52 protein-coding genes are annotated in these 56,009 nt (G+C 40.0%); 29 read left to right on the top strand and 23 right to left on the bottom strand.

All coding sequences use genetic code 11. The features are described from left to right. The 7 genes from H5117_RS17320 to H5117_RS17290 form a co-directional block, all read right to left on the bottom strand. Positions 1-624, bottom strand: a 624-nt coding sequence (locus H5117_RS17320; protein WP_182738755.1) for an IS4 family transposase, incomplete at its 3' end; no start/stop codon positions are given. Positions 625-760: 136 nt separating this feature from the next. Then, positions 761-1,711: an oxygen-dependent coproporphyrinogen oxidase gene (hemF, locus tag H5117_RS17315; protein WP_182738754.1), complete on the bottom strand. Its 951-nt coding sequence runs from the start codon at positions 1,709-1,711 to the stop codon at positions 761-763. A 1-nt stretch (position 1,712) separates the two neighbouring features. Further along, a complete protein-coding gene (locus tag H5117_RS17310) occupies positions 1,713-2,276 on the bottom strand; it encodes an L-threonylcarbamoyladenylate synthase (RefSeq protein WP_004335153.1) in 564 nt (187 codons plus the stop codon). Between the two features lie 25 nt (positions 2,277-2,301). Beyond that, complete coding sequence (locus tag H5117_RS17305) at positions 2,302-2,877, bottom strand: type I DNA topoisomerase (RefSeq protein ID WP_182738753.1); 576 nt, start codon at positions 2,875-2,877, stop codon at positions 2,302-2,304. A 114-nt stretch (positions 2,878-2,991) separates the two neighbouring features. Further along, a complete protein-coding gene (locus tag H5117_RS17300) occupies positions 2,992-3,465 on the bottom strand; it encodes a DUF494 family protein (RefSeq protein WP_004335158.1) in 474 nt (157 codons plus the stop codon). 1 nt (position 3,466) lies between these two features. Continuing rightward, positions 3,467-4,558, bottom strand: coding sequence for a DNA-processing protein DprA (gene dprA / locus H5117_RS17295; protein WP_182738752.1), 1,092 nt, complete (start codon positions 4,556-4,558; stop codon positions 3,467-3,469). 31 nt (positions 4,559-4,589) lie between these two features. Continuing rightward, on the bottom strand, positions 4,590-5,708 hold the full coding sequence (locus H5117_RS17290; RefSeq protein WP_004335161.1) for a LysM peptidoglycan-binding domain-containing protein: 1,119 nt from the start codon (positions 5,706-5,708) through the stop codon (positions 4,590-4,592). A gap of 118 nt (positions 5,709-5,826) precedes the next feature. Between H5117_RS17290 and def the strand changes: the two genes are divergently transcribed. The 4 genes from def to trkA all read left to right on the top strand — a co-directional run bounded on the left by def (position 5,827) and on the right by trkA (position 10,059). Beyond that, on the top strand, positions 5,827-6,333 hold the full coding sequence (def, locus tag H5117_RS17285; RefSeq protein WP_004335162.1) for a peptide deformylase: 507 nt from the start codon (positions 5,827-5,829) through the stop codon (positions 6,331-6,333). Positions 6,334-6,354: 21 nt separating this feature from the next. Then, complete coding sequence (fmt, locus tag H5117_RS17280) at positions 6,355-7,308, top strand: methionyl-tRNA formyltransferase (RefSeq protein WP_182738751.1); 954 nt, start codon at positions 6,355-6,357, stop codon at positions 7,306-7,308. Beyond that, on the top strand, positions 7,301-8,596 hold the full coding sequence (gene rsmB / locus H5117_RS17275) for a 16S rRNA (cytosine(967)-C(5))-methyltransferase RsmB (protein ID WP_004335167.1): 1,296 nt from the start codon (positions 7,301-7,303) through the stop codon (positions 8,594-8,596). The genes fmt and rsmB overlap by 8 nt, the downstream gene beginning before the upstream one ends. Before the next feature lie 86 nt (positions 8,597-8,682). Further along, the gene (gene trkA, locus H5117_RS17270) at positions 8,683-10,059 is read left to right on the top strand and encodes a Trk system potassium transporter TrkA (RefSeq protein WP_154904167.1); all 1,377 of its coding nucleotides are present in this window, start codon (positions 8,683-8,685) and stop codon (positions 10,057-10,059) included. Positions 10,060-10,140: 81 nt separating this feature from the next. Here the strand turns inward: trkA and H5117_RS17265 are convergent, their stop codons facing one another. The 8 genes from H5117_RS17265 to H5117_RS17230 all read right to left on the bottom strand — a co-directional run bounded on the left by H5117_RS17265 (position 10,141) and on the right by H5117_RS17230 (position 17,903). After that, complete coding sequence (locus H5117_RS17265) at positions 10,141-10,356, bottom strand: EF-hand domain-containing protein (RefSeq protein WP_024597191.1); 216 nt, start codon at positions 10,354-10,356, stop codon at positions 10,141-10,143. A gap of 75 nt (positions 10,357-10,431) precedes the next feature. Then, positions 10,432-10,644, bottom strand: a complete 213-nt coding sequence (locus tag H5117_RS17260; protein ID WP_004335174.1) for a calmodulin — start codon at positions 10,642-10,644, stop codon at positions 10,432-10,434. Between the two features lie 140 nt (positions 10,645-10,784). Further along, positions 10,785-10,997: an EF-hand domain-containing protein gene (locus H5117_RS17255; RefSeq protein WP_004335175.1), complete on the bottom strand. Its 213-nt coding sequence runs from the start codon at positions 10,995-10,997 to the stop codon at positions 10,785-10,787. 465 nt (positions 10,998-11,462) lie between these two features. Beyond that, positions 11,463-12,122, bottom strand: a complete 660-nt coding sequence (locus H5117_RS17250; protein WP_024597190.1) for a flagellar brake protein — start codon at positions 12,120-12,122, stop codon at positions 11,463-11,465. Positions 12,123-12,167: 45 nt separating this feature from the next. Next, positions 12,168-13,619: a TrkH family potassium uptake protein gene (locus H5117_RS17245; RefSeq protein ID WP_004335179.1), complete on the bottom strand. Its 1,452-nt coding sequence runs from the start codon at positions 13,617-13,619 to the stop codon at positions 12,168-12,170. Positions 13,620-13,715: 96 nt separating this feature from the next. Continuing rightward, the gene (locus H5117_RS17240) at positions 13,716-14,330 is read right to left on the bottom strand and encodes a YigZ family protein (protein WP_182738750.1); all 615 of its coding nucleotides are present in this window, start codon (positions 14,328-14,330) and stop codon (positions 13,716-13,718) included. Between the two features lie 86 nt (positions 14,331-14,416). Beyond that, the gene (gene pepQ, locus H5117_RS17235; protein WP_182738749.1) at positions 14,417-15,739 is read right to left on the bottom strand and encodes a Xaa-Pro dipeptidase; all 1,323 of its coding nucleotides are present in this window, start codon (positions 15,737-15,739) and stop codon (positions 14,417-14,419) included. A gap of 277 nt (positions 15,740-16,016) precedes the next feature. After that, positions 16,017-17,903, bottom strand: a complete 1,887-nt coding sequence (locus H5117_RS17230; RefSeq protein WP_149601906.1) for a transglycosylase SLT domain-containing protein — start codon at positions 17,901-17,903, stop codon at positions 16,017-16,019. A gap of 192 nt (positions 17,904-18,095) precedes the next feature. On the opposite strand from H5117_RS17230, the gene fadB reads away from it, so the two are divergent. The 3 genes from fadB (at position 18,096) to tusA (ending at position 21,961) form a co-directional block, all read left to right on the top strand. After that, complete coding sequence (gene fadB, locus H5117_RS17225) at positions 18,096-20,255, top strand: fatty acid oxidation complex subunit alpha FadB (protein ID WP_138489862.1); 2,160 nt, start codon at positions 18,096-18,098, stop codon at positions 20,253-20,255. 4 nt (positions 20,256-20,259) lie between these two features. Continuing rightward, positions 20,260-21,429, top strand: a complete 1,170-nt coding sequence (gene fadA / locus H5117_RS17220) for an acetyl-CoA C-acyltransferase FadA (RefSeq protein ID WP_182738748.1) — start codon at positions 20,260-20,262, stop codon at positions 21,427-21,429. A gap of 292 nt (positions 21,430-21,721) precedes the next feature. Beyond that, positions 21,722-21,961, top strand: coding sequence for a sulfurtransferase TusA (gene tusA, locus H5117_RS17215; protein ID WP_004335190.1), 240 nt, complete (start codon positions 21,722-21,724; stop codon positions 21,959-21,961). 197 nt (positions 21,962-22,158) lie between these two features. On the opposite strand, the gene H5117_RS17210 is transcribed toward tusA, so the two are convergent. The 7 genes from H5117_RS17210 to dnaA form a co-directional block, all read right to left on the bottom strand. Further along, on the bottom strand, positions 22,159-22,608 hold the full coding sequence (locus H5117_RS17210; RefSeq protein ID WP_004335197.1) for a hypothetical protein: 450 nt from the start codon (positions 22,606-22,608) through the stop codon (positions 22,159-22,161). Positions 22,609-22,682: 74 nt separating this feature from the next. Then, positions 22,683-24,752: a glycine--tRNA ligase subunit beta gene (gene glyS / locus H5117_RS17205; protein ID WP_182738747.1), complete on the bottom strand. Its 2,070-nt coding sequence runs from the start codon at positions 24,750-24,752 to the stop codon at positions 22,683-22,685. A gap of 1 nt (position 24,753) precedes the next feature. Continuing rightward, the gene (gene glyQ / locus H5117_RS17200; RefSeq protein WP_004335201.1) at positions 24,754-25,656 is read right to left on the bottom strand and encodes a glycine--tRNA ligase subunit alpha; all 903 of its coding nucleotides are present in this window, start codon (positions 25,654-25,656) and stop codon (positions 24,754-24,756) included. Positions 25,657-25,796: 140 nt separating this feature from the next. Continuing rightward, positions 25,797-28,223: a DNA topoisomerase (ATP-hydrolyzing) subunit B gene (gene gyrB / locus H5117_RS17195; protein WP_182738746.1), complete on the bottom strand. Its 2,427-nt coding sequence runs from the start codon at positions 28,221-28,223 to the stop codon at positions 25,797-25,799. Positions 28,224-28,235: 12 nt separating this feature from the next. Further along, complete coding sequence (recF, locus tag H5117_RS17190) at positions 28,236-29,330, bottom strand: DNA replication/repair protein RecF (protein ID WP_182725190.1); 1,095 nt, start codon at positions 29,328-29,330, stop codon at positions 28,236-28,238. A 15-nt stretch (positions 29,331-29,345) separates the two neighbouring features. Beyond that, positions 29,346-30,449 (bottom strand): DNA polymerase III subunit beta, encoded by a 1,104-nt coding sequence (gene dnaN, locus H5117_RS17185; protein ID WP_004335206.1) that lies wholly within the window; start codon positions 30,447-30,449, stop codon positions 29,346-29,348. 13 nt (positions 30,450-30,462) lie between these two features. Further along, positions 30,463-31,845: a chromosomal replication initiator protein DnaA gene (gene dnaA, locus H5117_RS17180; protein WP_004335207.1), complete on the bottom strand. Its 1,383-nt coding sequence runs from the start codon at positions 31,843-31,845 to the stop codon at positions 30,463-30,465. Positions 31,846-32,363: 518 nt separating this feature from the next. On the opposite strand from dnaA, the gene rpmH reads away from it, so the two are divergent. The 20 genes from rpmH (at position 32,364) to glmU (ending at position 51,444) form a co-directional block, all read left to right on the top strand. After that, on the top strand, positions 32,364-32,498 hold the full coding sequence (gene rpmH / locus H5117_RS17175; RefSeq protein ID WP_004335215.1) for a 50S ribosomal protein L34: 135 nt from the start codon (positions 32,364-32,366) through the stop codon (positions 32,496-32,498). A 7-nt stretch (positions 32,499-32,505) separates the two neighbouring features. Continuing rightward, a complete protein-coding gene (gene rnpA / locus H5117_RS17170) occupies positions 32,506-32,928 on the top strand; it encodes a ribonuclease P protein component (RefSeq protein WP_004335217.1) in 423 nt (140 codons plus the stop codon). Positions 32,929-33,057: 129 nt separating this feature from the next. Further along, positions 33,058-33,333, top strand: a complete 276-nt coding sequence (yidD, locus tag H5117_RS17165; RefSeq protein WP_004335219.1) for a membrane protein insertion efficiency factor YidD — start codon at positions 33,058-33,060, stop codon at positions 33,331-33,333. Between the two features lie 8 nt (positions 33,334-33,341). Continuing rightward, on the top strand, positions 33,342-34,979 hold the full coding sequence (yidC, locus tag H5117_RS17160; RefSeq protein ID WP_024597181.1) for a membrane protein insertase YidC: 1,638 nt from the start codon (positions 33,342-33,344) through the stop codon (positions 34,977-34,979). A 134-nt stretch (positions 34,980-35,113) separates the two neighbouring features. Continuing rightward, entirely contained in the window at positions 35,114-36,478 is a 1,365-nt protein-coding gene (mnmE, locus tag H5117_RS17155; protein ID WP_182738745.1) for a tRNA uridine-5-carboxymethylaminomethyl(34) synthesis GTPase MnmE, read from the top strand. A 1,061-nt stretch (positions 36,479-37,539) separates the two neighbouring features. After that, positions 37,540-37,989, top strand: a complete 450-nt coding sequence (gene mioC, locus H5117_RS17150) for an FMN-binding protein MioC (RefSeq protein ID WP_182738229.1) — start codon at positions 37,540-37,542, stop codon at positions 37,987-37,989. Positions 37,990-38,417: 428 nt separating this feature from the next. Further along, positions 38,418-40,307 carry a tRNA uridine-5-carboxymethylaminomethyl(34) synthesis enzyme MnmG gene (gene mnmG / locus H5117_RS17145; protein WP_004335230.1) on the top strand — a complete coding sequence of 630 codons (1,890 nt, stop codon included), beginning with the start codon at positions 38,418-38,420 and terminating at the stop codon, positions 40,305-40,307. A gap of 15 nt (positions 40,308-40,322) precedes the next feature. Further along, on the top strand, positions 40,323-40,943 hold the full coding sequence (gene rsmG, locus H5117_RS17140) for a 16S rRNA (guanine(527)-N(7))-methyltransferase RsmG (RefSeq protein WP_004335232.1): 621 nt from the start codon (positions 40,323-40,325) through the stop codon (positions 40,941-40,943). 14 nt (positions 40,944-40,957) lie between these two features. After that, positions 40,958-41,743: a ParA family protein gene (locus tag H5117_RS17135; protein ID WP_004335235.1), complete on the top strand. Its 786-nt coding sequence runs from the start codon at positions 40,958-40,960 to the stop codon at positions 41,741-41,743. 20 nt (positions 41,744-41,763) lie between these two features. Further along, on the top strand, positions 41,764-42,690 hold the full coding sequence (locus H5117_RS17130) for a ParB/RepB/Spo0J family partition protein (RefSeq protein ID WP_154904168.1): 927 nt from the start codon (positions 41,764-41,766) through the stop codon (positions 42,688-42,690). A gap of 142 nt (positions 42,691-42,832) precedes the next feature. Then, entirely contained in the window at positions 42,833-43,213 is a 381-nt protein-coding gene (locus tag H5117_RS17125) for an ATP synthase subunit I (protein WP_004335240.1), read from the top strand. A 14-nt stretch (positions 43,214-43,227) separates the two neighbouring features. Then, positions 43,228-44,085: a F0F1 ATP synthase subunit A gene (gene atpB, locus H5117_RS17120; protein WP_024597178.1), complete on the top strand. Its 858-nt coding sequence runs from the start codon at positions 43,228-43,230 to the stop codon at positions 44,083-44,085. Positions 44,086-44,145: 60 nt separating this feature from the next. Continuing rightward, complete coding sequence (gene atpE / locus H5117_RS17115) at positions 44,146-44,388, top strand: F0F1 ATP synthase subunit C (protein ID WP_008112128.1); 243 nt, start codon at positions 44,146-44,148, stop codon at positions 44,386-44,388. A gap of 41 nt (positions 44,389-44,429) precedes the next feature. Continuing rightward, entirely contained in the window at positions 44,430-44,900 is a 471-nt protein-coding gene (gene atpF, locus H5117_RS17110) for a F0F1 ATP synthase subunit B (protein WP_004335264.1), read from the top strand. Between the two features lie 16 nt (positions 44,901-44,916). Then, on the top strand, positions 44,917-45,450 hold the full coding sequence (gene atpH / locus H5117_RS17105) for a F0F1 ATP synthase subunit delta (RefSeq protein ID WP_004335267.1): 534 nt from the start codon (positions 44,917-44,919) through the stop codon (positions 45,448-45,450). A 14-nt stretch (positions 45,451-45,464) separates the two neighbouring features. Next, positions 45,465-47,006 carry a F0F1 ATP synthase subunit alpha gene (atpA, locus tag H5117_RS17100; RefSeq protein WP_004335270.1) on the top strand — a complete coding sequence of 514 codons (1,542 nt, stop codon included), beginning with the start codon at positions 45,465-45,467 and terminating at the stop codon, positions 47,004-47,006. 60 nt (positions 47,007-47,066) lie between these two features. Beyond that, a complete protein-coding gene (atpG, locus tag H5117_RS17095; RefSeq protein ID WP_024597176.1) occupies positions 47,067-47,927 on the top strand; it encodes a F0F1 ATP synthase subunit gamma in 861 nt (286 codons plus the stop codon). 33 nt (positions 47,928-47,960) lie between these two features. Next, a complete protein-coding gene (gene atpD / locus H5117_RS17090) occupies positions 47,961-49,346 on the top strand; it encodes a F0F1 ATP synthase subunit beta (RefSeq protein WP_004335274.1) in 1,386 nt (461 codons plus the stop codon). Between the two features lie 13 nt (positions 49,347-49,359). Continuing rightward, the gene (locus H5117_RS17085) at positions 49,360-49,782 is read left to right on the top strand and encodes a F0F1 ATP synthase subunit epsilon (protein ID WP_004335277.1); all 423 of its coding nucleotides are present in this window, start codon (positions 49,360-49,362) and stop codon (positions 49,780-49,782) included. A gap of 303 nt (positions 49,783-50,085) precedes the next feature. Continuing rightward, on the top strand, positions 50,086-51,444 hold the full coding sequence (glmU, locus tag H5117_RS17080; RefSeq protein ID WP_182738744.1) for a bifunctional UDP-N-acetylglucosamine diphosphorylase/glucosamine-1-phosphate N-acetyltransferase GlmU: 1,359 nt from the start codon (positions 50,086-50,088) through the stop codon (positions 51,442-51,444). A 28-nt stretch (positions 51,445-51,472) separates the two neighbouring features. On the opposite strand, the gene H5117_RS17075 is transcribed toward glmU, so the two are convergent. After that, the gene (locus H5117_RS17075) at positions 51,473-52,315 is read right to left on the bottom strand and encodes a LytTR family DNA-binding domain-containing protein (RefSeq protein WP_182696217.1); all 843 of its coding nucleotides are present in this window, start codon (positions 52,313-52,315) and stop codon (positions 51,473-51,475) included. A 144-nt stretch (positions 52,316-52,459) separates the two neighbouring features. On the opposite strand from H5117_RS17075, the gene H5117_RS17070 reads away from it, so the two are divergent. Further along, positions 52,460-53,689, top strand: a complete 1,230-nt coding sequence (locus H5117_RS17070; RefSeq protein ID WP_182738743.1) for an acyltransferase family protein — start codon at positions 52,460-52,462, stop codon at positions 53,687-53,689. Positions 53,690-53,772: 83 nt separating this feature from the next. Further along, positions 53,773-55,566, top strand: a complete 1,794-nt coding sequence (locus H5117_RS17065) for a choice-of-anchor I family protein (protein ID WP_182738742.1) — start codon at positions 53,773-53,775, stop codon at positions 55,564-55,566. Positions 55,567-56,009 lie beyond the last annotated feature (443 nt).

Here is a 56,009-nt window from a genome sequence, read left to right as displayed (position 1 = left end):
CTGCTCGGTCAGTTTATACTGCAAGTATTCGTAGATGTCCGCTTCGCGGTCACACACCGATATCACGTTCGCCATTTGTCCTTGCAGCCGCTCTGCCATCGCTCGTGACGCTGACTCCCACTTGTCACTTTCTTTTTCTTCGTAAGAAGTCGTCGCGTGTTTTTCTCTTTTTCCAATCGTGTTGATATCACGACTCCAGCGAGACTGTTCAATTAATCCCACAACTTGCTTTGTCTCTGGCGCAAACAGTAATACGCTATGAGCTAACAAGCCTCGTTGTTTTGCTCCTCGTCCGACATGGCCCAAATCATCTCGAATGGAGGAATGTTTATAAATTAGTGTGGTCGTGTCTTCTAATGCGAGCAATAAGTTATGACTTTTTGCTTGTTCAACCGTGGCTTTAAAGCCTGACTCTGCTATAGCCGTTGCGTCAATATTCTCGTTGCGAATAAAGCGGTAGGCACCTTCCATATCGGCGGGGGATTGAGTGATGTTTACAAGTGGTTTTCCTGGTTCATTTGCAAGCGTTGATGCTAACTTTACCAGACGCCCTGTTCTTCTTGGATCACCTAAGTCCGATTTACCGAATTGTTGTTTTGCCCAATGAGTATGTTCGTTAATCATAATGTGCCCTCAAACAAGATTTGAAGATCTGATCATGACATTGAAATTTAGTTCAAAAAAATCCCCGCTAATTTCTTAGCAGGGATTTGTGTATAGGAGACAGCTAATTAGCGCCTTTTTGATTATTGTTTAATTTTTATAATTGCCACTCTCTGGCTATCAGCTCACTTGGTTGACTCGTTAACCACTCTTGCGGGCGTAAGTAATACTTATATAGGTTAGCTTCTGGGCTACTTGGCTCTGGTTTATAGTTATATTCCCAGCGTGCAAGTGGTGGCATAGACATTAATATAGACTCAGTGCGCCCGCCACTTTGTAATCCAAATAAAGTGCCCCTATCCCATACTAAATTAAACTCAACGTAGCGCCCGCGACGATAAAGCTGAAAATCACGTTGTTGCTCTGTGTATTCGTCATTTTTGCGACGTTCAATAATAGGTAAATAGGCATCTAAAAATCCATTACCCACCGATTGCATAAACGCAAAACTCTTTTCAAAACCAAGTTCGTTTAAATCGTCAAAGAATAAACCGCCTACTCCGCGAGTCTCATCTCTGTGCTTTAAATAAAAGTACTCGTCGCACCAGGTTTTGTATTTTGGATAAACGTCGCTGCCAAAAGGCGCACAAATGTCGTGAGCAACTTGATGCCAATGTTGTACGTCTTCTAATACTGGATAAAAAGGAGTGAGATCAAACCCGCCACCAAACCACCATATTGGCTCTTCGCCTTCTTTTTCGGCTATAAAAAAGCGCACATTGGCATGACTTGTTGGTACATGAGGGTTTTTAGGGTGAATAACTAACGACACACCACACGCATGAAAGCTGCGCCCTGCAAGCTCTGGTCTGTGCGCTGTTGCCGAACCAGGCATTGAAGCGCCAAATACATGAGAGTAATTAACTCCGCCTTGCTCTATTACAGTGCCATTAGTGGTTACGCGTGTACGACCACCACCGCCTTCTGCTCGCTGCCAGTTATCTTCTATAAATTTAGCACTGCCATCTGCAGCCTCCAAACCTTGGCAAATAGTGTCTTGCAAAGCCATAAAGTATGCTTTTACTTGATTTAATAATTCGCTTTGCATATTAACCTCTAAATATTTTGCCAGTCATGGCGTCTTTTATTGTGCTTGGTTGAGTATTACCACCTAACGGCTCGTCAACGTAAAAGCCAACTTGTTCTGCAAATTGCGCTTTGGCTTGCTCAATACTAATTACCGTTTCTTGACCGGTTAAGTTTGCACTGGTTGATACTAATGGCTTGCCAAACTCTTGGCACAAACGCTTTACTGTTGGATGGTTTGTTACTCTTACCGCGATGGTATCAAACTGCCCTGTGAGCCATTTAGGCGTATTTTTAGATGCAGGCATAACCCATGTAATTGCAGCAGGCCAACTCGAAAAAATATCAGCGCGTTTATCCATTGGTATTTTTGCATCATCTACGTATTTTAATAATTGTCCGTAGTTATCAGCGATTAAAATAAGCCCTTTTTCAACCGGGCGCTGCTTAATAGCTAATAGTGCCTCAACGGCTTGTTGATTATCTGGATCACAACCTAAACCATATACAGCTTCTGTTGGGTATAAAATAACTTCGCCTTGCGTTAAGCATGTTATTGCAGTGGGCGTATTTGAAAGGTCTGACAAAGTAGTCTCCAGATATAATTAAACGTTATTCAGTTGGGGTGAGCTTATGCATGCAGCTTTTTTGTGGGCATTGCAATAATATGCCGTTTGCCATATTTCTTTCTATGACGATAGGCCAGTCACATTCAGGACACGGATGTTCAACCGGTTTATTATTAAGCGTGTATTTACAACTTGGGTAGCAATCACAAGAATAAAATACTTTACCAAACTTATTACTGCGCGCGACTAAATGACCTTTTTTGCATTTAGGGCAACTAGGCAAAGTATCTTCGCTTTGCTTTTCTTCATTTTCGTTAGCAATATAATGACACTCTGGATAACCCGTACACCCAATAAACATACCATAGCGGCCATTTTTAACCACCAGCGGTTTTCTACACTCAGGACATGCAGAATCTTCTAATATTTTGATTTCGTTACTGTCGTGATGTGCCAGCGGCCTAATAAAGTCGCATTTGGGATAACTTGCGCATCCTAAAAAAGGGCCTGATTTACTATTGCGGATCACTAACTCTGAACCACACTGTGGGCATATCTCGTATTCTTTTTCGAGGGCGTGCTTGTTCGCCGAGAAAAGCGAATGGTCGATTTTACTCATGGTGATCCTAATAGGTTGGTGAATTTTCGCCTAATATACCCAAACCACTTAAAGATACAAGCAATGCCGTGCTTATCCTTTTAAGTAATTTGAGTACAATCAAGATAATTATCTCTAATGAAGAAGTTCGCTGGGTTCATCAAAAATCAAATCTTCCATTTGCTCATATGCCTCTTCAGAGCCAGGAACGTTAAACAAGATCATAAGTACAATCCACTTTAAGTCTTCTAGGCTTATAGTTGGTTTATCGAGAGAGGCTAAACAGTCCATTACCATTTCACGTGTTACATTGTTAATTACGCCTATTTGTTCAATAAACATTAAAAAGCCACGACACTCAGCGCTGAGCCTTTGGCATTCACTATCGGTAAATATACGCACAGCATCTTTAGGGTTAGCAATAAGATAAGGAGACTCATCGCTGTGTTGTAAATCGGCTAGTTGCTCTAACCAATCAAGAGCTTTAAATATCTCAGGCTTATTAAAGCCCGCACGCAGTAGCTCATCGGTTAACTCATTTTGCTCTGCAAATATATCCGCTTCGCTATGAATGTAATTTTCAAAAAGATACAAAAGAATATCAAACATATTACCTTCCTGCGCTTAACTTGATGTAACCATCTAACACTCGCTCAATCTGATCGTCTAATTCTAAATCGAGCAACCTACTGAGTACTTTATCTATTGGCCACTGCGCACGACGCACAATGTCATCTACACTGGTTACTTCAAAGCCAATACTATTTAAAACCTCACATTGAGAATTGGCTTGAATCGGCTGCTCTTTATTAAATACATTATTGTCGTAAGTGAAACTCACCTCATCAAGAATGTCAGCCACGTTTTCTACCAGCTTAGCACCTTGCTTTATTAGAAAGTGACTTGCCTGCGCTAACGGGTTTTTAATAGAACCCGGTACTGCAAATACCTCTTTATTTTGTTCAAGCGCATAGCGTACTGTAATTAACGAACCACTTTTAATTTCAGCCTCAACAATAAGTACTCCTAACGATAACCCAGAAATAATACGATTACGGCGCGGAAAGTTATGCGCATGAGCAGCTGTGCCTGGTAAAAACTCACTCACCAGCAAACCGCTTTCTAAAACTTGGTCTGTTAATAGTTTATGGCGTTTGGGGTAGTAAATATCAACCCCAGTACCAAGCACAGCTATGGTTTTACCTGTACCAGCAAGAGAACCTTTGTGTGCTGCACCATCTATTCCCCGCGCCATACCTGAAGTAACTGTAATACCCGCCAAAGTTAACTCGTATGCAAATTCTGAGGCTATTTCAAGCCCGGTAGGTGTAGCATTACGACTGCCAACAATTGCAATTTGTGGAGTTGATAATAACGAGACATCTCCCCTGCAAAATAGTAATAAAGGCGCACTGGCAATCTGCCGGAGATCTTCTGGGTAAAGCGCATCAAAAATACAGACAACAGTAATGTTGTTCAGCGCTATTAATTGCTCATAATGACTGACTTGTTGCCAATTGGTGTTGAGTAAATTACTCGCTTGATTAGCGGTTAACCCAAGCTGTAAAAGCTTGTTATGAGATAAGTCGAATAACGACCCAAGGGAATAGTTTGTAGATAGTGCTAAAAGGGTTTTTATACCCAACCCTTTACACATATAAAAGGCAAGCCAGTGGGCTAGCTTGCCAGATGACTGATCCATGCTCTCTCCTAGAGCACCGACTCGCTACTTCTTAATGAATAACTGCAATATCTCCAATGCGAATTGGGTGCTGGTTTTTAGTTATTAATGCATAACTTACTTTGTCATACACTTTAAAGACAATTAGCTCACCAACTTTTTCTTTAGGCATGGTCCACGTTGTGTTTTGTTCGTCAGACTCATCACCAAATAATTGGCTCACATCAGATAAAAGCTTCTCATATTTACTAGAATCTTCTGGGTAACGAGGGCCACGAGGACCATCAATAACCGTTGGTGATTGACGCTCTAGATCTAATACATGACCCGCTTCTATATTTTGTTCACTGCCTAAGTTTAGCACCACAACATCCATTGTGCTGAATTCTCTAACTTCGCGTGGTGAAGCAATAATATTACCTGTTACAGGTTCTGAAGGGCGGTGTATATCAAAGTACGCAGGAAGCATTTGGCCTTCCATTGCCGGCATTAAAAAATCACCTTGCTGTATTTCTCGTTTAACAGACTCAACGCGTAATGACGAAGGCACGCCATTTTTCTCATCGCCCGCTCTAAAAGCACGTGCTATACCCACGTAAGATGCACGCGTTGCTAACACTTCACCGGTTAAATCAGTGTAGGGGTCACCTTTATGGTAAATAGCATATGCTTTATGTACTTGTAAGTCGCCTTTAACATATAAAATATGGCCTAGCGTTTGTGTTTTAGTATTTTCGTTTGCACCTAAAATATAAGGTTTACCTTTAATATCGTCACTGTTCATTGCTTGCTCGTAACTGATATAAGGTTTGATCATTTCAAGCGGCAAAGTAGTAATAGCATCACGCCCTTTTGGTGTAATACGACCCTGAGGAGATAGCTTTCTATATCCTTTATTTATCACTAAACGTGGGTTTCCATCTGCATCGTATATCAACGCTAATGCATCACCGGGGTAAATTAGGTGTGGGTTGTCAATTTGTGGATTCATTTGCCAAAGTTCAGGCCATAGCCAAGGCTCATCTAAATAGATGCCAGAAATATCCCAAAGTGTATCGCCTTTTTTTACAACATACTGTTTTGGTGCGTCTTTTTTTATTTTAAGTACATCAGCAACTGCGGGAAACGCAGCGCTTAACGTAAGCATGATTGCAAGTAGTGGAGATTTCATCGAGCTTCCTTGTATTGTTTTTTCATTATTATTGCCCAAAACCTGTTAAAGGTGAACGCGAATGGCTAAAATAAGAGCATACAATACCCTAAATTAAGCACAAGTGAAAAAGGTAACTATGGCTAGGTTAGAAGTTTTAAGATTTCCAGATGAACGTTTACGTACTGTAGCAAAAGATGTTGTACAAGTTGATGACACAGTACGCCAAATTGTAAAAGACATGCTAGAGACAATGTACGATGAAAATGGCATTGGTCTTGCGGCCACGCAAGTAGATATTCATCAACGAATCGTTGTTATTGATGTATCAGAAGAGCGCAATGAGCCACTGGTATTAATTAATCCACAAATCATAAAAAAAGACGGCTCTACCGTTAGCGAAGAAGGCTGTTTATCAGTACCTAACTCGTATGCAAAAGTAGATCGCGCAGAAACAGTAACAGTCGCAGCACTTAACGAAAACGGTGAAGAATTTGTACTAGATGCAGATGAATTATTGGCTATTTGTATTCAACATGAACTAGATCACCTTCAAGGTAAGCTATTCATTGATTACTTATCTCCATTAAAGCGCCAACGTATTCGTAAAAAGCTTGAAAAAGAAGCCAAGTTTGCAGAACAGTAATAAGCACCTTAGGAAAACTCAGTGACTCGACCATTACGCATTATATTTGCCGGTACGCCGGACTTTGCCGCACGTCATTTACAAGCGCTGATACAAAGCGAACACCAAATAGTGGGTGTATATAGCCAGCCAGATCGCCCTGCAGGTCGTGGTAAAAAATTAAAAGCCAGTGAAGTGAAAGAGCTAGCGCTTGAGCACAACTTACCGGTTTTTCAGCCACAGTCATTAAAAAATGATGAAGCACTAGCTGAGCTAACAAGCTTAAATGCCGACATTATGATTGTTGTAGCATATGGCTTAATTTTACCTAAAGCTATTTTAGAAGCGCCACGTTTAGGTTGTTTAAACGTGCATGGCTCTATATTACCGCGCTGGCGCGGTGCTGCACCTATTCAACGCGCAATTTGGGCAGGTGATGAACAAACCGGCGTAACAATAATGCAAATGGATGAAGGGCTAGATACCGGCGATATGCTACATATAAGCCGCTGCCCTATTAGCACAACAGAAACTAGCGCAAGCTTATATACAAAGCTTGCTGAGCTAGGTCCAGATGCGTTAATTGAAACCATTAATAAATTAGCTAATGGTGAGATCACCCCTGAACCTCAAGACGATGAACTTGCTAACTACGCTAAAAAGCTTTCTAAAGAGGAAGCTGATATCGACTGGTCCATGAGTGCGCTTCAAATCGAGCGAAACATTCGCTCTTTTAACCCGTGGCCAATGTGCTTTACCCAAATGGGTGGGCAAACAGTAAAGATTCATCAAGCGCAGGTTATGCTGCAATCAGGTGATCCTGGGCAAATTTTATCAAGCGACAAAAATGGCGTAGTAGTGGCGTGTGGCGAACACGCTTTATGTATTACGCAATTACAGCCGCAAGGTAAAAAACCAATGGCAATTAACGACTTTTTAAATGGTCGTAGTGACTGGGTTACTCCTGGCACAATATTAGGCGAAAACAATGAGTAATGTTCCAAACGTACGAGCGCTTGCCGCTGAAACTTTATATAACGTAGTTGATAAAGGCGCATCGCTTAATCAAGAACTTCCATTTGCAAGCCAAGGCTTGCCGCCTAAAGATAAAGCGTTGCTACAGCAAATTTGTTATGGCGTTTTACGCTACTTACCGAGCCTTGAAAATTACTGCCAACACTTAGTAGAGCAGCCATTAAAAGGTAAACGTAGAATATTTCAGTTTTTATTATACGTAGGTATTTATCAACTGCAGCATATGCGCGTACCACCTCATGCTGCCATTTCAGAAACGGTTAACGCACTGGCTCAACTACGCGCTTTAGGATTAAAAGGACTGATAAACGCCATTTTACGTAGCTTTCAGCGCCAACAAGCTGAGCTTGAAGAAAAAGCGAAGCTTATTCCGGTATGTTTATACAACCATCCAAATTGGTTTATTAAACAGGTGCAAACAGCCTACCCAGATAGCTGGGAAGCACTACTTGAAGAAAACCAGCAACAAGCGCCGATGTGGCTTCGTGTCAATCAAGCCCAATTTAGCACGCAAGAATACAGCGACATGCTTAGCGCTAACGATATTGAACACACCTTAAACCCTGATTTTATTGATGGGATTAAGCTTGCCAAACCACGTGATGTATTTTCGTTACCTGAGTTTGATACAGGTGCATGTTCAGTACAAGATGCTGCCGCACAACTTGCAGCTCGCTTTTTAGAACCTAAAGCAGACGACTATATTTTGGATGCCTGCGCAGCCCCTGGCGGTAAAACATGTCATATTTTAGAGCTTGCTGATGCTGATGTACTTGCACTTGATAGCGACTCAACTCGCCTTGAACGTGTTAAGCAAAACTTAACTCGTATTGGCTTAGGTGCAGACCTACAATGTGGCGATGCATCGCAACCACATACCTGGTGGGATGAAAAATTATTTGATCGTATTTTACTTGATGTGCCTTGTTCGGCCACTGGCGTAATTCGCCGTCACCCTGACATAAAATGGTTACGTCGCGCATCAGATATCGAAGACTTAGCCAAGTTACAAAGCGATATTCTTGATAGCATTTGGCCACTGTTAAAACCAGGTGGCACATTGGTATATGCTACGTGTTCGGTTCTTCCACAAGAAAACCAACAGCAAGTTGCTAAGTTTTTAGCTAATAACGATGATGTAGAACATATACCTCTACACGAAAACGATACCGTAACAACGCCAGGTTTGCAGTTACTGCCCGGTGAAAGTGATGGATTTTATTACGCTAAGCTAGTTAAAAAAGCCTAATAGCCGTACACTAAATAGTTAGCCATTTATGAAACATTAAATGGCTATTTTTTTAATTAAATTATGATCAATACCACGGGTAAATAATGAAAATAATTATACTCGGTGCCGGGCAAGTTGGTGCTACGCTTGCTGAAAACTTAGTTGGCGAACAAAACGAAATTACCGTTGTTGATATAGACGGTAACCGATTACGTGAACTTCAAGATAAGTACGACTTACAAGGGGTTATGGGCCACAGCGCGCATCCTGATGTATTACGCCGCGCAGGTGCTGAAGATGCCGATATGATTATAGCGGTAACCAGTTCAGATGAAGTGAACATGGTTGCATGCCAAGTGGCATACAGTATTTTTAAAACGCCTACTAAAATTGCTCGTATTCGCTCAGAGCAATACTTAAAATACCGCGAAAAACTTTTTCAAAACGATGATTTACCAATCGATCATTACATTGCTCCCGAAGCACTGGTCACTAAGTATATTCGCCGTTTAATTGACTACCCTGGTGCTCTGCAAGTATTGCAGTTTGCTGATGGCATGCTCTCGTTAGTAGCCGTAAAAGCTTACTATGGCGGTTTACTTGTAGGTTATGCGTTATCTGCACTTAAAGAACATATTCCTAATGTAGAAACTCGTGTTGCCGCTATTTATCGTCAAGGTAAAGCAATAAAACCATTGGGTACCACCGTTATTGAAGCCGATGACGAAGTATTCTTTATTGCCGCTACAAAACATATACGCGCAGTAATGAACGAGCTACAAAAACTTGAGCGTTCGTACAAAAAAATTATGATAGCTGGTGGCGGTAACATTGGGGCAGGCCTTGCCCGCTCACTTGAAAAAAACCACACCGTTAAACTAATTGAACGCAGTAAAGAACGTGCTGAGCAACTCTCAGAAATGCTCGATAACACGGTCGTTTTTTGTGGTGACGCATCTGATCAAGAACTGCTCTCAGAAGAGCATATTGAACAAGTAGATGTGTTTATTGCCGTAACCAACGACGATGAAGCAAACATTATGTCAGCCATGCTTGCAAAACGTATGGGCGCACAGAAAACCATGGTGCTTATCCAGCGTGGTGCTTACGTTGATTTGGTACAAGGCGGCGAAATAGACATTGCCATATCGCCACAACAAGCAACAATATCAGCGTTATTAACGCACGTACGCCGTGGTGATATTGTTAATGTGTATTCACTGCGTAAAGGTGCGGCAGAAGCCATAGAAGCGGTTGCTCATGGTGATGAAAGCACATCTAAAGTTGTTGGTCGCGCGATTGCCGACATAAAACTTCCTGCGGGTACAACTATTGGCGCAATAGTACGTAATGACGATGTACTGATAGCTCACGATGATACAATTATTATGTCGGGCGATCATGTCATTATGTTTTTAATCGACAAAAAACATATTACCGTTGTAGAAAAACTATTCCAAGTAAGTGCTATATTCCTTTAACTAGTTACGCTAATTAGTTAATTTAAAATACAAAAAAGCCGCTGACTAAGGCGGCTTTAGTGGAGTATCTTCGAATATTGATTACTGTACCTTTGAAAACTCTTCTTTAGAGATTTCACCATTTCCATCAGTATCTAAATCATCAAAAATCTTCACAAGTTGAGGGTTAACCTTCGCTTCTTCCATTGTAATCGCACCGTCGCCATCTGCATCAAAAGAGGCAAAATCTACTGCAGCATATGCTGCTGATGAAGATGCTAAAACGATAACTGCAAGTGTTGTATTGAATGTTTTCATAATAATATTCCTAGTAATATGGGAAGTCCTTTTCAAAGATCCCTGACTGTGAAAAATGTTTAATCTGAAAAAAGATTAGTAATTAGCGAATTCTTCTTTAGAAAGCTCGCCGCTACCGTCGGTATCTAGCTCAATAAATTCAGCCATTAAATCGGTATCGACAGCCGCTTCGCTTGGGCTAATTGTGCCGCTACCATCGATATCAAGGCTGTCAAAATCTGATGCTGCAAATGCAGCTGAAGAAGATGCTAGTACTATAAGTGCTAATGCTTTATTTAAATGTTTCATAACTTAATCCTTCAATGTTCTATCAAAAAAATTGCTTCGTTTAACTTAAAACGTAATTTTTCACTTCCTTGTTATCCTCTTTCGTAAGCTCCCTTGCCTACTTAGGTTGTCTTTGGCAACTCAGGATAAATACTTTTTAATTAAGCTTCTGAAAATTCTTCTTTTGATAACTCACCATTTTGGTCAGTATCAAGCTCAGAAAACATGCTCATTAATTTTGCGTCTACTGATGCTTCTGCTTGGCTAATTGTGCCACTGCCGTCTACATCAAGTGTGTCAAAATCTGTTGCTGCAAAAGCGGCTGAAGAAGATGCAATAGCGATAAGTGCTAAAGTTTTATTAATGCTTTTCATAATATGTATCCTTCAAATTTATGTGTGTGCGATTAAGAATTTCACTTTGAATCACGATTTCGTTCAGTACACCCTGACTATTACAACTTAAATGCCAACATTGAAAAGCTATTAACTTTCAATAAGTTAAAAGTAAAACGTACAATAAGTAGGAATTTTCAGAGTCATTACTGTTGCCTTTTCGCAACACACTTTAGAGGTGAAAAACTAAAGTCATTAAAAACAAATAGTTATGTTTATATAAAAAGATACATTTTAAAATGTAGAGCTATAAAAGGAGGGATTTTAAAAAATAATTAAGGTTAATTTTAACGAAGTAGCTATAACAACAAAAAACAAGCCATAACAAAAAATACGTAAAACATTGTTTTATATGAATAATATTTTTAATTATATAAAAACAAAAAAACACTTTATAAATACTCACGTAAAACGACATTTTGTTGCAAATAAGCGAAAAACGATTTAGTCAACGGTGGGCTCAAGCGCAGATGGGTCTATAAAATGCTCTTTCATAAAGGTTTTCATTTCATCCTCGCTTGCTAGTAGCTTAATTCCGCAGTGCACACCTGCGACATGCTCTTTAACACTGCAAATTTCACCTTCAAAATCTTTATCACTACTATTGAGTACGACAGTGCATTGCATATCTTTAATACCTTCAGCTTGCTGATCGCCTCTAATATCAAACATTACACCAGTGAGTGAAATGTCTTTAATAAGGCCTTCAAGCACTCTATCGTCACTTAGTTTTAGCTTTGCAGGTAACAAGGTAGGTATGCGTGTTTGCGAGCGTAGCGCAAATAGCTGCACTTGCTTAGGAAAATTAATAAAGACGAGTTTAGCGGGATGAGAGGCTACTGACATAATTTGCTGGCGAAACGCAATAACTTGCCCGCCACTGCCTTCAATCAGTGCTCTTACAACAACCATTACACCATCACGTAAATAGTCACTCGCTGCAGGTAAACGCTTAGCATTGGGATAATTTAAAATAATAAACTGTTTATCGAGTAAACCAACTAATTCAGTTTTAACACGCTTACTGCTTGTAGGTGTTAATATTTCTAGGTCAACTAAACTGCCTACACCTATATGCTTTAGCTTTTCTAAATTTGTTGGCATATCCCTTTTTCCAATATTTTGTAATTTAAAACTTAAGCCGCTCGTTTATCCACGCCAAAAAGTAGGCGTAAATAACACTAATAAAGTAAATATTTCTAGGCGACCAAACACCATTGCAATAGTAAGCAACCATTTAGCACCATCGGTTATAGCACCATAATGCGACGCTACATCTCCTAAGCCAGGCCCTAAGTTATTTAAACAAGCCGCAGTGGCTGAGAACGCAGTTATGTTATCCATACCCGTGCCCATAAGCGCTAACATGATAATAATAAATACAAGCGCATATGCAGAGAAAAATCCCCACACGGCTTCTACTACTTTGTCTGGCAACGCCTTACGACCCAGCTTGATTGAATATATAGCCCGTGGGTGCACTAAACGATTGAGCTCACGCACGCCCTGCAAATAAAGTAAAAATACGCGCACTACTTTCATACCACCACCGGTAGAGCCTGCACAGCCACCAATAAAGCTCGAAAATATAAGTAAAATAGGTAAAAACAAAGGCCATGTTGAAAAGTTATCAGTAGCAAAGCCTGCTGTTGTACTCATTGAAACAGCTTGAAATAACGCCTGATCGAGGGTTTCATCGCCATTAGCAAATATTTCGTTAGAGGAAAGTACGGTAAAACAAATAACCACCAGCGCTAATTGAATACACAAAAACACCTTAAACTCTGGGTCTCTAATATAAACTTGTATATTTCGGCTCGCCACTGCGGCGTAATGCAGGGAGAAGTTAACAGCGGCAATAATTAAAAAGAACACACAAATAAAGTTAATTACAGGGCTGTCAAAGTGCCCCATGGAGGCGTCGTAAGTAGAAAAACCACCTATCGCCACCGTTGAGAATGCATGGCATATAGCATCAAACCACTCCATTCCCGCAGCCCAATAAGCCAGCATACAAGTAATAGTCAACGACACATAAATATACCAAAGGTGCTTTGCAGTATCGGCAATTCGCGGGGTCATTTTAGAATCTTTTACAGGCCCTGGTATTTCAGCGCGGTACAACTGCATACCACCAACACCTAGCATGGGGAGTATAGCAACAGCGAGTACGATTATACCCATACCGCCAAACCACTGGAGTTGCTGGCGATAAAACAATACCGACTTGGGTAAATACTCAATACCGGTAAGCACCGTAGCGCCGGTGGTTGTTAAGCCAGAAAATGCTTCAAATACCGCATCGGCGAGCGATAAGTTAGGTTCTTGTAAAAAGATAAGCGGCAAGGACGCAAACGCCCCAAGTACCAGCCAAAACAAAACAACAATTAAAAAGCCTTCACGTGCTTTTAAATCACCGTTTTCATGGCGGTTTGGGTAATAAGCCATCATGCCAATAACAACACTAAAGATAAATGCTAAAACAAAAGGAACACCACCACCGTCTTTGTATATTAAAGACACCAGTGCCGGAGGCACCATGGTAATACTAAACAGCGCAACAAGTTGGCCAAGAATTTTTATGATGGTACGAAATTGCATTTAGCTTGTCGCTTTTATTATTAGTAAATTCAGGCTGAGTAGTATCAACCAAATTAAATAGGGTCAGTATGCATTATATGCAATTTGTGTAGGTTATTACTCTTTAATAGTTAACTCAACTGCGCCGTGACTTAAATCAAAAATATCTTTGACTGCTTGCTTGGCTTCGCGGCTATCGATTGTAATCACCCACTCAATATTAGCAGTAAATTGCTTATCAATATTAAGCACTTGATACTTTGTTTTTAATAACTGCTCAATCGCGCCTTGCATGCTGTAATCACTACTCCCAGTAATTTCAACGCAGGGAACTTTAAGCACCGTTTGCAATTTTACTAGTGCATTATTTAATGAGCCACCATAAGCACGTACTAGTCCGCCGGTGCCTAATTTTATGCCGCCAAAATAACGTGTCACCACGGCAGTAATTTCGCCAAGGCCCGAACCCACCAGCACATTTAGCATAGGCTTTCCTGCAGTGCCATTAGGTTCACCATCATCCGAAAAACCATAAACATGGCTGCCACCGGGGTTGCCTGCCACATGTGCCCAGCAGTTATGACGTGCATCGCTATACTTTCCTTCAATGCTTTTAATAAATGTTTTTGCTGAATTTAAATCGGGGGTGTGTGCAATGTGGACTATAAACGTACTTTTTTTTATTTCTTCTTGATGAAAAACGTCAGCAGCAGGATATTTATATTCAGACATATTAAAAGCTCAATTAAAAATGGGGCCTAAAGGCCCCGTTCATATGCATATTTTAACGTTTATTCGCTAACTCGTCTTCATAGAAATTAATCGAGTTCTAAATTACGCGTCATATTCTCTAGGCTATCTTCGTGAACAATAATGTTATCTTCAATACGAATGCCGCCAAATGGTTTAAATGACTCTACCTTTTCCCAGTTAATAAACTGCTTATTATCGGTTTGCGCTAAATCACCAAGCAGTGAATCAATAAAGTATAAACCTGGCTCAATAGTAAACACTTGGTTTTTTTCGATCAGGCGAGTACAACGCAAGAACGGATGCCCTTCAGGCGATGGTTGATGTGTGCCCTTTTCGTCACTCATAAAACCGCCCATATCATGCACTTGTAAACCTAGGTGATGTCCTAGTCCATGCGGGAAGAAAGTAGATGTAATTTTACGCTCAACAATTTCCTCCGCGGGTAGGTTAACAATTTTAAAGTCACTAAGTATTTGTGCGATACGATTATGACATTCAACGTGTAAATCACCATAAAGCATACCCAGCTTTAAACCTTTACCTAACTCGATTTGTTGAACAGTCATCGCTTGCACAAGCTCAGCAAACTCACCCTGCTTTTTAAAATCATACGTACGAGTAATATCAGCAGCGTAACCATTAAAGTTTGCACCGGCATCAATTAAAAATGAGTTGTGGGTGTGTGGCACTTTTGGATCAAAGTGCGTGTAGTGCAAAATAGCGCAGTTTTCGTTAAGCGCAACAATGTTGCCGTACGGCATTTCATTTTCGCTTTGACGTGTCGCCATTAAGTACGCTTGCTGAATGTCGAACTCGCTACCACCATTAAAGAATGTATCGCGTGCAGCTTTATGCCCATCTACTGCAATGCGGTTAGCGTTGCGTAAACATTCAAGTTCGTACTGCGTTTTATAAGCGCGGTGGTAATGAAAATAGTTAAGTACAGGCTCAGGGTTCATAATACTAAAACCAAGAGCTTGCGCTACTTCAATGTATTCACCCATGTAAGCATATTTAGCTTTATCGTATGGTAATAACTTTTCTACTTGATCAGGCTGAAGTAGTAGCTCTATATCAAAGTACTCAGCCCAAAAGTCGCGAGGCTCGTCTGGTACTTTATGCCAAAAATCTACTGGACGATAAAATATTAGCTTTGGTTTGTCGCTGCCATTTACCACAATCCAGCAATGAGGATTGTCAATAACCGGTAACCACGCTTTAAACTGTGGATTAACTTTAAATGGATAATACATATCATCTAAAAACTGGCGCTTAGCTTGGCCTGAATGAATTACTAATCCTTCTAACCCTTCGCTATTACAAATTGTACGAGTACGCTGTTGCAGTGTTGCAATATGTTCGGCGTATAAAACGGCTAATTTATCCATTGTTAATCCATCTGTTAAATTTAACTTGCTATGAGTCTATCACTTATACCAATTGCATTAAATTAATGATCTATTATAGCGATAAGAAAATAGCTTAATAACAAGGCTAAAATTATGATACATAGTTGTTCTATATAAATAATTTTTAACGCAGTTATTGAATTATTTAATACGCTAGAATGATCACGTTTTTAATAAAATTGGTATTACCCTCAGCGCTCAAAAAAGGGGATATCTAAACGCATTAGATATCCCCCCTACTTTAAACTTATGTTTACTAACCGCCCATTTTCATTTCGAGTAGCGGCGCTAATACATTACCTTCTCGGCCCATTCTTGTATGGTAAACCTGCCTGTACGCAAATACATTTTTTACGTAATCGCGGGTTTCGCGATACGGAATAAGCTCTACCCATAACTCAGCCGGAATAGCGTCATCAGGTAACCAACGCTTTATACGGTGATAACCCGCATTATAAGAAGCCGTAGCCAGCACTTCATTGCCATGGTTTTTCTTTTTTAAGTATTGTAAGTAACTCGTACCCAACCTAATATTTGTTTTAGGTTGATATAAACGACTACTTGTCACACTGCCTTTATTTACATACTCAGCAGTACTAGGTAATAACTGCATTAAACCACGCGCATTAGCATGCGAGCGTGCATCTGGCGCAAAAGAGCTTTCGCGCCTTGCAATAGCAATACTCCAAGCAACATCTATCTTGCTACGTTTACTGTAGCGCTCAAAAACATCTTGAAACGCAAACGGAAAACGTTGCTCTACATTATCCCATGCTTTAATTTTTGCTAAAGTAAAAATAGTACTGTCGTGCCAACCTAAATCGGTAGATAACTGTGATGCTGCCAGCTTTTCTTCATCGCTAGAGGTATCCGTTAAGTAATTCCATTCACGGCGCGCCGACGTAAAGCGCTCAATATCATAAAGTGCTTTTGCACGCTTAAAGCCTGGTGCATTACTCACTTTATCTACAAGTACCTTATCGACTGCTAAAGGCTGATTATTTAAATCAACGGGCAACCCCAAACGTGCTGCGGCTAAAAAGCCGTAATAATCACGATTAGCCGCTACTTTTTTCCAAATGTCGTCTGCTTTTTGTTGCTCGCCACGTTGTGCGTAGCTATAAGCTAACCAATATTGCTGACCAAGACTTAAATTTTCTTTACCTGTAAAAAATGCAGCAATCCCTTCCCAATCTTGGGTTTTGAGCATATTGCCCAGTTGCCACTGAATAAGCTTGCTGTCTAGTCGCTCTTTTGGCACTTTATTTAGCCAAAAGCTCGCTTGTTTATGCCCGCTAGAGGCAAGTGACAATGCAAAAGTGTAATACACATCCGCTTTTTCTTCATCGCTGTACTTAAATATTTTTTCTAGCTTTTCCCATGCTTTTAAAGCTAGCTCTTTATCGCGCCAAACCAAACGCTTAACACCATAAATAGCTATTTGCCCTTCTTTAGCCGACTTGTTTTTATATCTATATAATCCAGCGGCTGCGCTTGGATCTTTTCGCACTTTTAAATATAAGTCAGCTAAGTAACGCTCCTTACTTGGTAATAAAGTTTTTAAGTAAGGTAATAAGCTTTGCGTTCCGCCTTGTGCAGCAAGTGTTACACGCTTCCAAACCGTTTCTTCTTTCATGTAGCCTTTTTTACGCCACGTAGAAAATAAACTATCACAACCATTAGGTTGCGATTTACCTACAGCCCATAAGTCGGTCACCTGATTTAGAATTGCCTTTTCGGGCGCACCTAAATCAAGCTGAAAATCTAAATAAGTACAAGTAAGCTCCGTATTAGACGTTTCACGATAGTTGCGGATATACGCCGCCTTTTCGTTGTTATCTTTTAAATACTCTAACCACGCTTTACGGACCGGCCACTCAAGCGGCGTATGCTGGTATATATTTAAATATTCTTCTATTTCTGCCTGATGTTTAATGCTCGGATGGCGTTGCCAATACGTTTTTTCAACATAAGGTTTTAACGGATGATTTAGGTTACTAACCGCTTGTTTAAAGTCTTGGTAACTGCCGTACCTTACTTTTTTTTCGGCATCTAAAAATGCATCGTTATCGTTACTTGCCTCGGCAGAATGAAGAGGAAAAATGAATGCAGCTGCCGCAACACTTAGTAAATATTTTTTCATAATGTCCTTTAATAAAAATTAAAGTTGTGAATAAAAACTTTTCAACCACCTTAGCACCAAACCAGCTATATTTTAACCAGTCGATTGTAACCGAGTTAAATTTTTCGTTGCATTTTTAATTTAAAGCAAGCACACTGATTGAAATGCAAACTCATCGTACCAGTCTTAGTTCGTCAACTAGGGAGAATAATAATGTTATATAAAAGCGATTCCTTTGAAGTTAGCTTCCTAAAGGAAAACATCGCCGAGTTTAAGTTTTGTGTTGCAGGTTCTGTAAACACACTATCTCAAAAAACTCTTTCAGATTGCGCAGCAGCATTAAAAGAATTAGCCGCCAATACTGATATCAAAGGCATGATTTTTACCAGTGATAAAGACCACTTTATTATTGGTGCCGATATCTTCGAATTTTTACCTACATTTACTAAACCTGAAGAAGAATTAGTAGTGTGGATCAAAAACGCAACCGACGTTTTTGATGCAATTGAAGATTTACCATTCCCAACTCTAAGCGCTATAAACGGTATGGCACTTGGCGGTGGTTGTGAGTGGGCACTTGCTACCGATTATCGTGTGGCAAGCGAAACAGCTAAAATGGGCCTACCAGAAGTTAAACTTGGCATAATGCCAGGGTTTGGTGGCACAGTGCGCTTACCACGTATCATTGGCGCCGATAACGCGATGATGTGGATTACCTCAGGCGCAGAAAACCGCGCAGCAGATGCCCTTAAAGTAGGTGCGTTTGACGCGGTAGTTAGTGCTGACAAACTTCTAGAGTCAAGTGTATCAACACTTGAACTGGCGATTGCTGGCAAGCTAGATTGGCAAGCAAAACGCAACGTAAAACTACAGCCACTTAAATTAAACCGTGTTGAGCAAGGCATGAGCTTTGCTATGGCAGAAGGTATGGTAATGGGTAAAACCAAAGGCCACTATCCTGCACCGGTTATGGCTGTACGTACTATTAAAGCAGCGGCAAACTGTACTCGCGATGAAGCAATGGCAATCGAAAACGCTAACTTTGCTAAATTAGCACGTACACCAGAAGCAGCAGCACAAACTGGTATATTCCTAGCTGACCAATACATTAAAGGTAAAGCACGTAAATTTGCTAAGCACAGCGATGTAGAAATTAAGCAAGCCGCAGTATTAGGTGCTGGTATTATGGGTGGCGGTATTGCATACCAGTCTGCTTATAAAGGTACGCCTATTATAATGAAAGACATCCAACAAGATGCGCTTGATTTAGGTATGGGTGAAGCATCTAAATTATTAGGTGCAAAAGTTAAGCGTGGTCACATGCCAATGGAAAAAATGTTGGCAACACTTAGCAAAATTAAGCCAACACTTAACGAGTCAGACCTACAAAGTGCCAATATCATTGTTGAAGCCGTTGTAGAAAACCCTAAAGTTAAGCAAGCAGTACTCGCTGATCTTGAAAAGAACATGCCAGAAGGCACTGTACTTACTTCAAATACATCGACTATTTGTATTGATTTACTAGCACAAGCGCTAGATAAGCCAGAAAACTTCTGTGGTATGCACTTTTTCAACCCTGTGCCAAAAATGCCATTAGTAGAAATTATCCGTGGTGCAAAAACCTCAGATAAAACAATTAATGCAGTAGTTGATTACGCGCTTAAATTAGGTAAATCGCCAATTGTTGTTAACGATTGCCCAGGCTTTTTTGTAAACCGTGTTTTATTCCCTTACTTTGCAGGTTTTAGCAAATTAGTGGTTGAAGGCGCTAACTTTGCAAAAGTAGATAAAGTAATGGAAAACGTATTTGGCTGGCCTATGGGTCCGGCTTACCTACTTGATGTTGTAGGTATTGATACAGCGTTCCATTGTACTGGCGTAATGGCTGACGGTTTCCCTGAGCGTATGGCGCGTGCTGATAAAGACCCTGTGACTATTTTTGCCAACGAAAAACGTTTTGGACAAAAGAACAAAGCCGGTTTTTACAAATACGAAACAGATCGTCGCGGTCGTCTTAAAAAGTCTCATGACGAGACAGCAATTGAGCTACTAAGCCCAATCACAGACGCACCAAAAGAATTTGATAAACAAGAAATCATCGACCGTTGTATGATTCCAATGATTAACGAAGTGCTACTGTGTTTGCAAGAAGGCATTGTTGCCTCGCCGCAAGAAGCAGATATGGCATTAGTTTACGGTGTTGGTTTCCCTCCATTTAGAGGCGGCGCGTTCCGTTACTTAGATCAAACTGGTTTAGCTAACTTTGTTGCAGCAGCAGACAAATACGCTCACCTAGGTGCGATTTACCAAGTATCTGAACAAACTCGCAAGTGGGCCGAAGAAGGTCGTGTTTTCTATAAGGTGGAAGGTTAATATCATGAATAATCCAGTAATTGTAGATTGTATCCGCACACCAATGGGTCGCTCTAAAAGTGGTGTATTCAAACATAAACGTGCAGAAGACTTAAGCGCACATTTAATGAAAGGCTTACTAGATCGCAACCCTGCAGTTGATCCAGCATCAATTGACGATATTTATTGGGGTTGTGTACAGCAAACATTAGAGCAAGGCTTTAACATAGCACGTAACGCATCATTGCTTGCCGGTATTCCTCACAGCGTTCCTGCTGTTACGGTTAACCGTTTATGTGGCTCTTCTATGCAAGCATTGCATGACGCAGCACGCGCAATAATGACAGGCGCTGGCGACACTTACCTAATTGGTGGTGTTGAGCACATGGGTCACGTACCTATGACTCACGGCAACGACTTTCACCCAGGCTTAGCAACATCAATTGCACAAGCGTCTGGCTCTATGGGCTTAACAGCAGAATACCTTGCAACGCTTCATGGCATTAGCCGTGAGCAACAAGATGAATTTGCTTACCGTTCACATCAACGTGCACAAGCTGCAACTGTTGAAGGCCGTTTCCGTCGCGAAATTTTAGCAATGGAAGGTCACGATGCAGATGGTTCGCTTATCTTAGTTGAAGACGACGAAGTAATTCGCCCAGAAACAACAGTAGAAGGTCTATCAAAGCTTCGCCCTGTATTTAATCCTGCATCGGGTACGGTAACAGCCGGTACGTCTTCTGCACTTTCTGACGGCGCATCTGCAATGTTAGTAATGAGCGAAGAAAAAGCAAAAGAACTTGGTTTACCAATTCGTGCGCGCATTAAAGCAATGGCAGTCGCTGGTTGCGATCCATCAATTATGGGTTACGGCCCAGTACCAGCAAGTAAAAAAGCACTTGCACAAGCAGGTATTACAATTGATGACCTAGGCGTAGTAGAACTTAACGAAGCCTTTGCAGCACAATCATTACCTGTAATGAAAGATTTAGGGTTAATGGATGTTGTTGACGAAAAAGTGAATTTAAATGGCGGCGCAATCGCACTTGGTCACCCACTGGGTTGTTCGGGTTCGCGTATTAGCACATCGCTTATTCACTTAATGGAAGACAAAAATGTACGATACGGTTTAGCAACTATGTGTATTGGTTTAGGCCAAGGCATTGCAACTGTATTTGAACGTGTTCAAGACTAATTAGCTTAAACATGTAAAACCATCTTGGTGATTAAAAAGGCGAACTGATTTTATTCAGTTCGCCTTTTTTATTAGCTTCATTTATAAGAACGTCCCTTTATCAAGCAAGCATGTAACAGCTTAATTATGTGATCGGGCGTATTATTAAATAGGGTATTTTGAAACCGCTAAAAGCATAAAGTAAAATAGTTAAATTACATATAAAATTGCGTTAAACTGCCAAACTTATTAATTGCTATACCTAAGCACTCGCGTACACAGCAATCACTTTAATTAAACAGGCCAATTTATTATGAGCTTTGATAATCCCGATCACCAATTAGATGCTATAGGCCTTCGCTGCCCAGAGCCAGTAATGATGGTACGTGCTGCTATTCGCAAAATGAATGATGGTGAAACGTTATTAATAACTGCTGATGACCCATCAACCACTCGCGACATTCCGAGCTTTTGTACGTTTATGGATCACACGCTGGTGGCTAAAGATGCAGAGGAAGCACCGTATAGATATGTGGTGAAGAAAGGGCTTTAAACTCACGTAGGTTGGGTTGAGTTTTACGAAACCCAACGTATTTAATAACCACCAAAATAGTTTTGTTCGCCACACATGTTGGGTTTCGCTTCACTCTACCCAAACGACTAAACCCCCTTGGTGTTAATGCTGAATAAATCCTACAACGTCCTTGTCACAAATCCATCAACCCACTAGGGCTATTAAATAGCTAAAAATCACTTCTTCGTTATCGTCACTTGTGGCTTATCGTAGTCACTGTAATCAATACTTACTATGTACGTGCCTTTTATTGCTGGTGTGAAACTAAAGTAGTTATAAATAGTATTACAGTCTGCGATAGCTGGCTGGCCGAGTGTTAGTTTTTGCCCTGCTGGTTGTGCATCGCTGTAACCACAGTTGTAGCCTTCACTAAAATCGGCATCAGCTATTTTAAATTCGTACACTTTACCAGGCGTCGAAAATTTCACTTGCGCTTGATAAAGCGCAGGGCCAACTGGCGCAAACTGATACTGGGGCTCTGCATCCCACAGTGTAAAGTCGCCACGTAAGTAAATTGTGCGGTCAAGCTCTTGCTGTGGCAATACATCGTTAATCGAAATTTGGCTTGTACAGGCAGTAAGTAAACCAGCAATTGCTAAGGTTAAAATTCGTTTCATAGAAATCATCAATGGGTATCCTTTGCATACAGTGAAAACTAAAAAGCCAGCAAAACGCTGGCTTTTAAAATTGCTAATCGGTGTTATTTTTGTAAAACAGAAATATCTGCAATACCTAAAAACAATCCGCTTAACTGGCTTAATAGCGCAAGACGATTTTGCTTAACAGCTTCATCGTCGGCCATAACCATTACGTTGTCAAAAAAGTTATCAACACTTTCACGAATACCCGCCAATTGGCTTAATGCTTCTTGGTAGTTTCCATCTGCGTAAAGTGGTGCAAGGTCAGTGGCAAATTTTGCTACTTGTGATGCCAATACTTTTTCGGCGTCGTCGCTTAATAAGCTCTCATCAACACTACCTTGGCTGGTAATGTCGTTTTTAGCCAGAATGTTACCTACACGCTTATTAGCTGCTGCAAGCGCTTCTGCTGCGTCTAATGTACGGAAGTGGCTTACGGCTTTAACACGGCGGTCAAAATCAACAGGTTTAGTCGGACGACGTGCAAGCACTGCTTGAATTACGTCTACTTCAATACCTTCGTCTTGATACCAAGCACGGAAGCGCCCTAGCATAAACTCAAATACGTCAGTTGATACATTTAAGTTAGTTAACTTGTCGCCAAACAATGTTTGCGATTTAGCTACTAGGTCTAAAATATCAAGTGGTAGTTCTTTTTCTACCATGATGCGCAGTGCACCAATAGCAGCACGACGAAGAGCAAATGGGTCTTTGTCACCTTTAGGTGCTTGGCCTATACCAAAAATACCCACCAGCGTGTCAAACTTATCAGCAATCGCTACTGCGCAGCTAATTAAGTTTGTTGGTAAGTTATCCCCTGCAAAGCGTGGCATGTACTGCTCGTTTTGCGCTACGGCTACATCTTCGGCTTCACCATCGTGGCGAGCGTAATGCATTCCCATTACACCTTGCACGTCGGTAAATTCCATAACCATTTCAGTCATTAGGTCAGTTTTACTTAATAAGCCTGCACGCTGTGCTAGGTCTTTATCAGCACCTAATTGCTCAGCAATATAACCTGCAAGTTCACTAATGCGCTCAGACTTATCTTTAAGCGTACCAAGTTGCTTTTGGAACAATACGCTATCAAGCGACTCTAATCGGCTTTCTAGGGTTTTCTTTTTATCTGTTTCAAAGAAGAACTGTGCATCGGCTAAACGCGGGCGCACTACTTTTTCGTTACCAGAGATAACCACACTTGGATCTTTACTTTCGATGTTAGATACAAACAAAAACTTATTTAAAAGTTTGCCGTTTTGATCTAATAACGGGAAATATTTTTGATCGTCTTTCATGGTGTAAATTAACGCTTCGGCTGGTACATCTAAAAATGCTTCTTCAAATGTTGCCGTTAAAGTAACTGGCCACTCTACAAGTGATGTTACTTCTTCTAGTAAATCTTCATCCATTGCAACAACAGCGTTAACTGCGCTTGCAGCCTCTTCTATTTGTGCTCGAATTTGCGCTTTACGTTGCTCGTAATCAGCAATAACGTAAGCAGATTTAAGTACGTCAAAAACGTCATCTGCATGGTTAATGCTAATTTTTTCTGGGTGATGAAAACGATGACCCTGAAGCTGGTTAGTTATTTGCTTACCAAGAATTTCGCCTTCAAGTAACTCATCACCAAATAAAATAGTTACTGTATGCACAGGGCGAATAAATTGTGTTTTATTCGCGCCCCAACGCATTGGTTTAGGGATTGGTAATTTAGCTAGCGCTTTAGTAATTGCACTTGTCATTAACGCTTTGGTTTCTTGCCCTGCTACTTTAGCAATGTGCAATAACCAAGCGCCTTTATCGGTTTCAAGTGTTTGTGCGTCTTTTACTTCAATACCACAACCACGTGCCCAACCCATTGCTGCTTTTGTTGGGTTACCTTCGCTGTCAAACGCTGCCTTTGTTGCTGGGCCACGCTTTTCAACTTCTTTGTCTTGTTGTTTAGCTTCAAGCGCTTTTACTTGTAAACCCAAACGACGAGGCGATGCATACCAGCTTACGCCTTGGTGTGCTAATTCTAATGTTTCTAGCTCTTGAGTTAAGTTTGCAGCAAAGGCTTCTGCTAATTTACGCAATGCTTTTGGTGGTAACTCTTCAGTGCCAATTTCTACTAATAAATTTTGTGCTGACATTTTACTTATCCTTACACAGCGGGAAACCAAGCGCTTCACGTTTGTCATAGTAACTTTGTGCACACGCTTTTGATAACGCACGAACGCGTAAAATATAACGCTGACGTTCGGTTACCGAAATTGCGTGGCGTGCGTCTAGTAAGTTAAATGCGTGCGATGCTTTCATTACTTGCTCGTATGCAGGTAGTGGTAAGTTAGCTTCAATTAACTTTTGGCTTTCTGCTTCACACTTATCAAACTGTGCAAATAAGTCTTCTACGTTTGCATGTTCAAAATTATAAGTAGATTGCTCTACTTCATTTTGATGGAACACGTCGCCGTATGTTACGCGCCCTAGTGGACCGTCTGCCCATACTAGGTCGTAAATGCTATCTACGCCTTGAATGTACATTGCTAAACGCTCTAGGCCGTAAGTAATTTCGCCTGTTACTGGTGAGCACTCTAAGCCACCCACTTGTTGAAAGTAGGTAAACTGCGTTACTTCCATGCCGTTTAACCAAATTTCCCATCCCAAGCCCCATGCGCCTAGCGTAGGTGATTCCCAGTTATCTTCTACAAAGCGAACTTCGTGAGTAAGGGTATCAATACCCATTGCCGCTAATGAGCCTAAGTAAAGCTCTTGGATGTTATCTGGCGATGGCTTTAAAACTACTTGGAATTGGTAGTAATGTTGTAGGCGATTTGGGTTTTCACCATAGCGGCCATCCGTAGGACGACGACACGGCTGAACGTACGCGCTCGACATTGGCTCTGGACCAATAGACTTTAAAAATGTTTGCGGGTGAAATGTCCCGGCGCCCACTTCCATATCAAGTGGTTGAATAATGACACAGCCTTGCTGCGCCCAATAATCCTGTAAAGCCAGGATCAAACCTTGAAAGGTTTTTACGTCATATTTTTGCATATTTGGCTTTTTACTATCTAAGAAGTAGCGTGAAAATTACCCTTAGTATACCGTGTGTACACTCAGGTTTTAAGCAGTTTGTGTAATTGAAAAAATAAAAAAGGAGCCATTAGGCTCCTTTTTCGGTGTAAGTAATATTTTTACACGTCTAGATTAACTACGCGTAGAGCGTTAGTTTCGATAAACTCTCTACGAGGCTCTACTTGATCACCCATTAAGGTGGCAAATAATTGATCCGCGCCAACAGCATCTTCAATCGTTACTTGTAACATACGACGAGCACTAGGATCCATTGTTGTTTCCCAAAGCTGGCTTGGGTTCATTTCACCCAGTCCTTTATAGCGTTGAATGTAGATCCCGCGCTTAGATTCTGTGATCAACCATTCCAAAGCATCCACAAAGTTATCAACAGGTTTTGTTTTCTCACCACGTTGAATATAAGCACCTTCTTTTAGGATGTTTGCAATGTTAGTACCAGTCACAGCAATGCGTTGGTAGTCACGTGATGCAATAAAGTCATAATGAAGTACATGTGCTTTATCAACACCGTGCTGACGAATATTCACAACCGGGTAATACATATTACGCTCAGCGTCAAACTCTGTACCCGCATGGAAAATAGTTGCATCTTCATCACGTGCAATCAGGTCATCAACTAACTCTTTTGTCCAAGCAATTACTTTAGCTTCGTCAGAAAGGTCATCAGTTTTCAACTCTGTTTGGTAGATTAAGCGCTCCATTACCGTGTTAGGGTATTTACGCTTTAAACGCTCAATAACTTTAACTGTATTTTGGTAATCGTGAACGACTTTCTCTAGCGCTTCACCTTCTAGCGCAGGAGCATCTGCACTTGGATATAAAGCAGCATTATTAAGCGCAAGCGACGTTAAGTATTCTACTAATGCAGGATCATCTTTAATATAACGCTCTTGCTTACCCTTTTTCACTTTATAAAGTGGTGGTTGAGCAATATAAATATAACCGCGTTCTACAATTTCAGGCATTTGACGATAGAAGAATGTTAGTAGTAACGTACGAATGTGAGAACCATCCACGTCCGCATCGGTCATGATGATGATACGGTGATAACGTAATTTCTCAGGGTTATATTCGTCACGACCAATACCACACCCTAATGCAGTAATTAGTGTTGCTACTTCTTGCGAAGATAACATTTTATCAAAACGTGCTTTTTCTACGTTTAATATTTTCCCTTTAAGCGGAAGAATAGCTTGGTTTTTACGGTTACGTCCCTGCTTGGCTGATCCGCCAGCAGAGTCCCCTTCCACTATATATAGTTCAGATTGGGCTGGGTCTTTTTCTTGGCAATCAGCTAGCTTACCTGGTAAGCCTGCTAAGTCCATTGCACCTTTACGTCGTGTCATTTCACGGGCTTTACGCGCCGCTTCACGAGCACGTGAGGCATCAATAATCTTACCTACAACAATTTTGGCATCAGTTGGGTTTTCTAGTAAAAACTCAGTGAATTTTTCAGCCATTGCTTGTTCAACCGCAGATTTAACTTCACTTGATACTAGCTTGTCTTTAGTTTGTGATGAGAACTTAGGATCAGGAACTTTAACACTAACAACAGCCGTTAAGCCTTCACGGGCATCATCACCGGTAGCATTGCTGGTTGTTTTAGCTTTTTTGTTAAAGCCTTCTTTTTCCATGTAGTTATTAAGTGTACGTGTTAGCGCTGATCTAAAACCGGCTAAGTGAGTACCACCATCACGTTGTGGAATATTATTTGTGAAACAGTAAATGTTTTCTTGGTATGCATCATTCCACTGCATTGATACTTCAACACTAATACCATCTTCTTCACGTTCGTGAGTAAAATGGAACACACCTTTATGTATAGGTGTTTTATTACGGTTTAAGTATTCTACGAAAGCTTGAATACCGCCTTCATATTTAAAGTGGTCAGATTTATTTTCTTCACGCTCATCATTTAAGATGATGCTCACACCTGAGTTTAGGAATGAAAGTTCGCGTAAACGCTTAGCTAAAATGTCGTAATGAAAATCTAAATTTGTGAATGTTTCAGCGCTTGGCCAAAAACGTAATTCTGTACCAGTTGTTTCTGAGTCACCAATTACTGCTAAAGGTGCATCTGGAACACCCATAGTATAAAACTGCTCATGAAGCTTTCCTTCACGACGAACAGTCAGTTTTAGTTTTTCTGAAAGTGCATTTACAACAGAAACACCAACACCGTGTAAGCCACCTGATACTTTATAAGAGTTATCATCAAACTTACCACCGGCATGAAGTACCGTCATAATAACTTCGGCTGCAGATACGCCTTCTTCTTCATGGATAGAAGTTGGGATACCACGACCGTTATCTCGAACTGAGACAGAACCGTCTAAGTGAATCGTTACATAAATATCATCACAATGACCTGCTAAGGCTTCATCGATCGAGTTATCAACGACCTCAAACACCATGTGGTGTAAGCCTGTGCCATCATCGGTGTCCCCAATATACATTCCAGGACGCTTTCTTACTGCGTCTAATCCTTTAAGTACTTTAATACTCGACGAGTCATAATTCTCAGACATGGTTAATCCCACTTATCTTGTTATTAGGTTGCCATGTTTCACGTGGAACATTTGTAGTTCTCGTTGCATGGGTTCCACCACAGCAGAAATACTTTCAGATAAAATTGAAGAGATAAAAATTTGAGAACTACAGTGAGCAAGTAATTGTCCCACTTTCTCTTTTGTATCTTCGCCTAATTCTGAAGGTAGATCATCTATTAGCAATATAGATTGCTTATCTGTCTCTGACTCAATTAAGCTATTTTGCGTAACTTTCAACGCATACAATAATAGCTTCAATTGACCGCGTGAGAATGTATTCTCCACACTGTTGCCAGCGACACTAAAACTAAAATCGGCCTTATGAGGGCCTTTACTTGTAAACCCTTGGCGAGCATCTCGCTCAAAGTTTTGCTCTAACGCATCTGCAAGAGATTCAGTCTCTTTCCAGCCTGCGCTAAAGGTCATTTCTAAATCACGTACAAGCGTCAATTCTGCACACATTTTATCAAAAAATTGCTGCTTAAACCTACTTATATACGCCAATCTTAATTTATTTATTTCTTCAGCCAGTCTAACAAATTCTTTGTCCCAAAACTTAATTTGGTCAAAATAATTCTTGGGCTTAGTTTTTAATAATGCATTACGTTGTTTAAGTACTTTATTAAATGATTGCCACAAAAAAAAGAACTCATGTTCCACGTGGAACAAACCTAAATCTAAAAACTTTCTGCGCTCTTTAGGTCCACCAAAAAACAAAGAATAACTCTCTGGTGTAATAACTTGTACAGGCATAAGTTGAGCGAGTTCTGATATCTTACGGCTCGCCTTACCTTGAATTTTTAAATTGGTCTCACCCGTTTGCGTTTTACTAATACCAATTGGAATTGATAAATCGTGTATTGTTTTACGACCGTGAATTACAAATTGCTCTTGCTGGTGCGTAATAATACTTTTGTGTTTTGGAGTACGAAAAGATTTGCCATGAGAAAGGTAATATATAGCCTCTAAAAGGCTGGTTTTTCCGCTGCCATTTTCACCATAAATTATATTAACGCCGTTGACTGGTTCTAGCGTCAGCGCCTCAATATTACGAAAATATTTGAGGCTCAAATGACTTAAGCTCATTATGTATTTATAGTCTTATAAACGCATAGGCATAACAACGTACATTGCTTCTTCATCGCCTGCACCTTCAATTAATGCACTGCTGTTTGAGTCGGCTAATGTAAATAGTACGTCTTCTGTTTTTAATGTGTTTAGTACATCTAATACGTAAGACACGTTGAATCCTATTTCTAGGTCCGCGCCTTCGTAACTTACTTCAACAACTTCTTCAGCTTGTTCTTGCTCTGGGTTATTGGCAGTAATTTTTAATAAACCGTTTGATAGGTTTAAGCGTACACCACGAAATTTTTCATTCGATAAAATAGACACTCGTTGAAACGCATTTCGTAACCATTCTCGGTTAGCTGTAATTACTTTGTCGCCACCACGTGGTAATACACGACGGTAATCAGGAAAGCGTCCATCAACTAGCTTACTTGTAAATGTAAACTCAATATCAATAATACGGATATGGTTAGCACCAAACTGAATTGTTACCAATTCGTCGTCAGCTACCATAAGGCGCATAATTTCTTGCACACCTTTGCGAGGTATAATTAATTGACGTTGAGTGTTAAGCGATTGCGTTAATTGCTTTTGTGCAATAGCTAAACGGTGACCATCTGTTGCTACTGTTTTTATGTCTGTATTATCTACTTCAAACGACATACCGTTTAAGTAATAACGTACGTCTTGATTCGCCATCGAAAAATGCGTGCTTTCAAGTAACTTACGAAGCTCTAAACGAGTTAGTTGAAATTCAACCTCACCATCCCACTGCTCTAAATTAGGAAAATCATCAGCTGATAAAGTCGTTAATGAAAAACGGCTTTTACCACTGGTTAAAAGTAATTGGTGCTCTTGCAAGCTTAAAGTAATGTCTGAACCGTCTGGTAGACTTTTACAAATATCGAGTAACTTTTTAGCGGGTAACGTTAGTTTTGTATCGGCAATATCATCACCTACAAATACGCCAGAAACTAATTCAATTTCAAGGTCAGTACCCGTCATTGAAAGTTGTCCGTTTTCTACCACTAACAAAACGTTAGATAAGATTGGTAGCGTGTGTTTGCGCTCTATTGCACCCGACACTTGCACCAATGGCTTTAAAAATTGTTGTCTTGATATTGTTATTTGCATAATAAAGTCAGCCCTAAGATGACAATGTTCTTATTAAGTTTTGGTAATCTTCTTTAATTTCGTGGCTTTCGTCACGTAGTGATTTTATCTTACGACATGCGTGTAATACGGTCGTATGATCGCGTCCACCAAATGCGTCACCAATCTCAGGTAAGCTGTGATTAGTTAATTCTTTAGATAATGCCATGGCAACTTGGCGTGGCCTTGCTATAGAGCGGCTGCGGCGCTTAGACAATAGATCTGACACTCGAATTCGGTAGTACTCAGCAACGGTGCGCTGAATATTATCTATCGTAACCAGCTTATCTTGCAAGGCAAGTAAATCGCGTAGTGCTTCTTTTACAAAATCAATCGAAATTGGACGACCTGTAAAATTAGCATTAGCAATTACACGGTTAAGTGCGCCTTCTAGTTCACGTACATTTGAACGTAATTTTTTGGCAATAAAAAAGGCAACTTCATGTGGTAAGTTAATCTTACTTTGCTGTGCTTTTTTCATCAAAATAGCAACGCGAGTTTCAAGCTCTGGTGGCTCAATCGCGATTGTTAATCCCCAACCAAAACGTGATTTAAGACGGTCTTCGACCCCTTCAATCTCTTTTGGATAACGGTCAGAGGTTAAAATAATTTGTTGGTTGCCTTCAAGCAATGCATTAAAGGTATGAAAAAACTCTTCTTGTGAACGCTCTTTATTAGCAAAAAATTGAATATCATCAATCATTAATGCGTCAACACTGCGGTAATAACGCTTAAATTCTTCTATCGCATTATTTTGCAGTGCCTTTACCATATCTTGAACAAAGCGTTCTGAATGCATGTAAACAATTTTAGCATCTGGCTTGTTTGCCATAATGCCGTTACCTACAGCATGTAATAAGTGAGTTTTACCTAAACCAGTACCACCATAAATAAATACAGGGTTAAAAGCAGAGCCAGGATTATCGGCAACTTGAGTGGCCGCTGCTTTTGCTAATTGGTTTGACTTACCCTCAACAAAGCTGTCAAAGGTATAGTTTTCTTTAATGTTAGATTTGTAACCTGACTTAGGTGCAGGTTCAACAACAGGCTTTTGCTCACGAGGCTGTTGTTTTGTAGAAGCTTGTGGTGCTGATTGCGTTTCAATAACCGGTGCAGCTTGTGCATTTAATAAAGGCTTACTACCTACATCAAAACGTAGCTTTGGTGCTTCAACACCACAAATTTCTACTAATAATTCGTTAATTCTATTTAGGTACTTTTCTCTTACCCAATCAAGCACAAAGCGATTAGGTGCATAAATCGTCAAGGTATCTTCGGTACTTTCTGCTTGTAGTGGTCTTACCCACATACTGAATTGCTGCGAAGGCAGCTCATCTTGCAATACATATAAACAACTTTGCCAAACCGACAGATACACAGTTAAACTCCCAGAGATATAATTTTTATTCCCGCACATCATTAATGATTATAAATCATACATTTATTGCGTTCAAATGGTCCAATAAGCGACCCAAGACCGCGTATTATGAAGGCACTTTATCCACAAGTAAAAGATTGATTTTTATAAAATTGTTGATATCGATGTATAAAATCATTAACAACCTGATTTAAAACAGTTTTTATTTTAGATCCGAAGAGGAGATCATAACAAAATAACACCAAGATCGCGAACCAAATTTACGATCCAATTTTCTTTTCCCCCGCTTTTATTCACTTTTTATACAGGGGCTGTGGAAAACTTCTTATTTATGATGATCCTATCAGATCGCTCTACATGATCTCTTTATGAACCATAAGTAGGCTCTATACTGCGAACGTAATTATGATTGACTTTACGTTACTTACTCTATAATATCTCGCGCTCGCAATGGCACCTATGCCAGGATCGCGACCTGTATAGGATGTTTTAACTTTAACCGATCGGATGAGATTGTTATGAAAAGAACTTTTCAACCTAGCGTTTTAAAACGCAAACGTGCACACGGCTTCCGTGCTCGCATGGCAACTGTAAATGGCCGTAAAGTATTAGCACGTCGCCGCGCTAAAGGCCGCAAAGTTCTTTCTGCTTAATTTATAAGTGGAAGACTTTAGCTTTGGCAGGGAGTTACGTCTGTTAACTCCCTCGCATTACTCTCGCATATTTAATGAACCCGCTCGGGCTGCAACTCCTTTCTTTACTCTATTAGCTAAACCAAATGACCAAGAAAAACCTCGGTTAGGTCTTACTGTTGCTAAAAAACGCGTAAAAAAGGCATGCCAACGAAACCGTATTAAACGTCTCGCTCGCGAAAGTTTTCGTTTAAATCAACACAGCATCGATAATATTGATATTGTGCTTATGGTGAAAAGTGGTATTGATGAACAGTCTAATGAAGAATTAACCAAACAACTTACTAAATTATGGCGAAAAATTAACGAACGCTGTAAACCAGGTGCACCTAAACCGCCACCTTTTAAGAAACGCCCAAACAAATCAGCTAAATCTAATAAACAAACCTAATTGCAATAGAATTGCAGGGTTAATTAATGTATCTTTAGCTCACCTTTTAATCATGCATTTAAAATTTCTAATTGAGTCTTTAAATACATGATATCTATCTCACTAAACTTAAGTAGGGGCATAAACATCATGAGGTTAATTAAACCACTTGTTGCTTTTCCTAAGATTTGTTTAGTGTTATTTATCCGCGGTTATCAAAAGTGGATTAGCCCGCTGTTAGGTCCGCATTGTCGTTTTAATCCAAGCTGCTCACATTATGCAATTCAAGCAATTAATTTGCATGGATTTATAAAAGGTAGTTGGTTAGCTTTAAAACGCATATTAAAATGCCATCCTTTACATTCAGGTGGAGACGATCCCGTACCTGAAAAATTAACCCATATTAACCACCAACACGAGAAATAAGAGCTGTTATGGAATCGCAACGCACGTTTTTATTAATTGGCCTAATGCTAGTGTCGTTTTTATTGTTCCAAGAATGGGATAATGATTACAACAAGCCTAAAGCCGATCCAAGTGCCACAACACAAACACTACAAGCAAATTCACCTGAGTCGGATGATTATATTCCTTCATCGTCAGATTCTGGTTTACCCGCTTCAGCAACTTTAGCTAAACGTTCAGTTATTGAAATCACAACTGACGTTTTTAAAGTTAAAATTGACACCAAAGGCGGTGACATTGTTGAAACAGACCTTCTTCAATACGAAGAAACTAAAGGAAGTGAAACACCTTATATGCTTCTTGGTCAGCTTGATAGTGGCAAACAATACTTTTCACAAAGTGGCTTAATTGGCTTAAATGGCCCTGACGCATCAGCTAACGGTCGCCCTACTTATAGTACCGAACAAAAATCATATACCTTAACGGGTGATGAGCTTCGCGTTCCACTTCAGTTTACTGATAGTAATGGTGTTAGTTTTACTAAAACATACGTATTCAAAAAAGGTCAGTATGACGTAGGCTTAGAATACAAAATCAACAACACTACCAGCGCACCTCTTCAAGTACAGCTATACACGCAAATTAAGCGTACCGTACAAGAAAAAGGTAGCATGGTTGATCAAAACTATTTAGGTGCTGCATACGGTACTGACGAAGAACCATACGAAAAGTATAGTTTTTCAGATATGGCTGATAAAAACCTAAACAAAAACACGCAAGGTGGTTATGTTGCATTTATACAACATTACTTTGTAAGTGCTTGGGTTCCAATGCAGGATCAAACAAATACAATTTATAGCTTAATTACAAAAAGTAATGCCGCTATTATTGGTGCTAAAGATCCCGCTGTAAATATTCAAGCTGGTAGTGAGCAAACACTAACTGCTACTTATTATATGGGCCCGAAAGAGTCAGATATTCTTGAAGCAATTCACCCAGACTTAGACTTAACTGTAGATTACGGTTGGTTATGGTTTATTTCGCAACCTTTATTTGTATTGCTAAAATGGCTACATAGCATTTTAGGTAACTGGGGTGTAGCAATTATTGCCATCACTATTATCGTTAAATCGTTAATGTACCCACTTACTAAAGCGCAATACACTTCAATGGCAAAAATGCGTGCCCTACAGCCTAAAATGGCAGCTCTTAAAGAAAAGTTTGGTGACGACCGTCAAAAGTTCGGCCAAGCAACTATGGAAATGTACAAAAAAGAAAAAGTTAACCCAATGGGTGGCTGTTTCCCTATTTTGCTACAAATGCCAATTTTCTTAGCCTTGTTCTACGTATTCTTAGAGTCAACTGAACTTCGCCATGCTGAATTTATTTTTTGGTTAACAGACCTTTCTGCACAAGACCCGTACTACGTATTACCAATCTTATTTGGTGCGAGTATGTTTGTGACGCAAAAACTACAGCCTATGACGGTAACTGATCCAATGCAGCAAAAAATGATGACCTTTATGCCGGTTATCTTCTCTGTATTCTTCTTATGGTTCCCATCGGGTTTAGTTCTTTACTGGTTAGTGTCTAACCTTATTTCTATTGTCCAGATGTTAATCATCTACCGTGGCATGGAAAAGAAAGGAATTAAAGTAAGAGGCTAACTAAGCTCCTACTTATATAAAGGCGACTTCGGTCGCCTTTTTTATTGCCTGTTTTTCACCAGAGTATTCGCGAGTGTTTATTTCATAGGTTACAATACCGCCATAAAGTTACTTATCGTTGGCAAATTAATAGCATGATCAATCAAGATACAATTGCAGCACAAGCAACTGCCCCAGGACGTGGTGGTGTTGGTATTATTCGCGTTTCAGGCAGCCTTGCTAAAAGTGTCGCCGAAAAAGTAGTAGGTAAAATTCCTAAAGTTCGCTACGCCGATTACGTGCCATTTAAAAGCCTAGCTGGCGAGCAACTTGATCAAGGTATTGCCATTTACTTTGCAGGTCCTAACTCATTTACAGGCGAAGACGTACTTGAACTACAAGGCCACGGCGGTCCTGTAGTGTTGGATATGTTACTTAAAGAAATTAGTAAACTAGAGGGCGTTCGTTTAGCAAAGCCTGGTGAGTTTTCTGAACGCGCATTTATGAATGACAAGCTTGATTTAACACAAGCAGAGGCCATCGCCGACTTAATTAATGCTACGAGCGAACAAGCTGCCAAAAGCGCCCTACAGTCTCTCCAAGGTGAATTTTCTAAACACATAGAAACGCTTGTAGAAAAAGTAATTCACTTACGTATGTATGTAGAAGCGGCAATAGATTTTCCAGATGAAGAAATTGATTTTTTATCAGACGGTAAGGTATCAGGCGACTTAGACGCTATTATTACTCAGCTTAACACTGTAACCAACCAAGCCAAGCAAGGCAGCATCATGCGCGAAGGTATGCGTGTTGTTATTGCTGGTCGCCCAAATGCCGGTAAATCAAGCCTACTAAACGCCCTAGCCGGTCGTGAAGCTGCAATCGTAACAGAAATAGCCGGTACCACTCGCGACGTACTACGAGAGCATATACATATAGATGGTATGCCACTGCATATTATAGATACCGCAGGCCTACGAGAGAGCCCTGACCGCGTAGAACAAATAGGTATTGAACGGGCGTGGGATGAAATAAACCAAGCCGATCGCGTTTTATTTATGCTTGATGGCACTGACACTATAGATACTGACCCGCATAAAATTTGGCCTGAATTTATGGCCAAATTACCAGAAGGTATGGGGGTTACGGTCATCAGAAATAAAGCTGATTTATCGGGTGATATAGTCGGAATGGAGCAAGAGCAACAATACCCGGTCATCAGCTTAAGTGCTAAAAATGCTGACGGTATTGAACTTGTTCGCGAGCATTTAAAAGCCTGTATAGGCTTTCAAGGCGCAACAGAGGGTGGCTTTATGGCGCGCCGTCGTCATTTGGATGCACTAGAGAGTGCTGCGTATCATTTAGAAACAGGTAAAACACAATTAGAAATGCACATTGCTGGTGAAATATTAGCTGAAGAACTACGTTTAACACAGCAGTATTTAAACGAAATAACCGGTGAATTTACCTCAGACGACTTACTTGGCAAGATATTTAGCTCATTTTGTATTGGTAAATAAGCACCTTATTACAGATATATGTTTATTATAAGAGCACTTAGGTGCTCTTTTTTATGTAAAATATTCACTATAAAATATGTATTTATACCGTCAATCCCAGCCAGTTCTGCCAATAAAATCATACCCAAAGCGATAATTATTACCAGCCAGATCATGTAGATTAGACAGTGAAAAGAGCCTTTAAGTAAGATATTAATAGCGCAAGTAACACCCATTTTAAGGTCAAAACCGATACATATTTCAAACAAAAATACGTTTTAAAATCGTTATCCTCCACACAAAAGTTAGTTATAAATAGCTTTTTTATAATTATCTAGCTCATAAAGACTAATGTTATTTGCTCAATTTAAGAGCTAAAACGTGACGATAAACACTCTAAATAATCAACTTTATACAACATATGGACAGACGATCACTGCGGCTTTTTAATAAAAATGACTCGAGATTTGAGTGCATCAAACTTTTGATCTACTAATCCACCAGCAAAATACATAAAAAAAGCAGCTATAAATACGCATTAAATTAAATATATTGAGATCACTTATCCACAAAACCTAATTTTTAGCTCAAATAAATAGTAAATTGAGCCACCTCGCAGAGAAAAACCTAATGATCTATTAAAAATTATCTGTTTATAAGCTTATTTTTAATTAATTTCGTTAGATCAGCTCAATTAGATCATTTAATAAAATTATTTTCGATCTAAATTTAAGGTTATCAACAACCTTTATATCCACATTATGATCACCTTGTGCTTTTTATGCCTAGATTTACAATTAAGTCTCTCACTAAATAGTAATATCAATAACTTAGCGATTATTAAACAACCTAAAAGGTGTGTTTAAACAGAGCTTTCCCCACTGTTATCAACAACTTGATCAGAAGATTACATTTAAAGATATTTTGTTAACTACTATAATATCAACAACTTAAGGAGGCGTTTTCAAATAAGAGTAAAATTAGCACAAAAATAGTTATACAAAAAAGCACTCTTAACTTTACTGTTACTCACACTCAGTTATCATAGGCAGCAATTAAAACCAATGTGATCACTAATATTCATGAGTTCAGTAAATCTTATTGTTGGCAGCCAAATGGGATCAGCCGAGTATGTTGCAGAGCAACTAAGCGACGCGCTTAATAACCTTGGTATTGCTACACAACTACATGATCAGCCTGAATTTAGCGATATTGATCAGCAAAATACTATTTGGTTAATTTGCACATCTACTTATGGTGCAGGTGATTATCCTGAAAACTTTATTAGCTTTGTTGAAGATGTGACTCAAGCTAATGATTTATCGGAATTAAAATACTCAGTAATCGCTTTAGGTGATACCAGTTATGACACTTACAACCAAGCTGGACGTAATATAGATGCCTTATTATCTCAAAAAGGCGCTATAAAAGTAGCAGAACGCTTAGAGCTTAATATTCTCGATGAAGCACTACCAGAAGACACAGCATTAGCATGGTTAGACTCTTGGATAACCAAAACAGGCTTAAAATAGATAGATCAAGTAAAAAGTTATATATAAAGTTACCCACAATTTACTAATAATTTAATAGATTTTGTGGATAAAGATTGAATAAACTGCTTTTTAAAGCATGCTTATCCATGGGATAAGATCCAACTGATTCAGCCCTGTGCATAAGGTGCCTTTTTGATCAGAGCTTATCTGCTGGATGATCCGATCATATTAACACCTTTAGATCTGATCTAATTTCATGTTTTAAATGAAGATCTGAACCTTATCAACAGAAAAGCTGATCAGTAGTAGTTATAGTAATAAAAGATCTCTTTAAAAGATCCTTTATATTATTAGAGATCACATACTTAGATCTTGCTCTTTGTTTAATCATTTATCTTCTGCAAATTTCTAGGTAGAATACGCTCCCTTTTGAAGTTTACCGGTTTGATTTAAGTAGGATCCCATTAATGATTTTTCACGAAAATTTTGACGTTATCGTAGTAGGTGGTGGACATGCTGGCACTGAAGCCGCATTAGCAGCTGCCCGTATGGGGATGAATACCCTGCTACTGACTCACAATATGGATACCCTTGGTCAAATGTCTTGTAACCCAGCGATTGGTGGGATTGGCAAAGGTCATTTGGTAAAAGAAATTGATGCGCTTGGCGGTGCAATGGCACAGGCCATTGACAAAGGCGGGATCCAATTTCGCACACTAAACTCTTCAAAAGGACCTGCTGTTCGTGCAACTCGAGCACAAGCAGATCGCGCTTTGTACAAAGCAGCTATTCAAACAACATTACAAAATCAAGATAACCTTAAGATTTTTCAACAATCATGTGATGATCTTATTGTTGAAAACGATCGTGTTACTGGCGTAGTAACTCAAATGGGTTTACGTTTTAGTGCTCCAAGTGTTGTTTTAACCGTGGGTACTTTTTTAGGTGGCCAAATACACATTGGTTTAGAAAATTACAAAGGCGGTCGTGCTGGTGATCCACCATCAATTGCATTGGCTGAACGTTTACGCGAACACCCTTTTAGAGTGGATCGTTTAAAAACAGGTACTCCGCCACGTATTGATGCACGTACTGTTGATTTTACAAAAATGGAAGCACAGCCTGGTGATATGCCAACACCTGTATTTTCATTTATGGGTAAACAATCAGATCACCCACAACAAATACCGTGTTACATCACTTACACCAACGAAAAAACACATGATGTTATTCGTAAAAACTTACATCGCTCACCTATGTACTCAGGTGTTATTGAAGGTATTGGTCCACGCTACTGCCCATCAATTGAAGATAAAATTGTACGTTTTGCGGATAAAGATAAGCACCAAATATTTGTTGAACCTGAAGGCTTAACATCATACGAATTATATCCAAATGGTATTTCTACTAGTTTACCGTTTGATGTACAACTTGAGATTGTGCAATCTATTTCTGGTTTTGAAAATGCACATATTTGTCGACCAGGCTATGCAATAGAATATGACTACTTTGATCCACGTGATTTAAAACAGTCTTTAGAAACAAAATTTATCGAAGGCTTATTTTTCGCGGGTCAAATTAACGGCACTACCGGTTATGAAGAAGCGGGTGCACAAGGCTTAATCGCAGGTATGAATGCTGCGTTAAAAGTGCAAGGTAAAGATTCTTGGACGCCACGTCGCGATGAAGCTTACGTGGGTGTATTAATTGACGACTTAGCAACACTAGGTACGAAAGAACCTTACCGCATGTTTACTAGCCGTGCCGAATACCGTTTACTTCTTCGTGAAGATAATGCAGATATTCGCTTAACTGAAAAAGGCCGTGAGCTGGGTTTAGTTAATGACGAACGTTGGCAGGCATTTAACGAAAAAATGGAAGTAATTGAGAAAGAAAAACAACGCATTAAAGATACGTGGATTCATAAAGATCACGTTGTTGTTGATCAAGTAAATGCATTACTAAAAACACCATTAACTCGTGAAGCAAGTTTAGAAGAATTACTTCGTCGTCCAGAGATTCGTTATAACGATCTTATGGCTATTGACGGTTTAGGATCTGAATTTACAAACGTAGCAGCACTTGAACAAGTTGAGATCCATACTAAGTACGCAGGCTATATTGCGCGTCAACAAGATGAGATCAATAAGCAGCTTCGTCATGAGCAAACAATTTTACCAAAAGAGTTTGATTACAAAACTGTATCAGGTTTATCAAATGAGGTTGTTGCTAAGCTTATTGAGTCACGTCCAGACACTATTGGCCAAGCATCGCGTATTTCTGGTATCACCCCAGCGGCGATTTCGCTATTATTAGTGTATCTGAAGAAGCAAGGCTTATTACGCAAATCTGCGTAACGATAAGGGTACATAGTGTTACAGCAACAATTAACTACATTGTTAGCGCAAACTGATATTGCGCTAACGGAAAAACAACAGCAACAGCTAGTTCGTTACGTCGAGTTATTAGATAAGTGGAATAAAGCTTATAATTTAACTTCGGTACGCTTACCTGAAGAAATGATGATTAAGCATATTATGGATAGTTTAGTTGTTGCACCTCACTTACCCGGTCATCATTATATTGATGTTGGCACAGGGCCTGGCCTTCCGGGCATTGTATTAGCGATTGCATTACCTAACACACAATTTGTGTTACTAGATAGTCTAGGTAAACGCGTTCGCTTTTTAATGCATGTTAAACATGAGCTTGGGCTTGATAACGTAACACCTGTTCAGTCAAGAGTTGAAGAATATCAGCCAAGTGTTAAATTAGATGGCGTACTCAGTCGTGCATTTGCTTCATTACAAGATATGGTTGACTGGTGTTCGCACTTAATTGATCATTCGGGTAAATTTATAGCGCTTAAAGGTGTGTTCCCTAGTGAAGAGCTAGAGTCATTACCTACTGGCGTTAAGTTTGAGCAAAAAATTGCATTAGAAGTACCTAAGTTAGATGCACAACGACATTTAATTATTCTTTCTAAAGACTAGGGATCAGAGACACTGTGGCAAAAGTCATCGCATTAGCAAATCAAAAAGGTGGAGTGGGTAAAACTACAACCGCTGTTAACCTCGCTGCGTCTATGGCTGCAACGAAACGTAAAGTGCTGTTAATTGATCTCGATCCGCAAGGCAATGCGACTATGGGAAGTGGCGTAGATAAGTACGGCGACGTACCAACTATTTACGACTTACTCATTGAAGATAAACCTATAGAAGACGTTATTATCAAAGAAACGTCTGGCGAATACCATATGATTGCTGCAAACGGTGATGTAACCGCTGCAGAAGTTAAACTTATGGAATTATTTGCCCGTGAAGTGCGTTTACGTAACGCACTTGAAAAAATTCAGGATCAGTACGAATTTATTTTTATCGACTGTCCACCCTCTTTAAATATGTTAACTGTTAACGCAATGGCCGCAGCTGATTCTATTTTAGTGCCAATGCAGTGTGAGTATTATGCACTTGAAGGGTTAACCGCATTAATGGATACGATTACGCAGCTTGCTAAGTTAGTAAACCCTAGCTTACAAATTGAAGGCATACTTCGTACTATGTACGATCCGCGTAACCGTTTAGCGAATGACGTATCAGAACAATTAAAACAACATTTTGGCGACAAAGTATACCGTACGGTGATCCCGCGTAATGTTCGTTTAGCAGAGGCACCTAGTTTTGGTACACCTGCTATGTATTATGACCGGGCATCAAGTGGCGCTAAAGCATATTTAGCACTCGCTGGTGAAATGTTACGTAGAAAAGAAAAAACAGCGTCCGTTGTCGCCTAACTTTGAGGTAAAAAAATAACATGTCTGCTAAAAAACGAGGTTTAGGCCGAGGACTCGATGCACTTTTAAGTTCGTCAAAGCCTACACCGAGCGCAAGCAAGGAACAAGACACATCAAACGTGACTGAAGCTGTAAAAAATGCGGCTGGGCCAAATAACAGTGAATTACAAAAACTCCCAATCGAGTTTTTACACTCTGGTAAATATCAACCTCGTAAAGACATGTCCGAAGAGGCACTAGAAGAGCTTGCTAGTTCTATTCGCTCACAAGGTATTATTCAACCTATAGTCGTGCGCCCTATTGCACATAATAGTTTTGAAATTATCGCCGGTGAGCGTCGTTGGCGTGCAGCGCAAATAGCTAAGCTTGAAACAGTACCTTGTATTATTAAAGACGTACCAGATGAAGCTGCAGTAGCTATTGCGCTAATAGAAAATATTCAACGTGAAGACTTAAATGCCATGGAAGAAGCGGTTGCGTTAAATCGCTTACTCAATGAGTTTGAACTAACACATCAACAAGTAGCAGATGCGGTTGGCAAATCACGCACTACAGTGACTAACTTACTTCGTTTAAATAATTTAAACAGTGATGTAAAAATTCTGTTAGAACATGGCGACATTGAAATGGGGCACGCTCGTTGTTTATTAGCCCTTGAGGGAGAAGCACAATCAGATGCTGCTCGTTTAGCTGTTGCTAAAGCACTAACCGTTCGTGAAACCGAGAAGTTAGTTCGTTCAATTTTAGAACCCGTGCCAGCTAAAGAAATAGCTGAAAAAGATCCAGATGTTAAACAGTTAGAGCAACAACTAGCTGAAAACCTAGGTGCCAAAGTAGAAATAAATTACAACAAAAAAGGCAAAGGTAAGCTTGTTATTTCTTATACTAATTTGGACGAACTTGACGGCATTTTAAATCGCATTAATCAAGACAATACCCACCATTAGTTTTCTACATGTCTAAAAAGGGACATTTGTAGCTATTTCGTGTTACAAAGCGTCTACTCAAGTTGCAAAACTGGCAGGATTAAGTATAATTTCGCCAGTTTTCACACCCTAACAATTAGAACGCAATAAAGGTTAACTAAACGTGACTGATAAGTTAGCGAGTCCATATCGACTTGCCGTATTAAAGTTAATTTGCCTTCAGGGTGTTGTAGCATTAGTTGCTGCTGTAATTATTTGTTTTAGTTCGGGAGTCAATGCAGCGCTTTCATCACTCGCTGGTGGAGTTGTCGCAGTACTTCCGCACTTTGTATTTGGTCTTTATGCATTCCGACATATGGGTGCAAGTCGAGCAAATCAAGCGTATGCCTCGTTGAAACGCGGCAACGGATTAAAATTTATGCTAACAATTGTATTGTTTGCGCTAGTACTGAAGCATTTTCCGGTAATTTTATTACCCTTTTTTAGTACTTATATACTGGCGCTCTTTACTGGATTGTTCGCACCCGTTTTTTTTAAACATTAACTTTGGGATATAACATGGCAGCAGAAGAAGTTACTCTATCTGGCCATATCCAGCACCATTTGACCAATGCTAAGATGTGTTCGACCGATACAGGTCTCGCCTTCAATAAAGCATGTACGGATAGTGGTTTCTGGACATGGCATATAGATACCCTCGCATGGTCTATCGGTTTAGGTCTTATATTTTTATGGATCTTTCGTAGTGCCGCTAAAAAATCAACACTAGGTGTACCTGGAAAATTTCAATGTTTCATTGAAATGGTAGTAGAGTTTGTTGGTGACAACGTACGTGATACTTTCCATGGTAAAAGCAAGCTTATTGCACCATTAGCATTAACAATATTCGTTTGGATATTTTTAATGAACTTAATGGATTTAATACCGGTTGACTTTTTACCTGCATTAGCTGGTTTTGTTGGTGAGACTGCGTTTGGTATGGATTCACACGATGTGTACATGAAAATTGTACCAACGACAGACATTAATATGACTGCAGCGCTAGCGCTGGGTGTATTTATTTTAATGATAGGCTACTCAATTAAAATAAAAGGCATCGGTGGTTTTATTAAAGAACTAACACTTCACCCGTTTAGTTCAAATAATACTGCACTACAAATCCTTTTAATCCCGTTTAACTTATTACTTGAACTGATTGCGCTGGTTTCTAAACCGTTTTCATTAGCACTACGTTTGTTTGGTAACTTATATGCAGGTGAATTGATTTTCATCTTGATCGGCGCTATCGGATTTATGCAATTACCATTGCATTTTGTTTGGGCTGTATTCCACATCTTAGTAATTGTATTGCAAGCATTCGTATTTATGATGCTAACAATCGTATACCTAAGTATGGCAAGCTCAGATAATCACTAATTTTATATTTACAATTTTACTTTTACTTTTAACTTTACAATTGAAACTTTGGAGAAATAAATGGAAGCTTTAGAATTATTAAACGGCTTAAAATACATCGCAGTAGCTTTACTAATCGGTTTTGGTGCAATCGGCACTGCAATCGGTTTTGGTAACATGGGCGGTAAATTCCTTGAAGCATGTGCGCGTCAACCTGAGCTTGCACCTTCGCTACAAGTTAAGATGTTTATTCTTGCTGGTCTAATCGATGCTGTAGCAATGATTGGTGTTGGTATCGCTATGGTATTGTTGTTCGTACTTTAATTTTATTTTTTGAACAGCTTACTATTTAAGGAGGAGCGGTTGTGAATTTAAACGCCACTCTTATCGGTGAATTGATTGCGTTTACGGTGTTCGTATTATTTTGTATGAAATACGTATGGCCACCACTAAACGGTGCAATTGAAGCTCGCCAGAAAAAAATCGAAGATGGTTTAGCTGCCTCTGATAGAGCCGAAAAAGACTTAGAACTTGCGCAAAAGAAAGCTGCTGAACAGCTTAAAGATGCAAAAGCTCAAGCGGCTGATATCATTGATCAAGCTAAAAAGCGTGCAGTGCTAATTGTTGACGAAGAAACACTTCGTGGTCAGCAAGAGCGTGAAAGTATCATTGCTCAAGGGCACTCTGAAGTTGAGTCTGAACGTAATCGCATAACAGAAGAGCTACGTAAGCAAGTAGCAACTCTGGCAGTGATTGGTGCAGAACGTATTTTAGAGCGTGAAATTAATCAAGCCGCACATAGTGACATCGTTGAAAAACTTGTCGCTGAGCTGTAATTAGGAGGGTATGAGCATGTCTAATTTGACTACTATCGCTCGCCCATACGCTAAAGCGGCTTTTGAACTTGCCGTTGAGAAAGGCACTCTAGAAAGCTGGAATGATATGTTGTTCTTTGCAGGCCACGTAGCCAGCAATGAACAAGCATCATCTGCTTTAGCAGGTATGCCTACAGCTACTGCACAAGCTGAATTATTTATTCAACTTTGTGCTGAGCAGCTCAACGAACAAGGTCAGAACCTAGTTAAGGTGATGGCTGAAAATGGACGTTTGACAGCTCTACCTGACGTTGCTGAGTTATTTGCTGAATTTAAAGCAGAATACGATAAAGAAATCGAAGTAGATGTGATTTCTGCAACTCCTCTTGTTGCTGCGCAACAAGAGTCATTGGTAGCGGCACTTGAAAAACGTTTCGCACGCAAAGTTAAGCTGAATTGTAGTGAAGACGCGTCAGTGGTTGGTGGACTTATTATTAGGTCTGGCGACACTGTAATCGACGGTACTATTCGCGGTAAATTAAGCCGCTTAGCTACAACACTACAATCGTAATTGGGAAAAAGAGCATGCAACTTAATTCCACTGAAATTTCAGATCTGATCAAACAACGTATTGAGAAGTTCGAAGTTGTAAGTGAAGCTCGTAACGAAGGTACTATTGTATCTGTTACTGACGGTATCATCCGCATCCACGGTCTTGCTGACTGTATGCAAGGTGAAATGATTGAGCTTCCTGGCAGCCGTTATGCTATCGCACTAAACCTTGAGCGCGACTCAATTGGTGCAGTAGTAATGGGTCCGTACGCTGACCTTACTGAAGGCGTAAAAGTATATACAACTGGTCGTATTTTAGAAGTTCCTGTTGGTCCTGGTCTACTTGGTCGTGTTGTAAACACACTAGGTGCTCCAATCGATGGTAAAGGCGCTTTAGATAACGACGGGTTTGAACCTGTAGAAAAAATTGCACCTGGTGTAATCGAGCGTAAATCAGTAGATGAGCCAGTTCAAACTGGTTATAAATCTATCGATGCGATGATTCCAGTTGGTCGTGGTCAACGTGAACTTATCATCGGTGACCGTCAAACAGGTAAAACTGCACTAGCAATCGATGCAATCATCAATCAAAAAGACACAGGCGTTAAGTGTGTGTACGTTGCGATTGGTCAAAAAGCATCTACTATTGCAAACGTAGTTCGTAAATTAGAAGAGCATGGTGCACTAGCAAATACTATCGTAGTTGTTGCATCTGCTTCTGAATCTGCGGCACTTCAGTACTTAGCACCGTTCGCGGGCTGTACTATGGGTGAATACTTCCGTGACCGTGGTGAAAACGCATTAATCGTATATGATGATTTGTCTAAGCAAGCAGTTGCTTACCGTCAAATTTCATTACTACTTAAGCGTCCACCAGGCCGTGAAGCATACCCAGGTGACGTATTCTACCTTCACTCTCGTCTTTTAGAGCGTGCATCGCGTGTAAACGCAGATTACGTTGAAAAGTTCACTAATGGTGAAGTGAAAGGTAAAACTGGTTCATTGACGGCATTGCCAATCATTGAAACTCAAGGCGGCGACGTTTCTGCGTTCGTACCGACTAACGTTATCTCTATCACCGATGGTCAGATCTTCTTAGAAACTGACTTATTCAACTCAGGTATCCGTCCGGCAGTTAATGCTGGTATCTCGGTATCGCGTGTTGGTGGTGCTGCACAAACTAAAATCGTTAAGAAACTAGGTGGCGGTATTCGTCTAGCCCTAGCTCAGTACCGTGAATTAGCTGCGTTCTCGCAGTTCGCGTCTGACCTTGATGATGCAACTCGTGCTCAACTTGAGCATGGTGAGCGTGTAACAGAGCTAATGAAACAGAAACAGTACGCGCCAATGTCTGTTGCTGAAATGTCTTTGTCGTTATTTGCTGCTGAAAAAGGCTTCCTTCAAGACATCGAAATCGCGAAAATCGGTGACTTTGAAGCAGCTTTACTTTCTTATGCAACTAGCACATACGCAGAGCTTGTGGCTCAAATCAATGAAACTGGTAACTTGAATGCCGAGATCGAAGCGCAGCTTAAAGAACTTCTTACGAAGTTCAAGTCTACGCAAACTTGGTAATTTAGTTATTAATGGTGCGCTTTAGGAAACTAAAGCACACCTTGATTCGGAGAGAGAGTCATGGCCAGCGGAAAAGAGATTAAAAGCAAGATCGGGAGTATTAAAAATACTCAAAAGATCACTAGCGCAATGGAAATGGTTGCTGCGTCTAAAATGAAAAGGGCGCAAGAACGCGTTGCTTCAAGCCGTCCATACGCTAATAAATTACGTGAAGTAATTGGTCGTGTTGCTCAAGCAAATCTTGATTTTACTCACCCGTTCTTAAAAGAACGTGAAGTGAAACGAGTTGGTTATATTGTTATCTCTACAGACCGTGGTCTGTGTGGCGGTCTAAACTCAAACGAGTTTAAGAAAGTTGCACTTGATGTTAAAGCGTGGAAAGAGAAAGGTGTTGATGCTGAATTTGCTACTTTAGGTAGTAAGGCAGCAGGCTTCTTTCAACGTTTTGGTGGTCAACTACTCGCTAAAAAAGCGGGCCTAGGAGATAAACCTTCAGTACAAGACGTTATTGGTCCTGTAAAAATTATGCTTGATGCATTTTCTGAAGGCAAAATAGACCGTTTATTCTTGGTATATAACAAATTCGTTAATACCATGAAGCAAGAGCCAATTATAGATCAGTTACTCCCTTTGCCAAAAGCTGAAGAAGAAGTATCTGCTCACACATGGGATTACTTATACGAGCCAAACCCAGAGGCTATTTTAGAGTCTTTGTTAGTACGCTTTATTGAGTCTCAAGCATACCAAGGTGTGGTAGAAAATGCTGCCTCAGAACAGGCTGCTCGTATGGTTGCAATGAAAGCTGCAACTGATAACGCAGGTGACCTTATGGACGAGCTACAGCTTGTTTATAACAAGGCTCGCCAAGCAGCAATCACACAAGAAATTAGTGAGATTTGTTCTGGCTCAGCAGCAGTTTAATGCTTCGGGTAAAGATTAACGAGAGGAATAGACATGAGTTTAGGTAAGGTCGTCCAAATTATCGGCGCCGTTGTGGATATTGAATTTCCACAAGATAGCGTGCCAGCGGTATACCACGCACTAAGAGTAACAGATGGCGATTTAGCTGGTTTGACTTTAGAAGTTCAACAACAGCTAGGTGGCGGTGTAGTGCGTACTATCGCTATGGGTACTACTGATGGTTTACGTCGTAGTGCTTTAGTTATGAATACAGGTGAATCGATACAAGTTCCAGTTGGTAAAGCAACACTTGGTCGTATCATGAACGTACTTGGTGAGCCAATCGATGAAGCGGGTCCAATCGGCGAAGAAGACCGTATGTCTATTCACCGTGCAGCGCCTTCATACGAAGAGCAATCAAGTTCAGTTGAGCTTTTAGAAACTGGTATTAAGGTTATCGACCTTGTATGTCCATTTGCTAAAGGTGGTAAAGTTGGTTTATTCGGTGGTGCCGGTGTTGGTAAAACTGTAAACATGATGGAACTTATCCGTAACATCGCAATCGAGCACAGCGGCTACTCAGTATTCGCAGGTGTTGGTGAGCGTACACGTGAGGGTAACGATTTCTACCATGAGATGAACGATTCAAACGTACTTGATAAAGTATCGCTTGTATACGGTCAGATGAACGAGCCTCCAGGTAACCGTTTACGCGTAGCGTTAACAGGTCTTACTATGGCTGAAAAGTTCCGTGATGAAGGTCGCGATGTACTTTTCTTCGTAGATAATATCTACCGTTATACACTTGCTGGTACAGAAGTATCTGCACTTCTTGGTCGTATGCCATCAGCGGTAGGTTACCAGCCTACACTTGCTGAAGAAATGGGTGTGCTTCAAGAGCGTATCGCTTCAACTAAGACTGGTTCAATTACATCAATCCAAGCGGTATACGTACCTGCGGATGATTTAACGGATCCATCTCCAGCAACTACATTTGCTCACTTAGACGCAACAGTAGTACTTTCACGTGATATCGCATCACTTGGTATCTACCCTGCGGTAGACCCACTTGATTCATCTTCGCGTCAACTTGACCCACAAGTAATTGGTCAAGAGCACTACGATACAGCACGTGGCGTTCAAACAGTTCTTCAGCGTTACAAAGAACTTAAAGACATCATTGCAATCCTAGGTATGGACGAGCTTTCTGACGAAGATAAGCAACTTGTATCTCGTGCACGTAAAATCCAACGTTTCCTATCTCAGCCATTCTTCGTGGCAGAGGTGTTTACAGGCGCGTCTGGTAAATACGTATCACTGAAAGATACAATTGCTGGCTTCAAAGGCATTTTAAACGGCGAGTTTGATGAGCTTCCAGAGCAAGCGTTTTACATGGTTGGCTCTATCGAAGAAGCTCAAGAAAAAGCCAAAGGCATGTAACTAGGAGGGTAGTATGACAGCTATGACTGTACATCTTGACGTAGTAAGCGCAGAGCAGAGCTTGTTCTCTGGTCTTGTTGAATCGATTCAAGTATCTGGTAGTGAAGGCGAGCTGGGTGTAAACCTAGGTCATGCTCCACTACTAACTGCCCTTAAACCTGGTATGGTACGTTTAGTTAAGCAATATGGTCACGAAGATGTGTTATATGTTGCTGGCGGTACATTAGAAGTTCAACCAAATCACATCACGATTCTTGCAGATACTGCGGTTCGTGGTGAAGATTTAGATGAAGATTCTGTACAAAAAGCTAAACGTGAAGCTGAAGAACATATGGCGAATTCGTCAGCTGTTGAGTTTGATTATCAACAAGCGGCTACGCGACTGGCAGAAGCAGTTGCTCAGTTACGCGTAATTCAGCAATTACGTCACAAGTAAGCCTATCCGGTTTTGAAAGCCCACTTTATGTGGGCTTTTTTGTGTCTGTAATTTAAACATGGTGTATCGCTTATTTATAATTGTTAAATAACAGGTCTATCAGACTATTATCTTTGCTTTATCACTTATATCCTTCACCAATCCTCGCTACAATAACGTCATCCAATTAAGTGTGTTTTTCAGTCAAGATTCAGTACGAATAAACTAACCTACTGAGTATCTGCACAAGAAGTGATTTACGTAATCTTCTGCACAAACATAATACTTATTTAGCTAAAACAACGGAAAAAGGAAATTGTTTTAATGGCTCTAACAACTGTTATTCTTGCTGCGGGTAAAGGTACTCGTATGCGCTCTGCTCTACCTAAAGTTTTGCACAATGTTGCAGGTAAACCAATGGTACAGCACGTTATTGATAATGCGATGGCATTAGGTGCAACGACTACAAACTTAGTTTACGGACACGGCGGCGAACTATTACAACAACAACTTGCCGATAACGATGTAAATTGGGTACTTCAAGCAGAACAACTCGGTACTGGCCACGCAGTAGCGCAAGCCAACTCTCATATTAACGATGAAGACACAGTATTGATTTTATACGGCGATGTACCGCTAACAAAACAATCAACCCTAGAGCGTTTATTAGCTGCAACACCTAAAAATGGTTTAGCGGTATTAACGGTAAATTTGGTAAACCCAAATGGCTATGGTCGCATGCTTCGTGTTGGTGGTAAGTTAGTCGGTATTGTTGAGCAAAAAGATGCAAGCTCAGAGCAGTTACTTATTAACGAAGTAAATACAGGCATTATGGCTGTTAACGGTAAGCTATTAAAAACATGGTTAGGTAACTTATCTAACAATAATGCACAAGGCGAGTACTACTTAACAGATATCGTTGCAATGGCTCACAGTGAAGGCGTAGAGATCACTTCAGCGCAACCAGATCATGCAATGGAAGTTGAAGGCGCAAATAACCGCGTACAACTTGCAGGCTTAGAGCGCGCTTACCAAGCATGGCAAGCAGAAGAGTTAATGTTAAATGGCGCAACACTTACCGACCCTGCCCGTATAGATGTGCGTGGAACAGTTACTACCGGTGAAGATGTACTTATCGACGTAAACGTTATTTTTGAAGGCACAGTCACGCTTGGTAACAATGTACAAATTGGCCCTAACTGTGTACTTAAAAACTGTACCATAGGCGATAACGTGGTAATAAAGGCTAATACCCTAATTGAAGATGCAAGCGTAGCTGCTAAATGTACGCTGGGCCCTTATGCTCGCCTTCGCCCTGGCGCTGTTATGGAAGAAGACTCGCACATTGGTAACTTTGTTGAGATGAAAAAAACCCGTTTAGGCAAAGGCTCAAAAGCCAACCACTTAAGTTATTTAGGTGATGCTGAAATTGGCGAAAAAGTGAATATTGGCGCTGGCACTATTACCTGCAACTACGATGGTGTTAATAAATCAAAAACTATTATTGGCGATAATGCTTTTATTGGCTCTAATTCATCACTCGTTGCCCCAGTAAATATAGGCGCAACTGCAACAATTGGTGCAGGCTCTGTGATCACCAGTACCGTTGAAGATGACCAATTAGCAATAGCACGCTCTAAACAGCGTAATTTAACGGGTTGGAAACGCCCAGTTAAAAAATAACAATTAGAGGCTACTTAGGTAGCCTTTTTTATTTTAGTTGAAGTTTAAATTGCTCTTTATAGCGTCTAGATAGGTTTAGTACTTTACCTGTAGTTAATTTTATTTCACTGTCGCCACTGGATAGTGGTGTAATAGACTCCACTTTATCGAGTTTTACGCCATGGCTGCGGTGAATTCTACAAAACCCCTGCACTTCAAGTTGTTTACTTAATGCTGTAAGCGTTGCCCTTAACGGATATATACGTGAGCCTATATGTAGGTTTACATAATTACCCGACGATTCAAGCCAATCAACATCCTCTATTTTTATAATGAATTCTTTTCCGAGCTTTTTAACTAATAGGCGGTTTATGGTCGATGTTGTTTGCTGCTCACTTTCTTCAATTGAAGAGGCTTCACCTAGTAACTGCTGCACCACATATTGATATACTTTGATAAGTACGATGAAAAACACAAAGCTTATAGCGTCTTTCTGGTATTCATAAATAAGCTCAAACCAGCTAAGTCCAAAGTTGTAAGACCCATCATTCAACAAATATATGAATTTACGAACCCCTACCATAATACCAACGTGTAACACGCTAAATATAATAGAGGCAGCAAAGTACATACCTAATGAGGCCGTAATATTTTGCCAATTAAAAGATAAGTGTCTTAAAAACCAAATTAAAATAGGGAATATAAGCAAAGTACTCAAGGCACTTGAATACTCCCAAATAAATGGCTCCCACATTAAAAAAGTTAAAGCTCCTTCTCTTTGGGCTTCCATTATTTGGGTTGTAGCGTTTACTGTATTATTAATTAATACGTAAGCACACAGTAATACTGATGCGTAAATGCTTTGAAAACGTTGAAAGTGCTGTAGGTTCATAAATATATGCTTATTGCTGACGTGGCACGCTTATCCCTGTATACCACCTTTTATCACTATTGCTTGTAATATAAGCACTTATAGATAGTTTTAGCGAGAGCTTTAGGTATGAATAACGCATAACATACATAAAGTAGTAAAAGCATGAGCACTCAAGTACAACAACCTTCATTAGTTAATTCGCGTAAATATTATCTTGATTGGCTTAGGATAATCGCATTTGCGTCGCTAATTTTTTATCACATTGGCATGTTGTATAGTGAAAACTGGGGATTTCATTTTAAAAGTAATTATACATCACAGTATGTTGAATATTTAATGTTGGTGTTTTCACCTTGGCGCATGTTGCTCATTTGGTTTATATCGGGCGTAGCACTGCGTTTTATGATTGATAAAGTACGCAGCTTTAAGTCTTGGTTACATTTCACCTTATACCGCTCTATTTTTTTACTGTTACCCTTGCTGGTGGGGTTATGGTTAATAGTGCCTTTACAGCTGTTTGCAGAAATGTCACAGCAAGGTGTTATTGATATTAGCTATTGGCAATTTTATTTAGCTTTTATAGAGACTAACAATACGCTTTTTATTAATTATCAGTCTGGAGTGTGGCCGAATGTGGATGTACATCACTTATGGTATTTGCGCTCGTTGTGGCAATTTATGCTGATCATTATTGTTTTAACTCTTTTTGCACGCTTGCCTTTTATTACGCCTTTAAAAACCTTTGTTAAAGGGGATATGTCATTTGGGCTTTTAATTACCTTGCTCACTATTGCCGTACTATTTACAAGCCATTACTTAACTGGCGATTCAATTAGAGAGACTAACGGCTTAATACTGCTACTCACAGGATACATACTTGCCAAAAACACTTACTTTTGGAACTGCTTAAATAAAAAATTAGTATTACTAGCTTTGAGTTTTGCGGTTTTGTTTGTACTTATAATATTAAGTTATCAGAAGGTGTTTACTCTTCCTCATTTTATTTTAAGCGCTAGCTACAATATTCAACGTGTTGTAGGTGTATTTTTTGTACTTGCGCTCGCTCACCGATTCTTAAATTTTAATACTTACTATTTAAAACAGCTCAATGTATGGGTGTTTCCCTTTTATTTATTGCATCAAAGCATTTTGATTATTTTGTGTTTTTTACTACAGCCTTTAGGTTTAGGGCCTGGTGCTGAACCATTCATCATTATTACAGGGACTTGGTCTTTTTGCGGTGTTATTACATGGGGTATTACACGTATTGATGTACTTAGACCTTTGCTAGGGGTTGCAATTAAACGAGATTATTCCCCGACTGTAAAAATACTTGGCTATACGGCTGCTTTAATTTTAATAACTCCGCTAGCGTATAAGCTAATTACTTAGGCTAAGGGGCTGTATTAAAATTGCCATAATCTTGTCATGCCTGTGTGTTGATATTTAGCAAATACAATACTAAGGAAAATCACATGTTTAAAAAATCAATTATTGCGCTGTCACTTATATCTGTTCTTACTGGTTGCTCACTTGATGGTGACGATGGCCAAAACGGCTCTCAAGGATTACAGGGAGAACAAGGCGCAAATGGCATTAATGGGATAAATGGTGTAAACGCTAATTCAGTATTAAATATTAGCCTCGTAGGAAGAGGAGTATTAAATGCACAAAGCCCAGAAGGTGCCGCTGAAATAGTTGCTTACCAAGCATCTAAAAAATGGATTTACGCTATTAACAGTTCAGGCGATGACGCTGTTATTAATATTTTACCCGCCGACACATTTGATACTGCCGCACTCGTTAAAGATAACGAAGGGGTTATCAGCGCCACAAATTTAACGTCCGTTATTACGTTGTCTTTAAACGAGCATACCCAAGGCGATGCAAACAGCATTGCTATTGATGAAAATAATAATTTACTAGCGGTCGCAATGGCTGCTAAAAGCACGGGTGATGCAGGTCAAATTGCTTTTTACGATATAAGCGGCGACTCACCTGTATTTATTAAAAATGTTACAGTCGGATTTTTACCAGACATGGTGACGTTCACCCATGATGGCGCAAAGGCAGTGGTTGCTAACGAAGGTGAACCAAGTGGCGACTACAGCGTAGATCCTGAAGGTTCTATTAGTATTATCGATATAACAAATAATGTAATAGCCGATACGGCAATAAATATTGATTTTAAAGCCTATAACAACAAACAAACCGAACTAGAAGCGCAAGGGGTCGTTTTTGCAAACCCCAATGGTCGTACTATTAACGGTAATCTGATAAATACCACAGTAGCTATGGATTTAGAGCCCGAGTACGTTAGCATTTCTAAAGATAACAAATACGCTTATGTATCTATTCAAGAAAACAATGCACTTGCAATAGTTAACCTACAAAACAACAGCCTTGAGCTAAAGGGCTTAGGCTTTAAAGATTGGTCAAGCTTACAACTTGATGCCTCAGATAAAGATGGCGGCGTTAATTTTAAATCATACCCAGGGCTCTATGGTATGTACCAGCCCGATACTATCTCAAGCTTTAGTTGGAAAGGCGCTAACTTTATAGTTACTGCCAACGAAGGTGACGCAAGAGAATACTTTTTTGATACAACGGATGAAGCAGACTGTATAGCAAAGGGCGGACTTGATTACGATAAAGACGACGGCTGCTTAGCTTATATAGATGAGAGCCGCGTTGAAGACTTAACGCTTGCAGCTAATTTTGATTACTTAAATAACGACGATAACGATATTGGTCGCTTAAAAGTAACAACAATAAAAGGCGATACTAATAATGATGGTCAATACGAATCGCTTTATGCTTATGGTGCACGTTCGTTTACCATTTGGGACAGCAATGGGCTGGTGGTGTTTGATTCAGGCGATGATATAGGTCGTATTACTGCATCGGTTCATGGTGAAGCATTTAACAACAATGAAGATGAAAACAAAGGTGACTCACGCTCAGATGATAAAGGCGCAGAGCCAGAAGCGCTGACTATTGGTAAAATTGACGATCGTACATTTGCTTTTATAGGGCTTGAGCGTATGGGTGGGATTATGGTTTATGATATTACCAATCCATATAATGTGCAGTTTGAAGACTACTTCTATAATAGAGGCTTAATTAAAGGAGCGAATATTACAGGCGATTTAGCGCCTGAAGGAATGGAATTCGTTCCAGCTGAGCAAAGTGCCACAGGAAACCCACTCTTAATCATTGGAAATGAAATATCAGGCTCTATTGCCGTATGGGAAATAGCATCTAAATAAACCTTTAATTTAAAATAAAGCTGTGTGTTGTTTGTTTAACATACAGCTTAGTTTAAACCTTACTAATACCTCATCAATAGATACTTATATTGTGCGTGTTTTTTAAACTAAAAGTATCCTGTAGCCCTTTATTTGTATAGCTTTCATACTAAATTCATTTAATTGTCAAAAAGCTGAAATAAAACATTGACCCCCGCTCGAATCTCCCTATAATGCGACCCCACTGAGACGGGAAACGCTGAAGCATAGCGAGGCACGAACTACTCACAGAGTTAAATAAAACTTCGGTTTTAAATTGTCGAAAGAAAGTTTAAAACTAAGTATTGACTCGAAAAATAAAGGGTGTATTATTCGCATCCCTTGAGACGCTAAAGCGACTCAAAACGTTCTTTAACAATATAAAGCAATCATCTGTGTGGGCACTCGTACAGATTGAGTTCTAA

Source organism: Pseudoalteromonas sp. SG45-1 (genome assembly GCF_014164135.1).
GTDB classification, from domain to species: Bacteria; Pseudomonadota; Gammaproteobacteria; order Enterobacterales; family Alteromonadaceae; genus Pseudoalteromonas; species Pseudoalteromonas distincta.
Note: the sequence above shows the minus strand (reverse complement) of the source record. Positions and strands in the feature narration are given on the sequence as shown.

Excerpts from the sequence above, each read along its gene's own strand:
- glyQ (WP_004335201.1), bottom strand. The coding sequence starts at position 25,656 with ATGCAAAAATATGACGTAAAAACCTTTCAAGGTTTGATCCTGGCTTTA.
- def (WP_004335162.1), top strand. The coding sequence starts at position 5,827 with ATGGCTAGGTTAGAAGTTTTAAGATTTCCAGATGAACGTTTACGTACT.
- rpmH (WP_004335215.1), top strand. The coding sequence starts at position 32,364 with ATGAAAAGAACTTTTCAACCTAGCGTTTTAAAACGCAAACGTGCACAC.
- atpA (WP_004335270.1), top strand. The coding sequence starts at position 45,465 with ATGCAACTTAATTCCACTGAAATTTCAGATCTGATCAAACAACGTATT.
- yidC (WP_024597181.1), top strand. The coding sequence starts at position 33,342 with ATGGAATCGCAACGCACGTTTTTATTAATTGGCCTAATGCTAGTGTCG.
- H5117_RS17210 (WP_004335197.1), bottom strand. The coding sequence starts at position 22,608 with ATGATTTCTATGAAACGAATTTTAACCTTAGCAATTGCTGGTTTACTT.
- H5117_RS17265 (WP_024597191.1), bottom strand. The coding sequence starts at position 10,356 with ATGAAAACATTCAATACAACACTTGCAGTTATCGTTTTAGCATCTTCA.
- mnmE (WP_182738745.1), top strand. The coding sequence starts at position 35,114 with ATGATCAATCAAGATACAATTGCAGCACAAGCAACTGCCCCAGGACGT.
- pepQ (WP_182738749.1), bottom strand. The coding sequence starts at position 15,739 with ATGGATAAATTAGCCGTTTTATACGCCGAACATATTGCAACACTGCAA.
- mnmG (WP_004335230.1), top strand. The coding sequence starts at position 38,418 with ATGATTTTTCACGAAAATTTTGACGTTATCGTAGTAGGTGGTGGACAT.
- H5117_RS17075 (WP_182696217.1), bottom strand. The coding sequence starts at position 52,315 with ATGAACCTACAGCACTTTCAACGTTTTCAAAGCATTTACGCATCAGTA.
- hemF (WP_182738754.1), bottom strand. The coding sequence starts at position 1,711 with ATGCAAAGCGAATTATTAAATCAAGTAAAAGCATACTTTATGGCTTTG.
- H5117_RS17065 (WP_182738742.1), top strand. The coding sequence starts at position 53,773 with ATGTTTAAAAAATCAATTATTGCGCTGTCACTTATATCTGTTCTTACT.
- H5117_RS17245 (WP_004335179.1), bottom strand. The coding sequence starts at position 13,619 with ATGCAATTTCGTACCATCATAAAAATTCTTGGCCAACTTGTTGCGCTG.
- atpE (WP_008112128.1), top strand. The coding sequence starts at position 44,146 with ATGGAAGCTTTAGAATTATTAAACGGCTTAAAATACATCGCAGTAGCT.
- H5117_RS17070 (WP_182738743.1), top strand. The coding sequence starts at position 52,460 with ATGAGCACTCAAGTACAACAACCTTCATTAGTTAATTCGCGTAAATAT.
- H5117_RS17085 (WP_004335277.1), top strand. The coding sequence starts at position 49,360 with ATGACAGCTATGACTGTACATCTTGACGTAGTAAGCGCAGAGCAGAGC.
- trkA (WP_154904167.1), top strand. The coding sequence starts at position 8,683 with ATGAAAATAATTATACTCGGTGCCGGGCAAGTTGGTGCTACGCTTGCT.
- fadB (WP_138489862.1), top strand. The coding sequence starts at position 18,096 with ATGTTATATAAAAGCGATTCCTTTGAAGTTAGCTTCCTAAAGGAAAAC.
- tusA (WP_004335190.1), top strand. The coding sequence starts at position 21,722 with ATGAGCTTTGATAATCCCGATCACCAATTAGATGCTATAGGCCTTCGC.
- H5117_RS17305 (WP_182738753.1), bottom strand. The coding sequence starts at position 2,877 with ATGAGTAAAATCGACCATTCGCTTTTCTCGGCGAACAAGCACGCCCTC.
- dnaN (WP_004335206.1), bottom strand. The coding sequence starts at position 30,449 with ATGCAAATAACAATATCAAGACAACAATTTTTAAAGCCATTGGTGCAA.
- recF (WP_182725190.1), bottom strand. The coding sequence starts at position 29,330 with ATGAGCTTAAGTCATTTGAGCCTCAAATATTTTCGTAATATTGAGGCG.
- dprA (WP_182738752.1), bottom strand. The coding sequence starts at position 4,558 with ATGGATCAGTCATCTGGCAAGCTAGCCCACTGGCTTGCCTTTTATATG.
- H5117_RS17300 (WP_004335158.1), bottom strand. The coding sequence starts at position 3,465 with ATGTTTGATATTCTTTTGTATCTTTTTGAAAATTACATTCATAGCGAA.
- atpB (WP_024597178.1), top strand. The coding sequence starts at position 43,228 with ATGGCAGCAGAAGAAGTTACTCTATCTGGCCATATCCAGCACCATTTG.
- gyrB (WP_182738746.1), bottom strand. The coding sequence starts at position 28,223 with ATGTCTGAGAATTATGACTCGTCGAGTATTAAAGTACTTAAAGGATTA.
- rsmB (WP_004335167.1), top strand. The coding sequence starts at position 7,301 with ATGAGTAATGTTCCAAACGTACGAGCGCTTGCCGCTGAAACTTTATAT.
- yidD (WP_004335219.1), top strand. The coding sequence starts at position 33,058 with ATGAGGTTAATTAAACCACTTGTTGCTTTTCCTAAGATTTGTTTAGTG.
- atpD (WP_004335274.1), top strand. The coding sequence starts at position 47,961 with ATGAGTTTAGGTAAGGTCGTCCAAATTATCGGCGCCGTTGTGGATATT.
- glmU (WP_182738744.1), top strand. The coding sequence starts at position 50,086 with ATGGCTCTAACAACTGTTATTCTTGCTGCGGGTAAAGGTACTCGTATG.
- H5117_RS17250 (WP_024597190.1), bottom strand. The coding sequence starts at position 12,122 with ATGCCAACAAATTTAGAAAAGCTAAAGCATATAGGTGTAGGCAGTTTA.
- H5117_RS17255 (WP_004335175.1), bottom strand. The coding sequence starts at position 10,997 with ATGAAAAGCATTAATAAAACTTTAGCACTTATCGCTATTGCATCTTCT.
- H5117_RS17260 (WP_004335174.1), bottom strand. The coding sequence starts at position 10,644 with ATGAAACATTTAAATAAAGCATTAGCACTTATAGTACTAGCATCTTCT.
- H5117_RS17240 (WP_182738750.1), bottom strand. The coding sequence starts at position 14,330 with ATGTCTGAATATAAATATCCTGCTGCTGACGTTTTTCATCAAGAAGAA.
- H5117_RS17230 (WP_149601906.1), bottom strand. The coding sequence starts at position 17,903 with ATGAAAAAATATTTACTAAGTGTTGCGGCAGCTGCATTCATTTTTCCT.
- H5117_RS17130 (WP_154904168.1), top strand. The coding sequence starts at position 41,764 with ATGTCTGCTAAAAAACGAGGTTTAGGCCGAGGACTCGATGCACTTTTA.
- fadA (WP_182738748.1), top strand. The coding sequence starts at position 20,260 with ATGAATAATCCAGTAATTGTAGATTGTATCCGCACACCAATGGGTCGC.
- mioC (WP_182738229.1), top strand. The coding sequence starts at position 37,540 with ATGAGTTCAGTAAATCTTATTGTTGGCAGCCAAATGGGATCAGCCGAG.
- glyS (WP_182738747.1), bottom strand. The coding sequence starts at position 24,752 with ATGTCAGCACAAAATTTATTAGTAGAAATTGGCACTGAAGAGTTACCA.
- atpH (WP_004335267.1), top strand. The coding sequence starts at position 44,917 with ATGTCTAATTTGACTACTATCGCTCGCCCATACGCTAAAGCGGCTTTT.
- atpG (WP_024597176.1), top strand. The coding sequence starts at position 47,067 with ATGGCCAGCGGAAAAGAGATTAAAAGCAAGATCGGGAGTATTAAAAAT.
- H5117_RS17290 (WP_004335161.1), bottom strand. The coding sequence starts at position 5,708 with ATGAAATCTCCACTACTTGCAATCATGCTTACGTTAAGCGCTGCGTTT.